This window comes from Algoriphagus sp. UBA3586 (genome assembly GCF_002376385.1).
GTDB lineage: Bacteria > Bacteroidota > Bacteroidia > Cytophagales > Cyclobacteriaceae > Algoriphagus > Algoriphagus ornithinivorans.
In genome coordinates, this window is sequence record NZ_DFMT01000005.1 from 583 (window position 1) to 58,253 (window position 57,671).

At 41.0% G+C, this 57,671-nt stretch carries 32 protein-coding genes (1 of these 32 running past the window's edge); 31 read left to right on the top strand and 1 reads right to left on the bottom strand.

The window, feature by feature from the left end; all coding sequences use genetic code 11:
- Positions 1–409: 409 nt before the first annotated feature.
- The 10 genes from B2906_RS00665 to B2906_RS00710 all read left to right on the top strand — a co-directional run bounded on the left by B2906_RS00665 (position 410) and on the right by B2906_RS00710 (position 14,253).
- A complete protein-coding gene (locus tag B2906_RS00665) occupies positions 410–1,471 on the top strand; it encodes a DUF3500 domain-containing protein (RefSeq protein WP_286935244.1) in 1,062 nt (353 codons plus the stop codon).
- Between the two features lie 136 nt (positions 1,472–1,607).
- Entirely contained in the window at positions 1,608–2,420 is an 813-nt protein-coding gene (locus B2906_RS00670) for a peptidylprolyl isomerase (RefSeq protein WP_286935246.1), read from the top strand.
- A gap of 5 nt (positions 2,421–2,425) precedes the next feature.
- The gene (locus B2906_RS00675) at positions 2,426–3,814 is read left to right on the top strand and encodes a sulfatase family protein (RefSeq protein ID WP_286935247.1); all 1,389 of its coding nucleotides are present in this window, start codon (positions 2,426–2,428) and stop codon (positions 3,812–3,814) included.
- Positions 3,804–5,768, top strand: a complete 1,965-nt coding sequence (locus B2906_RS00680) for an adenylate/guanylate cyclase domain-containing protein (protein ID WP_286935248.1) — start codon at positions 3,804–3,806, stop codon at positions 5,766–5,768. The genes B2906_RS00675 and B2906_RS00680 overlap by 11 nt, the downstream gene beginning before the upstream one ends.
- 308 nt (positions 5,769–6,076) lie before the next feature.
- On the top strand, positions 6,077–6,325 hold the full coding sequence (locus tag B2906_RS00685) for a hypothetical protein (protein WP_091651431.1): 249 nt from the start codon (positions 6,077–6,079) through the stop codon (positions 6,323–6,325).
- A 207-nt stretch (positions 6,326–6,532) separates the two neighbouring features.
- Complete coding sequence (locus B2906_RS00690; RefSeq protein ID WP_219957633.1) at positions 6,533–8,158, top strand: arylsulfatase; 1,626 nt, start codon at positions 6,533–6,535, stop codon at positions 8,156–8,158.
- 9 nt (positions 8,159–8,167) lie between these two features.
- Positions 8,168–9,496: an APC family permease gene (locus B2906_RS00695; protein WP_219957632.1), complete on the top strand. Its 1,329-nt coding sequence runs from the start codon at positions 8,168–8,170 to the stop codon at positions 9,494–9,496.
- 87 nt (positions 9,497–9,583) lie between these two features.
- Positions 9,584–11,614 (top strand): S9 family peptidase, encoded by a 2,031-nt coding sequence (locus tag B2906_RS00700; protein WP_219957631.1) that lies wholly within the window; start codon positions 9,584–9,586, stop codon positions 11,612–11,614.
- The gene (locus B2906_RS00705; RefSeq protein ID WP_219957630.1) at positions 11,611–12,051 is read left to right on the top strand and encodes a nuclear transport factor 2 family protein; all 441 of its coding nucleotides are present in this window, start codon (positions 11,611–11,613) and stop codon (positions 12,049–12,051) included. Before B2906_RS00700 ends, B2906_RS00705 begins: the two co-directional genes overlap by 4 nt.
- Positions 12,052–12,189: 138 nt before the next feature.
- Complete coding sequence (locus B2906_RS00710; RefSeq protein WP_286935252.1) at positions 12,190–14,253, top strand: ATP-binding protein; 2,064 nt, start codon at positions 12,190–12,192, stop codon at positions 14,251–14,253.
- Positions 14,254–14,839: 586 nt separating this feature from the next.
- Here the strand turns inward: B2906_RS00710 and B2906_RS00715 are convergent.
- Positions 14,840–18,133 (bottom strand): WD40/YVTN/BNR-like repeat-containing protein, encoded by a 3,294-nt coding sequence (locus B2906_RS00715; protein ID WP_219957629.1) that lies wholly within the window; start codon positions 18,131–18,133, stop codon positions 14,840–14,842.
- A 910-nt stretch (positions 18,134–19,043) separates the two neighbouring features.
- Here B2906_RS00715 and B2906_RS00720 point away from each other — a divergent pair.
- The 21 genes from B2906_RS00720 to B2906_RS00820 form a co-directional block, all read left to right on the top strand.
- Complete coding sequence (locus B2906_RS00720; RefSeq protein WP_219957628.1) at positions 19,044–20,831, top strand: thiamine pyrophosphate-binding protein; 1,788 nt, start codon at positions 19,044–19,046, stop codon at positions 20,829–20,831.
- A gap of 25 nt (positions 20,832–20,856) precedes the next feature.
- Positions 20,857–22,527 (top strand): flavin monoamine oxidase family protein, encoded by a 1,671-nt coding sequence (locus B2906_RS00725; RefSeq protein ID WP_219957627.1) that lies wholly within the window; start codon positions 20,857–20,859, stop codon positions 22,525–22,527.
- A 13-nt stretch (positions 22,528–22,540) separates the two neighbouring features.
- Positions 22,541–23,680: an FIST signal transduction protein gene (locus tag B2906_RS00730; protein WP_219957626.1), complete on the top strand. Its 1,140-nt coding sequence runs from the start codon at positions 22,541–22,543 to the stop codon at positions 23,678–23,680.
- Positions 23,681–23,748: 68 nt separating this feature from the next.
- The gene (locus B2906_RS00735; protein ID WP_219957625.1) at positions 23,749–25,374 is read left to right on the top strand and encodes a sensor histidine kinase; all 1,626 of its coding nucleotides are present in this window, start codon (positions 23,749–23,751) and stop codon (positions 25,372–25,374) included.
- 94 nt (positions 25,375–25,468) lie between these two features.
- Positions 25,469–26,185: a sensor histidine kinase gene (locus B2906_RS18950; RefSeq protein ID WP_370627646.1), complete on the top strand. Its 717-nt coding sequence runs from the start codon at positions 25,469–25,471 to the stop codon at positions 26,183–26,185.
- Complete coding sequence (locus B2906_RS00745; RefSeq protein ID WP_219957624.1) at positions 26,182–26,913, top strand: DUF6090 family protein; 732 nt, start codon at positions 26,182–26,184, stop codon at positions 26,911–26,913. The genes B2906_RS18950 and B2906_RS00745 overlap by 4 nt, the downstream gene beginning before the upstream one ends.
- Positions 26,914–27,132: 219 nt before the next feature.
- Entirely contained in the window at positions 27,133–27,669 is a 537-nt protein-coding gene (locus tag B2906_RS00750) for a VOC family protein (protein WP_219957623.1), read from the top strand.
- The gene (locus B2906_RS00755) at positions 27,666–28,382 is read left to right on the top strand and encodes a DUF6090 family protein (protein WP_219957622.1); all 717 of its coding nucleotides are present in this window, start codon (positions 27,666–27,668) and stop codon (positions 28,380–28,382) included. Before B2906_RS00750 ends, B2906_RS00755 begins: the two co-directional genes overlap by 4 nt.
- Positions 28,383–28,573: 191 nt before the next feature.
- Complete coding sequence (locus B2906_RS00760; RefSeq protein WP_286935258.1) at positions 28,574–29,287, top strand: DUF6090 family protein; 714 nt, start codon at positions 28,574–28,576, stop codon at positions 29,285–29,287.
- The gene (locus B2906_RS00765; protein ID WP_286935260.1) at positions 29,284–30,087 is read left to right on the top strand and encodes a DUF6090 family protein; all 804 of its coding nucleotides are present in this window, start codon (positions 29,284–29,286) and stop codon (positions 30,085–30,087) included. Before B2906_RS00760 ends, B2906_RS00765 begins: the two co-directional genes overlap by 4 nt.
- A gap of 315 nt (positions 30,088–30,402) precedes the next feature.
- Positions 30,403–37,455 carry an ATP-binding protein gene (locus tag B2906_RS00770; RefSeq protein WP_286935262.1) on the top strand — a complete coding sequence of 2,351 codons (7,053 nt, stop codon included), beginning with the start codon at positions 30,403–30,405 and terminating at the stop codon, positions 37,453–37,455.
- A 6-nt stretch (positions 37,456–37,461) separates the two neighbouring features.
- Positions 37,462–47,340, top strand: a complete 9,879-nt coding sequence (locus tag B2906_RS00775; RefSeq protein WP_286935265.1) for an ATP-binding protein — start codon at positions 37,462–37,464, stop codon at positions 47,338–47,340.
- The gene (locus B2906_RS00780; RefSeq protein WP_144607415.1) at positions 47,337–48,497 is read left to right on the top strand and encodes an FIST signal transduction protein; all 1,161 of its coding nucleotides are present in this window, start codon (positions 47,337–47,339) and stop codon (positions 48,495–48,497) included. Before B2906_RS00775 ends, B2906_RS00780 begins: the two co-directional genes overlap by 4 nt.
- A gap of 23 nt (positions 48,498–48,520) precedes the next feature.
- The gene (locus B2906_RS00785; protein ID WP_144607416.1) at positions 48,521–49,681 is read left to right on the top strand and encodes an FIST N-terminal domain-containing protein; all 1,161 of its coding nucleotides are present in this window, start codon (positions 48,521–48,523) and stop codon (positions 49,679–49,681) included.
- 22 nt (positions 49,682–49,703) lie between these two features.
- On the top strand, positions 49,704–50,843 hold the full coding sequence (locus tag B2906_RS00790; RefSeq protein WP_144607417.1) for an FIST signal transduction protein: 1,140 nt from the start codon (positions 49,704–49,706) through the stop codon (positions 50,841–50,843).
- Between the two features lie 2 nt (positions 50,844–50,845).
- Positions 50,846–51,880: a sensor histidine kinase gene (locus B2906_RS00795; RefSeq protein WP_144607418.1), complete on the top strand. Its 1,035-nt coding sequence runs from the start codon at positions 50,846–50,848 to the stop codon at positions 51,878–51,880.
- Between the two features lies 1 nt (position 51,881).
- The gene (locus B2906_RS00800) at positions 51,882–52,661 is read left to right on the top strand and encodes a DUF6090 family protein (RefSeq protein ID WP_144607419.1); all 780 of its coding nucleotides are present in this window, start codon (positions 51,882–51,884) and stop codon (positions 52,659–52,661) included.
- 12 nt (positions 52,662–52,673) lie between these two features.
- A complete protein-coding gene (locus B2906_RS00805) occupies positions 52,674–53,429 on the top strand; it encodes a DUF6090 family protein (protein WP_144607420.1) in 756 nt (251 codons plus the stop codon).
- Positions 53,429–54,193: a DUF6090 family protein gene (locus B2906_RS00810; protein WP_144607421.1), complete on the top strand. Its 765-nt coding sequence runs from the start codon at positions 53,429–53,431 to the stop codon at positions 54,191–54,193. Before B2906_RS00805 ends, B2906_RS00810 begins: the two co-directional genes overlap by 1 nt.
- Before the next feature lie 2 nt (positions 54,194–54,195).
- Positions 54,196–54,933 (top strand): DUF6090 family protein, encoded by a 738-nt coding sequence (locus tag B2906_RS00815; RefSeq protein WP_144607422.1) that lies wholly within the window; start codon positions 54,196–54,198, stop codon positions 54,931–54,933.
- Positions 54,934–54,938: 5 nt separating this feature from the next.
- Positions 54,939–57,671 carry the 5' portion of a sensor histidine kinase gene (locus tag B2906_RS00820; RefSeq protein ID WP_144607423.1) on the top strand. 627 nt of this gene lie beyond the right edge of the window, so only the first 2,733 of its 3,360 coding nucleotides appear in the window; the start codon lies at positions 54,939–54,941; its stop codon lies off the right edge, out of view.

Consider the following 57,671-nt stretch of genomic DNA (forward strand, 5'->3'; position numbering starts at 1 on the left):
AAGCGAGAGGCGAGAAGCAAGAGACGAGAATTCAAAAATAGCACTGACACTCAATTAATCAATTACTCAGTTACACAATTACTCCTTTCAAAATAACTCAATAACCAAATTGCCAGAGTAAACACTAAATAAAAAAACTTTACACAATCTGTCCCTTTCAAGTCCATTTTTTATTATTCAAACAGCAGTTTTAATAGAACATTTATTAGATATTTTGAATTTTTTCAAGTAAATTACCTAAGGGTCAAAAATTTACCTCCACAGATTTTTGTGGTTGACCTCTTTTCATCAGCTGAGCCCAACTAATAATTAGCTGAAATGGTATATTGACATCGGTTCTGAGACCTCCCATTCTCAGTTAGTTTTTCAGAGTCCTCATTTATCTGACTCTTTTCAAAAAATAATTTCTATGAAATACTGCTTCTTTTTCTTGGTGCTTTTGGTTGCTCCCAATCTTTACGGCCAGTCTAGTTCATCTATTCAAACTAAGACCAATGAATTTTTAAATACTTTAGAAAGCAAACAAAGGCAGCAAATCAGCATAGCTTTTACCGACAGCGCAAGAATTAACTGGACAAATCTTCCTTTAGGGTTGGCTCCAAGGAATGGATTGGCCTTCGGCGAGCTATCTGACAAGAGCAAAATTGCCTTTCATCGGATTTTGAGTGAAATCCTCAGTTCCCAAGGATATCTCAAAACTTTCGCCATCATGCAATTGGATGATATACTACATGAACTTTTTGAAATAAAATACCAGGAGGGGGCTATCAATGAAAACTCTATAAAAATGATACGGGGGCTCAACTGGGATTATGGCAACTATTTTATTGCGATTTCGGGCAATCCGCAAACGGACCTTGTCTGGGGGTTAAAGTTTGAAGGGCATCATATTTCCCTGAACTTAACTGTATCAGGAGATAATTTTTCAATGACTCCTTTATTCCTTGGTTCAGATCCTGCTGTAGTAGAAAACACCCAATATGCAGGGCTTAGACCCTTGAGCAAGGAAGAAGATTATGGCTTTTGGCTGGTGAATACACTCAATGATGAACAAAAAGCCAAAGCAACACTAGCCATGGAGGTTCCCGGTGATATCATCACCAGCCCGGGAAGGCCGCAGTGGCTAGAAGAATATCAGGGAATCAAAGGTTCCGAAATGTCAGAAGCCCAGCAACAGATTTTGCACTACTTGATAGAAGAATATATAGCCAATCTTGAGCATGAAAAATCCGAGGAATACCTGCAAAAACTACATAGTGCAGGTATGGACCAAATATATTTTGCCTGGATCGGAAGTTATGAGCCGATGAAACCGCATTATTACATTATCCATAGTCCGGATTTTCTGATAGAATATGATAATGTTGGATTCCTGGATAATGCCAACCATATCCACACCATTTGGAGGGAAAAAGGCAATGATTTCGGTGAAGATATTTTGAAAAAACACCGAATGGCCCATCATCATTAAACCTAGTCCTTACTCACTGAATTGTTATGAAATGCCCATGAGAAAAAATATCACACAACTTGTCCCGAACTTGTTTCGGAAGGGGGATGATTATCCTGGGCATTCCATCTGACCTCTAAAAACAAATTATAAACAGATGAAAAAAGGAGCATTTTTAATTCTTGTATTTTCATTGACAGTGTTTGCTGTCAAGGCTCAACTCAGGCCACAGGTAGAAATCCAAACTAGCCATGGATCAATCATTATCGAACTCTATCACGAAACCCCATTGCATCGTGATAATTTTTTGAAATTGGTTCAAGAAAATATTTATGACAGTCTCTTGTTTCACCGGGTGATAGAGAACTTCATGGTTCAGGCAGGAGATATCAAAAGCAAAGAAGCTGTTATTGGAGACCCATTAGGAAGCGCAGACTTGCCTTACCAAATTCCGGCAGAAATCCAGCCTGGACTCTTTCATCAAAAAGGAGCGCTGGGAGCTGCCAGAACCAATAATCCTGCGAGGGCTTCTAGCAGTACACAGTTTTATTTGGTTCAGGGAAAAGTCCAAAATGACAGTCTCTTAACACATAATGAAGGAAGAATCAATTCCTTTTTACAAAGACACTTTGCTGTCAATAATCCCAATAACAAAAGCTTGCTCGACTCTATTGAACTGGCCAGAGAGTCCAAAGATAGTTTACTGAGAGCTGAATTGGCAAGTCGATGGGAAAGCAGAATAAAAACTCAAGATTTTGATTCATACACGATTCCAGAGCATCATAGGAAAATTTACCAAGAGATGGGAGGCACTCCTCATTTGGATCAAAACTATACAGTATTTGGGCAAACCATCTCAGGCATGGAGGTGATAGATGCAATTGCTACTGTCGCAACTGACTCCAGGGATCGGCCGAAAGAAAATGTATACATCCTCAAAATGACTTGGTTAAACCCGCCTAATCCTTAGAAGACATGAAAAAATCCAGTCTGATTTTCTGTTTTTCACTGCTATTTTTTGCCTGTAAGGAGACGCTCCCTACCGAACAAAAAAGCGAGCTTCCTAATATCGTCTTTATTTTCACGGACGACTTAGGCTACGGCGATCTAGGTTGCTTCGGAGCTACAGATATCACGACTCCCCATATTGACAGAATGGCAAAAGAGGGGATCAAATTCACCTCGTTTCTCTCTGCCTCCCCTGTTTGCAGTCCTTCCCGAGCCGGCCTTTTAACGGGGAGAATGCCTCAGAGAATGGGTATCAACTCAGTTTTTTTCCCGGAAAGCTTCACCGGAATGGATCAGGAGGAGATCACTTTTGCAGAGATTTTAAAAGAGAAAGGCTACCGAACAGGCATTGTGGGAAAATGGCATTTGGGGCACATGGAAAAGTTTCTACCCTTGAACCAGGGTTTTGACACTTATTACGGCATCCCTTACAGCAATGATATGGAGTCGGTAGTCTATCTCAAAGATTTTGAATTGGACTCGATTCAAGTTAATCAGCGGTTTACGACCAAGACCTACACCGAGAAATCCCTGCAATTCATCGAAGACGCTGGAGAAAACCCATTCTTGCTCTATCTGGCTCACAACATGCCCCATGTGCCCATTTACGCTTCTCCGGAGTTTGAAGGAAGTTCCAAAAGGGGCTTGTATGGAGATGTGATTCAAGAAATAGACTGGAGTGTTGGGGAGATTTTGAGGAAGCTGGAAGAAAAAGGGCTGATGGAAAACACATTGGTGATTTTCTCTTCCGATAATGGTCCATGGCTGGTTATGGAAGATCATGGAGGTTCGGCAGGACCACTTCGGGAAGGTAAGCAATACACTTTTGAAGGGGGAGTCAGGGTTCCTACCCTAGCGATGTGGAAAGGCAAAATTGCACCCGGCCAGGTATATGAAGACTTGGCCACTCAAATGGATTGGTTTCCTACCTTTTGTAAAATAGTTGGTGCCGAAATTCCACAAGATAGAGCCATTGACGGAAGAGACCTTAGCACGGTTTTATTTGAAAACGGAACCCGTGAGGGGAAGGAATTTCTATACTTCATGGGAGCAGATCAAAGAGCCTATCAGGAGGAAGGATGGAAAGTGAAGAGGCCTTTTGGGGGATATCAGGGAAGTCCGGGAATGAAAGCTGTAGCTCCTCATGACACCTTGCTATTTAATTTAAAATCTGATCCGGGAGAAACCCAAAATCTAGCAAAGGAAAACCCGGAAAAGCTAGCTCAAATGATGCGAGCTATGGATTTGGCAGTCCAGCAGTTGGGGCCATTACCGGAAAGTAAAATTGTCAGAAGTCCTTCCGATAATAGCCATTATGAGTATTTGAAACAAAAAAGACAGAAAGGTGAAAATTAGATTTCACTACATATGGATATTTTTAATCAGCTGCTCTATAGCAAGGGGGCAAGGGCAAATTGTTGCCCAAATCGACAGTCTTTGCGAGCTCTCCTATCAGCAATATGGGGACTATAATTATCTGGAGGCCATCAAATGTGCCGAAAAGGCATTAGAAATCAGCAAGGAACTAGACTATTCAACTGGCCAGATTAAAAGCGAATTTTACAGAATCATGGCCAAGCAGGAATATGAACCCTCAACTTATAATCCTAAGCCCATAGAGGATCTGATTCCCAAACTCCAGGAGGCTGGACTTGATAGAGAAAAAGCTCGAGCACACACTTTTGTAGCTGGTATTTATGCCTTTTTTGGAGATATAGAAAAATCCATAGAAAACCACCTCATTGCATTAGATATGTATGAGGCCAAGGATGACTCCCTCGGGCTGGCAAGTGTACATAATAATATGAGCTTGGTTTATTATGATCAGCATGATTATGAAGAAGCCTTTTTCCACGCCAGAAAATCAATGGCCTTGGAAAAATCTCAAGGAGACCCTCAAAGAATTCACTCCAGCCTAAATAATTTAGCTATCATTTTTGAGCATACCGGTCCACTGGATTCTGCTATTTATTACCACCAGATGGCTTTAGAAAAAGCCTATGAAAGCAATAGCCCCTATTCCATAGGATTATCTCTGAGCAATTTGGGGAATAACTATGCGATCAAAGGAGATCTAGACCTTGCAGAGAAAACCTTATTACGCGCCTTGGAAATCCGTGACTCTTTAGGGTATTCGAGAGGCTTAGCCTACACACATAATAGGCTGGCAAGTCTTTATGTAGAAAAAGAAGAGCTAGGAAAAGCACAGATCCATGCCGAACAATCTCTGGAAAACGCACAATCTGCCTCCGAGGTCAAAGTCATTCGAATGGCCTATGAAAGACTAATGGAAATCGCAGAAGAAAAAGGCGACTACAGAGCAGAATTGGATTATTTGAAAAAAGCTACACAACTTAAAGATAGTATCCGGAACGAATCCAATACCAAGGGCATTACCCAAATGAAACTCAACTATGAATTTGCCAAACAGCAACTTTTAGACAGTATTCAAAACGAACAGGAAAGGAGGGAAAGTGCCTTGTTATTTGACGAGCAACTGAAGGTCGCAAGAAACCAACGCATCATTTTTATGGTAAGTGGTGTTCTCTTTTTGGTGTTAGCAATCGGCTGGTGGAGAAGATACAAGTTTGTGAAAAAATCAAGTTTAATCATTCAGCGTGAAAAGGAAAGATCAGATAAATTATTACTGAATATACTACCGGCAAAAGTTGCTGAGGAGTTAAAAGAAAAGGGAAACTCAGAAGCTCGGGATTTTGAAGAAGTCACTGTCATTTTCACAGATTTTGCTGACTTTACCAAAAAAGCTCAGCACCTCACCGCCAAGGAATTGGTGTATGAATTAAATATTTGTTTCAAAGCTTTCGATTTGATCATGGAAGAGTTTGGATTGGAAAAAATCAAAACCATAGGAGACGCCTATTTGGCAGCCGGGGGATTGAATAATCAATCTAATGTACATGATGTAATCAAGGCTGCTATTAAAGTCAAAGATTTTATCAATCAAAGAAACTTTGATCCATCCATCCCCTCCAAAGCCAAATTTGATATGCGGATAGGTATTAACACGGGACCTGTGGTAGCTGGTATAGTGGGTATCAAAAAATTTCAATATGACATCTGGGGAGATACAGTAAATACAGCTCAGCGAATGGAAGCTTGCTGCGGTCTCAATAAAATCAACATCTCCGAGCTCACTTATAATCTCATCAAAGACGATACAGAGTTATGTTTCGAGCATAGAGGAAAAGTACAAGTAAAAGGTAAGGGCTTATTGAATATGTGGTACGTTGAACCAAAGAAAAATCAACTTCAAAAATTCCAGGAAATTCAAATGCAAAGCATTAAATAAAGGAATCCTCCTAAATATCAATGATTAAGCAATCTTTTGTGGATGTTTTGCCTATCTGCTCATTTACTCATTAGCGAATTGCTTGGACAGGCGAGTCTTTCGGAAGCTGACTCTTAGCCATTTTTTTTCTAACTGGCAGAAAAACAGACAAACAAGGACAAAAACACCACAAACTAAAAGCCTTCCAAAAAGTTCTAACTTTTTCTTATTTCAAATCAGTCTAATTACAATTAATTGATTTACAGCTATTTAAATTGATTCTATGCAAACAGCCTATTAGATTAGAATTTAAACTAAACAAAACTATTATGGCTATCAGATTAGGAAATAATTGTCAAAACTGTGAAAATTTAAAAGCTGACAAAGTATGTAAAGTCCATGGTGTAGAAGTTTCAGGCAACTATACCTGCGATCAATTTGAAATGAAGGCAGCACTGAAAGATGATAGAAATTGCACTACCTGTTTGAGATACGAAAGAGAGGATTGCGCTAATCCACAACACGCTGCTCCTGGTATGATGTGTGCCAGCTGGGCTCCCAACAGAGTGAGTGCCTAAGGCTTTAAATAACTTCTGTAAAAGCTTCCCCAATAGAGCAAAACATGCCAGTTTAACTCTGGTTATTGCTTCTTTAAATTGGGGAAGCTTTTTTTATTCATACCATTTTCCAACTAGGATCTGGAGACTTCTATATAACAGGAGATCAACCTAATTAGCTGATTTTTATAAGAAATGCTTATCTTCTGACAGAATCTAATATCCTGAATGAGAGCGACTCTGTATTTATTTTTGTTTTTTCTTATTTTTTCCTGTTCAAGAAAAGAAGAGGCTCCTCAAAAAAAGCTTCCAAATATCCTTTTGATTGTTGCCGATGATTTAGGTTATGCAGATTTAGGATCCTTTGGAGGAAACATAGAAACGCCAAATTTGGATCAACTTTCTGCTGAAGGAATTCGATTCAGTCGCTTTCATACAGCCCCTTTTTGTGCTGTCACAAGAGCCATGCTATTGACCGGAAATTACAGTCATGTGGCAGGAATGGGTTCGCAGGATTTGGTCAGTGATGTACCCGGATATGAAGGCAAACTCAGTGACCGAGTCATTCCTCTTCCTTCTTTGCTCCAAGAAGCAGGATATCACACCTACATTGCTGGCAAATGGCATTTAGGCTTGACTGAAGAAGCTAATCCTGCCAACAAGGGTTTTGAAAATTCCTTTGTCACCTTAGAAGGCGGAGCCAATCATTACAGTTCGCGTGGGATATTTCCAGAAACTCCCGAATCCATTTACACTGAAAACGGAGTTGAAACAAATTGGCCAGAGGGAGCCTATTCCACTGATTTATACACGGATAAACTTCTGGAATATATATCCTCCAATTTGGATGATCAACAGCCTTTCTTTGCTTTTGCAGCCTATACTTCTCCCCACTGGCCTCTTCAAGTAGATGAAAAATATTGGAAAAAGTATAAAGGAAAATTCGATGCGGGATATGAACAATTAAGAGCTGATAGATTGGAGTCCCTTAAAGAAGCGGGAATGATTCCAAGCAATTCTCAGGTTCCTCCTCTCCACCCTGCTATCAAACCTTGGAACTCATTGAGTGCTGAGGAACAAAAAAAAGAGGCCCGAAAAATGGAGCTTTATGCAGGAATGGTGGATAATTTGGATGAAAATATTGGTCGACTTTTCTCTTTTTTAAAGGAAAAAGGAGCCTATGAAAATACGCTAATCATTTTCATGACTGATAATGGAGCAGCTGGAGAAGATTTCTTCTATTCGGATTATTTCGGGCCATTCTTAAAAGAATATTACACAGACGAATATTCCCAAATGGGAAAAGAAAACTCCTTTATTTCCTATGGCCCGCAATGGGCGGAGGCAGGAAGCTCTCCTTTTTATCTCTATAAGGGCTTTACCAGCGAAGGTGGAATGACTGCTCCTTTAATCATCTCAGGAAGTCCTGTCAATCTCAAAGGAAAAATCCATGATTCATTTCTAAGCGTCATGGATATCGCCCCAACTATTTATGATTTGGCAGGCATCACATACCCGGATCAATTTCAGGAGAAAGCAGTGCAAAAACCCGTAGGGGAATCTATTCTTCCCATCTTGAAAAATGAAAAGTCAGAAGCTCATGATTCCACTTATGTTTTCGCTTTGGAGCATAGGGGCTATGCAATGCTCCGAAAAGGAAAATGGAAGCTTTTGAATTTAAAAATTCCTTTCGAAAGGGAAAATTTTGGTCTATATGACCTTGAAAATGATCTAATTGAGCAAAATGACCTTAAAAACACTTTTCCAGAAAAATATCAAGAGCTTTTGAAAGACTGGGATACTTGGTCCAAAAAAGTGGGCGTACAAACTCCAACTCCTCAACCCAAAAAATAATTCTACGCTATGTCAGAAAGTAAATCGGGAGAACTGAAACGAGAACTGGGTTTGATGGGCGTCATCACCAATGTTTTAAGTATTTCCATAGGCAGTGGGATATTTCTTTTGCCCGCTCTGGTCTATGTAATTTTGGGCCCTTCCAGTATCCTGGCCTACATTTTTTGTGGGCTGATATTTCTCTGCTTAGGACTATGTTTCGGCGAGCTGAGTAGCAGAATTCCCGACACCGGTGGGATGTACGTGTATATCCAAAGAGCATTCGGACCCATGGCAGGTTTTGTTTCTAACATTCTCTATTGGCTGGGAGTAGGTGTCTTGGCTTGTGGTGCCTTGATGAATGCTTTGGCAGACATAGCAGGAACCTATTTTCCCGTTTTCCAGCTGACTTGGGTTAGAATCACTTTTTTTGGAGCCATTATCATTTTCAGCTGCTTTCTTAATATCAAAGGAATCAAAGACAGTATGCTTTTCATCAAAGTTTTGACTTGGACCAAAGTCCTTTCATTAATGTTATTGGTGATTTTTGGTTTTACAAGAATTGACCCTGCCAATATCGCTTGGCAGGGATTCCCGGAATTCGGGAAAATCGGAGAGGCTTCCATTTTATTGATTTTTGCTTTCCTGGGCGGAGAGCTAGCCTTGGCTTCAGGAGGGGAAATGAAAAATCCCAGCCGAACAGGCCCTTTAGGTTTCATTATAGGTGTAGTCTTGGTGATTCTTGCATTTTGTGCCATCCATCTTGCCGCACAAGGTGTATTGGGCACTTCCATGCTAAGCAACCAGGAGGCTCCTTTGGCTGAACTGGCAAAAGCGCTTTTCGGTGAAGTAGGCTTTTTAATAGTCTTAGCCCTTTCTTTTATTGCTGTTTGGAGTACGCTCAGCTCTATTTTGACATTGCTTCCTAGAGTTCTTTATGCAGGAGCCAAAGACGGCTTATTACCCGATGTCTTTTCCAAGATTCACCCAACTTATAGAAGCCCTTTTGTGGCGATAGTTTTTCTGGGTTTTCTGGAGTTTGGGTTTGCTGCTTCGGGGAGCTTTAGATACTTGCTGGTATTAGTGACAGGAGCTTCCTTACTTATCTATTTTGGGGCAGTTTTGGCTTTTCTCAAACTTCGATGGAATAGCAAAAATCAAGACCCGAAAATTTTCAAGGTTCCCGGAGGAAATCTGATTGGCCTTATCACACTTATAGCTTTGGCTTGGGTGTTCTTTCAATTAACTAACAAAGAGCTACTGGCACTGGGGATATTTATCCTAGTTTTAATTTTACTCTATATTCCTGTTGCTATTTTTAAGAATAAAAAATTGAGAACTATCAAAAAGAACATATAAAATCAAGATGGGACAAAGGCAACCAGCAGGGATGTATTAAATCCATGCGAAGATTCCATTTGTCCTAAAAATTTAAATTATAAACACATGAAAAAAATACTCTTACTCTGGATTATTTGTCTGGGAATGATTGCCCAAGTAGAGGCTCAGGTAAAGACAGCCCTTCAGCCACTGGACCTTTTCGATATGGAATATGTCACTGAGCCCAGCATATCACCGGATGGAAGCAAAGTGGTATATGTCCGTAATTTTAAGGATATCATGACTGACAGAGACTATTCAAATCTCTGGATTGTCAATAGCGATGGAAGTCAGAACCGTCCCATCACTCAGGGAAATCAGCGGGACTACGCTCCTGTATGGTCTCATGATGGAACCAAGCTTGCATTTCTTTCAAATCAACAAGATGACAAGACCAAGCTTTTCGTCCATTACTTTGATACCCAAACCTCCGTTGCCCTGACCAATTCGGCTGTTCCTCCGGGCTCTGTCTCTTGGTCTTACGACAATCAGAGTTTGGCCTTCACCCAATTTGTGCCTTCCACTCCAAAATCGCTACTCAACATCCCATCAAAACCTACAGGAGCGGACTGGAATGCAGCCCCTATCTACATTGACGAGATGGTCTACAGGAGAGATGGAGCTGGCTATGTAAAACCTGGAAACAGACAGATTTTCACCATTGGTTTAGCCGGTGGCACTGCCAGACAATGGACTTCGGATGACCACAATTATGGAAGCCCGGTGTGGTCAAAGGATGGAAAATCTTTGTTCTTCTCCGCCAATCTTAGAGAGAATGCAGAGTTTGAACCAGCTAATTCAGAAATCTATCAACTGAACTTAACTGATGGAAGTATCAAAGCATTGACTAACCGATTTGGTCCTGACTCTGGCCCGGTGCTTTCTCCTGATGGGAAAAAGATTGCCTACACAGGGAACAATGACACTTTTCAGGGATATCAGGTCACTCACCTATACGTGATGAATACTGATGGCAGCGGTGTGAAAAATTTAACGGAAGACCTGGATAGGGATGCCTCCAATCCTCAATGGGATGCCAATGGACAAGGCATCTATTTTCAATATGATGAGTTTGGCGATACCAAAGTGGGTTATGTAGCCCTGACCGGCAAAGTAAGAACCATAGTTGATGGGCTGGGAGGATTGGATTTGGGAAGACCCTACAATTCGGGAACTTATTCTGTTTCTGCCAACAATAAAATTGCATTCACAGAAGGAGGTCCAGAACACCCGGCAGATTTAGCCATTTGGAGCAATGGAACTAAAACAAGGGTTACTCGCCTGAATGACGACCTTTTCTCCTACAGGAAAATCGGAAAAACTGAAGAGTTATGGTGGGAATCCAGTTTTGATGGTAAAAGAATCCAGGGCTGGATTGTAACGCCTCCGGATTTTGATCCTTCCAAAAAGTACCCTTTCATCCTGGAAATTCACGGAGGTCCATTTGCCATGTACGGACCGTCTTTTGCGTATGAAATTCAAGCTTATGCGGCTGCGGGATATGTGGTGCTCTATACCAATCCTAGAGGGAGTACGGGATATGGTCAGGAATTTGGCAATTCTATTCACCATGATTACCCAAATCACGACTACGAAGACTTGATGTCAGGCGTAGATGCTGTTATAGAAAAAGGCTATATCGATACGGACAATTTATTTGTGACAGGGGGCTCTGGCGGTGGTGTCTTGACTGCTTGGATCATTGGAAAAACCGACCGATTTAAAGCTGCCGTCGTCGCGAAGCCTGTAATCAATTGGTACAGCTTTGTATTGCATGCAGATAATCCAGTATTCTTCACCAAATACTGGTTTGGAGCAAAACCATGGGAAGATGTAGAATACTATCACCGACGATCACCAATCTCTTTGGTGGGAAATGTAAAAACTCCAACCATGCTGTTAACGGGAGAGAACGACTATAGAACTCCTATCTCTGAGTCTGAGCAATATTATGCGGCACTCAAGCTTCAGGGTGTAGAGTCTGCTATGGTTAGAATTCCCAATGCCTCTCATGGCTTAGTCAATAGACCAAGTATGCTATTAGGTAAGAATGCAGCGATTTTGAGTTGGTTTAATCATTACAGAGACAAGAAATGAAACTTGTTTTCGGGATCATATTAATACTATTGCCTATATGCTCTATTGCGCAAGAATCTGAAGAATCGCAGATTCTTGCGCTCAGGGCAAAATCCAATGCAGCCCTAGGCGCTTTTGATGAGGAGCTCAATGCTACTTTTTTGACGGACGATATTTTGATTACCACTGGGGCGGGAACTTTGATTTCGGGAAAAACTAAGCTTTTGGAATATATCAGGAAAGCAAGTGGCCCAAGGATGTATTGGATAAGAACTCCCGATGAAATCATCGTCAACCCTGAAACTCAACTTGCTTGGGAAAGTGGAACATGGAAAGGATTTGCGGAAGGTTCGGGAGAATCTATCGTAGGAGGAAATTATGCAGCCCAATGGACCAAAAAGTCCGGGCAATGGTTGATTCAGTCAGAATTGTTTGTGGCTTTACCTGACATCGAATAGAATATTATCATTTTCCTTTAGGAATAAGGACTCCTTACTAAAAGTGTCATATTCTGAAAACCAGATAATTACCCGTAAAAAATAATAGGCTAACTAAAGAAAATGACTATTTTTAGTTAGTTCTAATTGTTTGATGGTATGGTTTTTTGTTTTTTACTCAACCTAATTCTATTTATTGGCCCCAAAGACTCCCTCATTACGGTGACTAGCTCCATGATGGACCGGGATTTAATTAGTTTAGGCAGCTTAGAAGATTGGAAGTTCCAAGGAGGAGATAATTTAGAATGGGCAAATCCATCCTATGATGATAGTGATTGGACCCGCTTTTCCCCTTCAGGTCTTTCAGAACCTATACCAGATTCATTATGGAATAATTATGGTTGGTTTAGGCTAAGCTTTAAGGCAGATTCCAGTATCTACGAGCAACCTTGGAATTTATACTTTTACACTTGGGGGGCGGCAGAAGTATACCTAGACGGGAAATTAGTTCACACCTATGGAAAATTCTCTTCCACTCCTGAGGAGGAGAAGACTTTTATGCCAATTAGCAAACTCCATAGGCCAATTCAGATTCTACCAAAAGAAAAACACTTATTGGCTGTCAGGTTTTCTTACCATAATGGGAAAGTATATAAAAAATATTTAGATATTTTAAGTGGAAGTTTTGGTTTTGGTATTGGAATAACAGGAAATCAAATAAACGATCTAATAACAAAGGATGAGAACAACAATAAAATTGTAACTTATTCGGCAATCTCAATGTTATTGATTATATTTATACTTTTATCCTTTTTCATTTATTTAGACCCGAAAGACAACACATATTATTATGTAAATTTTATAATACTATTTTGGATATTTCATTCAATCACTCCATTTATTTTTAAGCTAAATGACTTTAGTATTTTTTCTTATATATTAATTGGCATTTATTATGCAATTCTCACTTCAGGGCTGGCAATTTCTTTTTATCCCTTCGCTATCAGCTCTATTTTTAATCTAAAGCCCTCTAAAACATTTACTTATTTACCGTACTTTGTACCAATATTGGCAATATCTACAATCATTTGGCCTTTCACATATTCTCTTTTATTCCGAGGCCTATTTTTAATACTGGTAATAGTATTTACTGTTAAAATTCTCATTAAGGTAAAAAATGAAAAGCAAAAGGGTGTTGGAATTGCAACTTTTGGTTTTTTAGGATCTCTAATAGGTATTTTGATTGCAGTGTTCTTCGAAAATTTCTTCAATATACCAAATACAATTTTTTCAATTTTTAGAGTAATGACATATGTCTTTATCCCACTTGGAATGGCATTACTAATTGGATACAGATTTTTTCTCTTAAATATTAACTTAGAGAATCAAGTTGTAGAGAGAACCGCCGAACTTAACCAATCTCTAGAAAATTTAAAGTCCACTCAAGCCCAACTGATCCAATCAGAAAAAATGGCTAGCTTAGGAGAATTGACGGCAGGAATCGCACATGAAATTCAAAATCCTTTAAACTTTGTCAACAACTTTTCAGAAGTTAGCGAAGAGCTAATTGACGAACTTCAAGAAGAGATAGAGAATGGGGAGTTTGATGAGGTCAAACTTATTGCTTCAGATTTGAAAGAAAATCTTTCTAAAATAAACCATCATGGCAAAAGAGCCGGTGCAATTGTAAAAGGAATGCTTGAACATAGTCGTAGCAATTCCAGAGAAAAGTCAGAAACAGATATCAATGCGTTGGCAGAGGAATACCTTAAATTGAGCTATCATGGTCTAAGAGCCAAAGACAAAAGCTTTGAAGCATATTTCAAAACTGATTTAGATCCTGATTTACCTAAAATAAAAGTAGTAACTCAAGATTTGGGAAGAGTATTTTTAAATCTTATCAACAATGCATTCTATGCAGTCAATGAAAAAGCAAAACTGGGCAGTAACGGCTATCAACCTGAAGTCATCGTCTCCTCCAAAAAGAATGAAAATGGAGTGGAAATTTCAGTCAAAGACAATGGAAATGGAATACCGGATGCCATTAAAGAAAAAATCTTCCAACCTTTCTTCACTACCAAGCCAACAGGCTCAGGAACTGGTTTAGGGCTTTCTCTTTCTTACGATATTATCAAAGCGCATGGAGGGGAGTTGAGAGTCATAAGCGAAGAAGGAAAAGGAACGGAAATGAAAATTACACTTCCTATCCACAAGGATTCATGATCTCATTTTTCCGAAAAATCCGCCAGAAACTCTTAACCCAAAATAGGGTCACAAGATACCTAATCTATGCCTTTGGTGAGATATTCTTAGTGGTCATCGGGATTTTGATCGCGCTTCAGGTTAACAATTGGAAAGAAAAAAGGAAGAACTTGAAATCCTAAAAGAGTGCAAATCAGAGTTAATGACGGATCTGAAGGAAATCAATCTAAACATTTAGGAATTAAGATAAAGCCAGAGTTAGTTAAATCTAATCATTGATTGATTGGCAAACGATGCCACCAATCATGGTTCACTTGCCTCCTATTTTTATAACACACTTCTTCCTATTCATTTTGTCCACTCAATTAGTTTCTTTGAAACGGCCAAGCCAAAAGAATTAGATATAATCTCCAATTCCGATCTTCGGAAGCAATTGATTTCTTTATATGATTCTCAATATGACGGTTTCTTGTAGGTAGAAAATGAGAAATTAGAGAACTAGTCGCATTTGGACAGTCTGCATGGAAGTTTAAGAGCCTTCTCCATAAACCAAGCTCCCTTCATTTCTATAACTAGCTTAGAATTCCTAAGCCATCCAGACCTATAATTAGTTCTTCATCTCAATAATTCTTCCTGGAGTCCAAGGGGCTTGATTTGCATCGAGTTCCGTATTGATCGCTGGTACATTTACCTCTACCAATTCCTTTAAGCTTGCGATGACCGGGCTCAAATATTTTTCAGCTATTCTTTTCACCTCTTTCGAAGTTGTCGTGGGATCCGTCAAACTTGTGGATCCAGCATAAATGGCTGTATTCACCCGGCTTATCAGTGATGGCGCCTGATCGATTTCAAGTTGGTTTTTGATTGGGTCTCCAAACATGGTCAACTCAATCTCATCCAAGGTATTTTCCATGGCATTAATTTTTTCGTCCAGCGAAGCGCTTTTCACCACTCTTGCAGCTGCCTGAAAATATTTCAAAGCTTCCCGCAGTTGATTGTAAGAATTTCTAGCTCCGTTTGCCGATTTGGATAGTTCCATCAACTGCTGATGAAAAGCCAGCATAGCGGCTGGATCTGAGATAGGGACCGATTGGTTATCCAATGTTTTTACCTCGAATGGAACTGCTGCAGTGAGAGGAGTTATTTCTCCATCGATACTCTTGGCCAGCTCCACAGTATAGCTCCCAGGAAGCACCATTATTCCCGAAGAAAGATTCTTCATCGGATCTGCGAGACTGGTATTCACTTGATCGATTGCAGGATATGTTAAATCCCAGTATACCCGATTGATGCCATCTGATGGACTACTTCTAATCTCATTGACCACCTCACCATTCACATCTTTGATGGTAAAAATCAGAAAAGGTTTTTCTTCCTCTTTCTCAGCTTGAAGTTGCTCGTAGCTCGGATAATAAACAGTTTCTCCAGCTTTTCTTTTCTCCCCTTCAGTTTTCTTTCGCTCACTTTCAAGGGTAGGATATTTCTCTTTTAGAAAATAGGTGAATGCTGCTCCAAATGGCGGATTTTCACCCAAGTAATAGGTTTCTCCCTGAAATCCTTTTGGGCCCAACCAAGAGATGGTTTTACTTGCAGCGATCGGACTGTAAGACTCATATTGCAAAGCTTCAGAAACAGGGAAAATATGCGCTTCTTTTTCCAAAAGTTCATTGGACAATTCTCGTAGTGCTGAATAATCATCAAGGATATAAAATCCCCTTCCAAATGTACCCAGCACCAAGTCTTTTTCTCTTTCCTGAATATTGATATCCCGTACCGCGATGGTGGGCAGTCCTTTTGATAGTTTTTGCCAATATTGGCCCCCATCAAGCGTAGTAAAACATCCAAACTCAGTCCCAACAAATAACAAGTTTGCTACCTCTGGGTCTTCTGCTATTGCATAAACTGATCCCCTCTCGGGCAGATTTGCTTTGATGGCTGTCCAGCTTTTTCCCATATCTGTGCTTTTCAAAAGATAGGGTTTAAAATCGCCTCGTTTGTGATTATTAAATGCCGCATACACAGTGTTCTTATCATGAGCAGAGGCGATGATTTCATTTACATAAGTCATGTCAGGCACGCCTGGGAATGAATTGTAGCGCGTCCAACTTTCCCCTCCATTTGTTGTCACATGAATGAGTCCATCATCAGTTCCAGCATACAGTAGATTTTCATCTATTGGAGATTCTGCGATTGCCACGATATTCCCAAAAGGCGTGGTGGATTCATTTTTTGCCACGGCATCCATGGGCCAAACCTTCCCCATCACTTCTAGCTTATTTCGATCTATCCCTCTTGTCAGGTCACCGCTCACTTCGCGCCAGCTTTCACCCATATCATCACTTCGATGCACTCGATCGGAAGCATAGTACAAGCGCTTGTGGTCATGACTGCTTACAAGCAAAGGTGAATCCCAATTCCAGTTGTAGGAATAATCTCCATCCAATGGCTGTGGGACAATATTCTTTGTCTGACCTGTTTTTCGGTCAAATCTGGCCAAATTCCCATACTGTGATTGACTATAAATAATATCTGGATTTTCAGGATCCACATGGGGTTCGAAACCATCACCCAGTGTGGTCACAAACCAGTTGCGATTGCTGATTCCAGTCGTCTCAGTTGTCTGCGAAGGTCCCCCAAAGGAAAAATTATCCTGAGTACCTCCATAAACATAATAGAAGGGGTAGTCATTACTGACTCCTAACTTATAAAATTGAGTGACGGGAAGATTTGGGAAGAAGCGCCAAGTTTTCCCTCTATCCCAGGATTCATAAACTCCCCCATCATTTCCATTGAGTAAATAGTTTGGATTCTTAGGATCAATCCAAAGCGCATGATTATCGATGTGCTTATTCTGCTCACCTACATTATTGAAAATCTTCCCTCCATCTTCAGAAACGGCCGCGTAGGTATTCATCACATAGACCAGGTCTACATCTACCGGATCAGCGATCACCTCCTGATAATAATTTCCACTGGATGAATAGTCACTTTGTCTGACCCAGGATTCTCCAAGATCTGTGGATTTGTAAAACCCACCTTTATCCTCTTGCGCTTCTACCACTGCGTAGATCACGTCCGGATTAGCAGGAGAAATATCCAGCCCAATTCGGCCTAAATCACCACTCGGAAGTCCTTTGACAATCTTCCGAAAACTCTTTCCACCATCGGTAGATTTGTAAACAGAGGATTCAGGCCCTCCACTGATGTATGTAAATACATGTCTTCTTCTTTGGTGCGCTACAGCATAAATCACATTGGGATTTCTTGGGTCGAGGTGGACTTCATGGATACCGGTATGCTCACTGATATCAAGAATCTTAGTCCAGTTGTCTCCCCCATCTGTTGTTTTGTATAGTCCTCTATCTCCTCCAGCACTCCAAAGTGGGCCCGTTGCCGCTACATACACCACATCTGAATTGTACGGATCAATGGCAATCATCCCAATATGCTCAGATTCTTTGAGCCCTTTATGCTCCCAGCTTTTTCCTCCATCCATACTTTTGTAAACTCCATCTCCATAGGCCACACTTCGCTGGTTATTATTTTCACCAGTGCCTACCCAGATGACGTTATGGTTATTTGGATCCATCTCCACCACCCCGATCGAGTAAGACCCTTGCGAATCAAATACCGGCTCAAAATTGAGCCCTTTATTGGTGGTTTTCCAAACTCCGCCTGCAGCAACCCCCACATAAAATTCACTTGGATTATCTGGATTAACCGCAAAATCTGCTATCCTGCCAGAAGTGAATGCAGGCCCGATAGATCGAAAAGAAAGACTATTCCAAGCCGTCTCATAAATGGCAGGTTTTCCCTCTTCCTTTTTTTGAGCCTCAGCAAAAAAAGTTAAGCCGGTTAACAAAACTAACAACAGTTGAAAAGCGATGATTTTTTGTAGCATGGGAAGTTTCTTAGGTTGATAGCGAGGAATTTAGAAAAAATCTAAGAAAATAACTGGATTACTTCCTGAAAAGGCCTTATTGATACAAACAGAAGTTCTAGCCAAATGCAATGATATTTACATCAAATCCAGAAATGGATATCAGATAGTATTGCCAAAAAACTGCGAGAAATCCATCAAATATGATACGACAAAATCTGTAGTAGGAATCTTTAGCCAAGACGAAAGCTTAAAAAAAGATTTACGATCCCTCATTGGAAATGAGACCGGCAAGGTCAATAATCTTATGACAATAAAAACACAATTGAACGACCTTGTCGAACTACTTCAAAACTTGGTTTTAGAATAATATTTTTTAAATCTCCATGAACAGGTTAAAATCAGCAAAATCTTTGGCTGAAGCATTTTCTATGACCTAGTTTAAAGGCCAAGTATTTTGCAAAGGCTTGAGCTAATCGGAAAAGAATCTATTTCCTTCGGAAACTTTTTATCCACATTCATCCCGATCTAATTACTCTCCTTACCCTGAAAAATTATCTTAATCAAAGAGTGGAATTTCGAGAACATTGGAAAAACAGAAAACTGATAAAAGATAATGTAAATTTCTACTCACTTAGATATTTAGTTAAAGTTGAACTTATTTAGCTTCCCATAGAAATTTCAAATACAAATTATTGCATTTAACAGCAGTTTTTGTATTTTAGGAAGAATAAAATCAGTGGAGAGTAAATTTCTCACTGAAAGAATTTTTGACTTATCGGCTTTTACTTATAGCGTTCTATCCTGAAAAATCCCACACGGGGATTTGACAAGTTTGCAATTGAAATTAGATCTAATGGATTGAAAAATCAGGCCAGAACTGTTCACAGTGACAATATTTAAACTTTATTAATCTTTTAATTTTCATTTTATGCCTGATTCAAACACTTTCGACCCCAATGCAATGAACGTGGGGAAATACCTAGCCTACAGACTCCACCAGTTGGGCGTAAACCAATTATTTTCGGTTCCGGGAGATTATACCAGTGACCTTTTAGAAATCATCGACACCTACAAAACCCCCAAGGGTGATCGGTATCTCAACCGAATTGGAAATTGCAATGAGCTCAATGCAGGGTATGCAGCAGATGGCTATGCGAGAGCCAATGGACTTGGAGCTGTCGCAGTGACTACCGGAGTCGGATCCTTCAGTTTGCTGAATGCAATAGGAGGCTCTTTCGTAGAGAGCATTCCTGTAGTAGCAATTATCGGAACGCTGAGTAACACCAAGCTCATGGATGAAATCAATGCAGGTGAACTCTACCATCACAATGTCAGCACCGAGGATACTAATCGCACCGTGTACTCTCCAGTCACGGTAGCATTTGAGCGAATATCCAACCCTCTGAAGGCAGCCTCTCAGATTGATTCGGCTATCATAGCCTGCATCAGTGAAAACAAACCAGTAGCAATCGAAATCATGGAGGATTGTTATTACATGCCTTGTGCCGAACCAAAAGGAACATTAAGTCCGGTAAATGGATATGAGTCTTTACCTATTCTTCAAAGCATGGCGGCACCACCAACTTCAAATAAATATGCTGGTCAGATTGTGAGTGCTATAGAAAATGCAGCTAATGCAGTTTATGCGAAAATATCAACAGGAAAGCCGCTATTTTGGATAGGAAAAGAGATCTCAACCAAGAGACTGCAGTCTAAATTCATTACCCTACAACAAGCCATTGGAGCTCCTTATGTCACGTCCTTCTTGGGCAAGGCAGTGGTTTCGGAGGATAATCCTTGGTTTCTGGGGATGCATGACGGGGTTTTTACGACTGAACACACCAATTTCTACTTGCAGCAATCCACTGCCATTATCGGATTAGGTGTATGGAATACAGACTTGAATACCTTTGGGTCCAAAAGCCCCGAAACAGGAAATATTTCTCCGGTATTCGCCTCACGAGATATGGTGAAAGATGGGGAAAACCTCTACGTACAAGTCACGCTGGAACAGGTGATGGATGCTGTAATTGCATTGGTCCAAAAAAACAAATATAAATCTAAATGGGAGCAACCAAGCCCTCCGCCACTTCCAACCATCCCTGCACCAAAAACTCAAATCACTTACGATTCATTCTTTGCAGTACTCGATCAACATGTCGATGAAAACCACCTGATCGTGGCAGATATCGGTCTCTCCTCATTCGGAGGGTCCTCTTCGCTAAAAATCAATAGGCAGGATGGATTTCTAGCTCAAAACATCTGGGCATCCATCGGATGGAGTGTACCTGCAGGCCTAGGGGCATCTTTCCGAGATAATCTACGAACATTTGTGATAGTGGGTGATGGTGCTTTCAAATTGACCTGTCAGGCCGTTTCTACCATGGTACAAGAAGGTCGAAATACCGTCGTATTTGTACTGAATAATAAGGTCTATGGAGTGGAACAAATGCTTTTGGACTCGGACCCTTACAAGAAGGACTCCTCTGCACCATTTGAAGAAGCCAATATCCTTCAGGAATGGGATTATATAAACCTCATGAAAGGCTTTTCAAATAATGCGGGGAAAGCTAAAAGCGCAGTAGTCAATACCATAGGTGATTTGCAGTCCCTATTGGAAAATATAGCTAGTGATACAGCCTCTACCTATCTAGTGAGCATCAATCTCGACGAGCGAGACTACCCTTCAGCTTGGAAGCTTTTTGTATACAAATAAATCTTAAACTCTAATTCTTTTTATCATGAGTACCAAATCAAAAAAAACAAGTAACTCCACTGAAGTCCTAATTGTCGGAGCTGGAATGAGCGGACTTTTCACAGCTTGGCGTTTACTGAAAGAAAAACCAACAACCAAGGTGACCATTTTGGAAAAAATGGGACAAGTAGGCGGAAGGCTTGAAACAACTTTTGTGGATATCAAGGGGCATGACGGAAAAACCTACAAAGTACACGATGAAGAGGGAGGAATGCGCTTTGTCCCCAGAGGAAAAGGGATGGAGCATCTATGGGGATTAATTGATGCTATCAATGAAGAAAACAAGAAATATCCGGAGGCACAGCTAAATACGGTAGATTTCGTGATGGGAGATGACAACAACCGCTACTACGTACGAGGAAAGTCTTTCTCTCAAGCCGAGGCTAAAAAAGGTAATCAGGCTATTTGGGCTACCTTATTCAATTTGGCACCCAATGAACAAGGCAAAGATCCTTCGGATATTTTGAAGGAAGTCATGAATGATATTCAGGACCAAAACAGCATCAAACGTCCCTCCTCTCCTGCTGAATGGGCGCACTTCCGAAACAACTGTACTTATAAAAATTTTGAAGGAAAGGCTATTCCAATCAATAAGTGGGGATTTTGGAGTATTCTCCGCAATTATGGCCTCACGGAAGAATGTATTGAAATGCTGAGTCACGTAGTTGGGTTTATGGGACCTTTTCAAGACTACATCAATGCAGGAGAAGGACTTCAGATTTTATTTGATTTTCCAGATCCTAAAAACGCTCATTTTCAAACGCTCGAAAAAGGATTTCAATCCTTGCCCAATGCCTTGGCTGCCTTAATCAAGGGCGCTGGTGGAAGCATCCATTTGAAGGAAACTGTCAAATCTGTCACCAAAACTGATTCTGGATACAGTATCGATACCTCTCACGGATCATACACAGCTTCTAAGGTGATTCTTGCCATTCCAAAAAAGCCTCTTAAGGAATTGATCAAAGTCTCGCCGATTCTATCAGGAAATGAAAAGTTTATGAGTGCAGTCAATAGTGTTCAAAACATGGAATTGACCAAGGTAGGGCTCTATTTCAAGGAGCGATGGTGGCATCAAGCTCAGAAAATAAACCTAACGAATGGGCCTAATTTCACAGATCTTCCACTGGGCTCTGTTTACAGCTTTTCACAGTTTCCTGCAGACTCGATTGCGGACAACAATTACAATGGCCCTGCTGCTTTGACTCAATACACAGACTACATCCGAGGAAACTTCTGGAAGGAAATGCAAAATGTAGGCGAAAGCTATCAGTCTGAGGAATTCCCAAAGAACCCTCCTGGTACAACTGCCTGCTCTACATCCTTGGTCAATGAAATCATGCGGCAAATCAAATTACTCTTCGGATTGGATGAGGATGCCTATGTGCCCAAGCCAGTATTGACTACCTATCGAGTTTGGGGTCAAGCACCGTATGGTTTTGGCTATCACCAGTACAAGCTCAATATCGATGATCTCAAAGATGTCTACCCCCATATTACGTCACCAGCTAAGGACTTATTTGTATGTAATGAATCCTGGTCTCCCGAGCAGGGATGGGTAGAAGGGGCACTCATCATGAGTGACTATGTCCTACAGCAAGAAGCATTTGGGCTTCCAGCCTTTGCTACGGATTCTTTCGCCCGCACTATCAAATCATAAAATCTTTTCAATCATGAAAGCAAAAACAATTAAAGGAAATTCATTGGACGAAATCAGTCAGGCCCTTGAAGCCTCTCTTTCAGATGGATATATGCCTACCTTAGCCATCGTATTTCTATCCATCAAGCAGGATCGGGCAGCTATTTGCCAACTATTAGAGCAAAAAGACATCAGTATTTTCGGAGCAACCACTGCAGGAGAATTTATCGATGGGGATATTGGTGAGGAGTCCGTGGTAATTATGCTTTTGGATATGAAAAAAGAATATTTCCACTGTGTACACTTTGAGACTGGGGATGAGAATATTTTGGATGTAGCCAAGAGAGCGGGAGAATTGGGATTGAAAACCTTTAAAAACCCAGCCTTCATTATTGCTTCAGGGGGTATCAGTACCGATGGAGAAATGATCATCAAAGGAATAGAAAATGCCGTAGGTCCAGAAGTCACCATTTTTGGAGGTATGGCGGGGGATGATTTTACCATGACAGGAACTTTTGCCTTTACTAACGGCCATTATGATATCACAGGGATCGTAGTATTGATTTTAGACGAGGACAAGATTTCTATTGCAGGGTTGGCTACAAGTGGCTGGCAACCTGTAGGTACCGTTAGGACCATCACCAAGAGTGAAGGAAATACTGTTTACACCATTGATGATGAACCCGCACTCGATGTGGTCATCAAGTATATGGGCGTCAATAAAAACATCGATGAATGGAAAGAGGTCATCGTGAATGTGGGTTCGGAATTCCCTATGCAAATCCAACGGGAAGGAACAGAGCCTGTAATTAGAGCCCCATTATTCGCCAACAAAAACGATCGGTCTTTAGTCTGTGCGGGCAGTGTTCCGCAAGGCTCTAAAATCCGATTTTCGCTAGCTCCGGATTTTAATGTCATCGAAAAGGTAGTAGATGAATGTGAGGAAGTGAAAAAAAATGAACTTCCAAAAGCTGATGCCTTGATTATGTTTTCGTGCAAAGCCAGACACCTTTCTCTTGGCCCGATGGTCAGCGACGAAATCGACCAAGTCAAAAATGTTTGGGATGCTCCTTTAGCTGGATTTTTCAGTTATGGTGAAATGGGAAAATCAACCAAAGGCAAACACGAATTTCATAATAACACCTGCTCATTAGTCGGACTATCTGAGAAATAACTATTAGAAAAAAGAAAAGGGAGGAAAACCTATCGAAAAGAGCCCTCTTTTTTCTTTAGAATCATTTTATGAATAAAAATATTCAGACAATTTTGGAGTTGATCTCCCAGTCAGAAAAGCTTTCCCAAGAAGAAAAGGAGCAACTGAATCGCTCCGCAAAGGGTCTAGAAAGGGATCTTAGCATCGTTGAGTTTAAGCTCGATCGCTCTGAAAAGATGCGAAGGACTACCTCCATACTTTTGGAAGAAACTATCGAAGAATTGGATAAAAAAAGGCAAGCCGTAGAAAAGCTTGCCTTGATCTCTTCCAGACAGGCATCCCTCGAACGAATCAGAGCGGAAATCGCCTCTATGCGCAAAGCTGAAGATTTGGAGGAGATTTCCCCGCTGATTTGGCAAGAACTATCCAAGCTTAAAGTTCCCTACATACGATGTGGAATTTTCATTGTAGAGGAGGAAAATCACTTAATGCATGTATTCCTAAATACTCAGGATCAACAATCAATCGCTGTTTTACATATTCCTTTTGATGCAACAAGCTTGACTCAAAACGTACATACCTTTTGGAAAAAGCAAGAACGCCATCAGGAAAAGTGGAGTGAAACGGACTTTATCAATTGGGTCGAAAGCTTAAGTGAAAAGGGATTTATTTCTTCTCAAAAAGACTATGTTGCCGGGCCTGTTCCTAAACAACTCATCCTTGAATTTTTTCCATTCAAGCAAGGAATGCTTTATATCGGAAATTCAGAGTCTCTTTCTACGGAGAATGAAGAACTCTGCCAAACTTTGGCAGGTAACTTTTCGGTAGCCTATGATCGGTATGAAGATTTCACTAAGCTAGAAATAGCCAAAAAGAATGTTGAAATCGCATTGAAGGACCTCCGGATTACACAAGACCAATTAATTCAGCAGGAAAAACTTGCTTCTTTAGGCCAGCTTACTGCCGGTATTGCTCATGAGATCAAAAACCCACTGAACTTTGTCAATAACTTTTCGGACCTCAGTATAGAATTGGTTAACGAGGTTTTAGAAGAGATCAATGCGGCCAAAGCCTTTAACAATACCCCCAAAATGTCGGCGAGATTGGAAGAAATGACCGATCTGCTACACACCATCGAAATCAACCTCAAAAAAATCTACGAACATGGGTCTAGAGCTAACGAAATTGTGACCTCCATGCTTCAACATTCAAGAGGCGGATCCGGTGAAATGAAAAAAAATGATTTAAATGAATTGATTGGCGAGTTTTCGAATCTTGCCTTTCATGGTATGAGAGCTGGCAAAGACCCAATTCAACTCGAACTAATTCTCGAACTAAAACCAAATCTTCCTAAAGTACCACTGATCAAAGAGGACTTTTCCCGAGTCATCATTAACCTCTGTACCAATGCCTTTGATGCCTTAAAAACAAAGGTCAAAGAACATGCATTAGATTATAAACCTTGTCTTACCATTCGAACTCGGTCAGACAAAAATTCAGTCTTTCTCGAAGTAGAAGACAATGGTCCAGGTATCCCTGAGAAAATTTTAGACAAAATTCTTCAACCCTTTTTTACTACCAAACAAGGAAAAGAAGGAACCGGGTTGGGACTGAGTATTTCTCATGATATCATAAAGGCCCATAGGGGGCAACTCACTATCGAAACCTTGGCTGGAAGAGGAACCAAATTTATTATAGAATTACCTATGACCTGAACGCTAAATCACTTTTGAATAATATAAAATTTCGAAGAACAGACTCTGTTCGAGTGTGATTGAGATTGTTCTTAACTACTAAATTCTGAGAATTATGGCACATCCAAAAAAATCCCTTTTTCACGCTCCTCGCATAAGCCTTGCTATTCTCCCGCTTTTTTTAATGCTGATCAGCTTTTCCACATCCGCCCAAATCAATTCATCTAAAGGCGTACCTAGTTATACCAATTATGTATTCGGGGGTAATTCTTTGGCAGGGCAGCAAGTCTGGAATGTCAATCAAAATAAAGAGGGCTTTCTCTTTGTAGGGACTAGCTCAGGCCTACAAAAATTTGATGGTAAAAATTGGAATCTTTTAGCCTCTCCAAGTACAGAATTCAATACCAATATTCGATCCACGCTCTCGGCATCGGATGGAACTTTTTATTATGGTGCCTTAGGGGATTTTGGAACTGTTGTTTCGGATTCCACTGGCAAAATCAAAGAACGGTCACTTTTAAAAGGCTACCCCGCTGATTTTATTTTTAACGATATCTGGTCTATCCGAGAGAGCAAGGGAAAAATTTATTTCCAGGCTAGAGAGGCAATTTTCGTTTATACTCCTCCAAATGGGAATGGAATACCGGATTCCATTAAAGAAAAAATTTTTCAGCCTTTCTTTACTACCAAGCCAACAGGCTCAGTAACTGGTTTAGGACTTTCTCCTTCTTACGATATTATCAAAGCGCATGGAGGGGAGTTGAGAGTCATAAGCGAAGAAGGAAAAGGAACAGAAATGAAAATTACACTTCCTATCCACAAGGATTCATGATCTCATTTTTTCGTAAAATCCGCCAGAAACTCTTAACCCAAAATAGAGTCACGAGATACCTAATCTATGCCTTGGGTGAGATATTCTTGGTGGTCATCGGGATTTTGATAGCGCTACAGGTCAATAACTGGAATGAGGAGCGAAAGGAGCATAAAAAAGAGCGAGAGCAATTGTTTTTCGCTTTGGAAAACCTGAAAACAGATTCGATCAGCATCGATAGTATCAAGTCACGAACAGATAAAATCCTGGCTGTTCACCACAACCTTATATTACTTTCAGAAAATAAAATAACTGACGAAGCGGTCGGAAACTTGGACCTGATCCGGGCTTCAGAACCCAATATTTTAATTATCAAAAAGAATAATCCCAACCTGCCCAATGAGGTAAAAGATCAGGAATTGCGGAGGATTCTTTTAGATCATTATCTGCTCATTGATTGGCTGGAATTCACTATTTTAAATCATAATGAAATCATTGAAGTCATGGTAAGACCATTTCTCGCGGAAAAAAAGCTGCTGAATTTTGGTCAGCAAATTGAAACCGATAGACAGAAATTTGAATTGATCAATGACGAACGATTTTTTGAAGAGTTTAAAAATGAAGAAATCAAGCAAGTTTTATTTGAATCAGGGATAAAGCTGAGAATAATGCGATCAAACATTGAAAGTTTCGCTCAAAAGAATGAAGATTTAAAAAAAGCTATCATGTCATATCTCAATAAAAATTGATTCCCTATTTCCGAAAAATTCGAAAAAAACTGCCCTAGCAAAATCGTATATACCGCTATCTGGCATACGCGATAGCAGAAATATTATTTGTGGTCAAGGAAATATTGGTAATTCTTTAGGTATACTACCGGAATGAAGTCACACCATCTGAAATGCTGGGATTACATTTTAGAATTAAACGGGTAAGTAAAAATTAAATTTTTACTAAAACACAGAAAAATGAAAACAGAACTTTGTAGATCAATTCAGGAGAGAATTCTCCCATTTTTAGTATTTCTGGCAATTTTGAGTTGTGAGTCCAATACAGCTACAAGTCCTAGGACACCCCAATTTAACCATGTGTATTTGCATGTATCAGACATGGATAGATCATTGGATTTTTATACCTCAGCGTTCGATTTGGAAGTGACCAAGCACATAAAAAAATTAAAGCGAACCTTGGAAGATGGCCAGACGGTAGAACAGGAGATCAATTTGGCTTTACTAAAATTTCCGGGACATTATTTCGCTTTGGAAATTGGAGAAACACTTGATTCTCTTCCCAATAATACTAGGGCCAACTATGCACATGTGGGGATAGAGGTAGAAGATATTGAGTCAGCAAGTGAGCGAATTATTAAAGCGGGAGGATTATCCTCTAGACCGATTACGCAGGTGGAAACGGAAAGCATACTAGCTAAAACCGCTTTCTTCACAGGTCCAGATGGAGAAACCATAGAACTCATGCAAATCATTTCAGGTAATTTTCAATTATGAAACGAATCCTTTCCGCCCTCAAAGAAAAATGGCCAGAGTATATACTGGAGATTATCGTACTGGTCATTGGTATTTTTATTGCCTTTGAATTGAATAATTATGGCGAAAATCAAAAAAGAAAAAAGGTAGAAATTGAAATCCTGAAAGGATGCAGGGCAGAGCTTAAAACAGACCTAAAAGATATCAATCTCAATATTAATGATTTTAAAAAATCACTTTTCGCGTTAGAGACCTTTATCGACTTGTTGGAAAATGATGGACAATATCATGATTCTCTGGCAGCATTATTTAACTATACATTATTACCCATTCATTTTGTGCATTCTACCAGTGCCTTTGAAACCCTTAAGTCTAAAGGTTTGGATATCATATCCAATCCGGACATCCGGACCAAACTTGTCAAAGTTTATGATTCACAGTATGATTTTTTTCTCCAAGCCGAATCAGAGGAATTGGATGAAGTCCATTATGGGTTGAGACATATATTTCCCGGAAGGTTTGAGTCTGGGTTAAACTTTCCAAAATCGAATTTTGACGGAGAGCTAATTCCACTGGATTTTGAGGCATTAAAAAGTGACATTGAATTCCTATATTTTATCAAAACTCAAAGAAACAGAACTCAATCCTACTTGGATTACTTTTATGCTAATTTGAAAGAAGACGTAGAGACCATGATCAGCGACCTGGACACAGAGCTTAAACGTCTTGAATAATGAACATCTAGAAAGGCCGGGTTTGATCTTGAACCCGCGATTCCTGTCAGTTAGGCAAAGCCTTTTTCGTAGCTAATCAGTCAAGACAAAGATCAATGTGTAGCAATTTCTAATTGAAGTAAACCACATACATTAGTAATACGCTAATAATCAGGGATTTTTTAGTATCTTCTCAAGAAAATTTTGCTCTATTGATCTCATTTTTTAGAAAAATCCGTCAAAAACTCCTGCAGCAAAACAGGGTTACCCAATACCTAGCATACGCAATAGGAGAAATATTTTTAGTAGTCATCGGAATATTGATTGCTCTACAAGTGAATACCTGGAATGAAAGCAGGAAATCAAGAAATTTTGAGCAAGAGATTCTTTCACTCATTGACCAAAATCTAAGTCGTGACTCTAGCGTGATTGCTGCGGAGCTACAAAAAGCTCTCATTGCTAATGCGACCACTGATTCCATTTTAGATCAGGTGGAAAAAGGAATTTTTGAGGAAAACCTGTATGTATGGATGGCTAAGGTCATTCGGTTTGAGAGGTTCAAGTCTCAATCCAGTGGCTTTGAAGTTTTAAAATCCAAGGGAATTGATGCGATTTCTGATAAGGATCTCCAAATCGATTTAATCAACTACTATGATGAAGTCCTATTCCGCTTGAGTCAAGCTATTTTGGATGTGGAGAATTCCTTCAATTCAGATTGGATTCCAGTGGTCAAAAGTGAATTCTATGATTTTGATTATGAAGACAGATTGGAACCTAGAAATCTGGAGGATTTTTTTAAAAATCCTAGTCATATAGTTCTCTTCAAAATGTTTCAGGATAATCGAGAGGGCTCAATTAGCAGAATGGAGATTGCATTAGCTGAAATTTCCGCCTTGAGAGCATCCATAAAAAATCAGCTGAAATGATCTCCTTTTATCGTAGAATCCGTCAAAAACTTCTAAAGGAAAATAGAATTACTAGGTATTTAACCTATGCTTTGGGGGAGATCGTATTGGTGACAATTGGAATTTTGATCGCTCTTCAGATTAATACCTGGAAAGAAGAACGAAATGATCATAAAAGAGAAATTTCCTTTTATCAATCAGTTTTGATTGATCTTGAAAGTGATCAGCAAAAATTAGAAACTCAAACAAAATTTTATCAAAACAGAATTGAAAACCTTACCTGGTTACTTAAAGAAATAAGACAGCCCCAAGAATCCATTAATCCTGAAGAATTTGGGAAACACTCCGAGCCTCTTTATTATAGCGAGTCCGCGATTAGCTTTGATACCAGTTATGAAGCCGCCAAGAGTGCTGGATCAATTGCTGCTTTTTCCAATAAAATACTACTGAAACAATTGGTAGAATACTATTCCAGTTTTCAGGAAATCGAAAATGTACTGACCTCCACCCTCCGATTTATTGAAAGCACTTTTGAACCTCTGATGGCAAGTTTACCGAATAACTTTTTGGATAAGGAAAGCTCAGACCAAGTCTTGATCAGTCAGGGCAATCAAAATTTTTATCTCCTGTTAGAATCTGTCGAAGACCTAAGACCCGGCGTATCCCCAGAGGAACTCAAAAAATTTCTAAATCAACCGGAATTTGAATCCTATGTGGTCGCGGATTTGGGCAGGTCTTTTAATATGATAAGCAAACTGGATAGTAGAATTACACAGTTACAGTCCATTCAAAAAGATATAAAGCAATATCTTGAAAATTAGCACCCCTACAACAACTTGTATTTTTTCAATAAAAATATAAACAGGTCAACTTATTTTTTATCAAATTAAATTGAAAATCAGACACATATATAGTGGTTTGTAAGCTGTTTTTTGTATTTTAAAGCAACCAACTTTTATTTTCCTAAGCCACTTAGCCTTTTACCAACAACAAAGGCAATTCAACTAAACATAAAATCAGGCACAAACCCCAAAGTTTTTCCCACACCATTCACTATTGGATATAAAAACTCCAACAAATATGGGTGAATAGGAAGCTCTCGGGATCCTGCTTGAAAATCTTTTTAGACATAAAAAATGATAGATATTGATGCTTCGAGGGAAGCTTCGGCCTTGAAAGTTTACCATGAATTTTGGGACAGCTATCTCAAGGGGAATATTCCCACTTTTTCCTCCACCCTGGATGAGGATTTTGAGATGATTGGCACCTCTGAAACGGAGGTGTGCCACAATAAGGCTGAGGGTATAGCTTTTTTTAAAAATCAGATCGAGGAGATTGTAGGAAAAGCAGAGATGAGAAACAGAAACATCATTACCAAAGCCATTGGGGAGATGTTTTTGATCATAGAGAATTGCGACATCTACGTGATTTCTGAGCCAGAATGGGCTTTTTATTCCAAATTAAGGATTTCCACATTGCTTCACGAGACGCCCTTAGGTTGGAAAGTACTCCACCAGCATGGATCACTTCCGGACATGAAGGTTGAAGACGGGGAAACTATGGCCTTGGAAAAGGTCTCTCAAGAGAATCTTGAGCTGAGACAGGCAGTCAAAAGAAGAACTGCAGAACTGGAGAATAAAACCAAGGAACTGGAAATTGAAGCTTCTCTTGAGCGCGTTCGAGCCGTGGCTATGAGTATGAAAAAGCCTGATGATATGCTGGATGTTTGTCAAATCATAGCTGATCAGTTGAATGCTTTTGGAGTGGAGCAAATCCGGAATGTTCAGACTGCCATCATCGATGAAGTAAAGGGGCATTACCTCTGCTATCAATACTTTCCAGCCTATAAAAAAACGGCAATAGAATTAACCGAGTATTTCAAAAGTCCGGTAGAACATGAAATGGTTCGGCAAATGTTGGCTTCCAAAGATGGACATTTTATCGGGAGCATTCAGGGAAAAGAACTCCAGGAGTTTGCGGCCCATAGAAAAGCAGAAAATCATTTTTCAGACCCACTATTGGACCAATCTCAGGAACTGAGTTATTGCTTTCTTTCTATTGGGAAAGGTGGTTTGGGTCTTTCGCTTTATCATGCATTAAACCAGGAAGTTCTGCACATATTCAAGCGCTTCCATCAGGTATTTACTCTGTCGTACAGGCGCTTTCTGGATATTCAACAGGCAGAGGATCAGGCCCGGGAAGCTAAGATTGAAGCGGCGTTGGAGAGAGTTCGCTCCAAGAGTTTGGCTATGCACCAGACCAGCGAATTGCAATCTGTCATTCATACCGTTCATGAAGAATTGCTTCGCTTGGATCTCTCAATTTTCGGAGGCTCATTTATCGTGATCAACAGTGAACTGGATACAGAACTCAAGTGCTGGGGAGCCGGGGGCACGGCCGAAACTTCTGAAGAAATTCATATTCCCCGCTTTGATAAGCCTTTCTATACCAACCTGCTTGAAAGAGTTAAGAAAGGCCCCAGTTTCTTCACTGAGGAATTTACCTTGGAAGAAAAAGTCGAATTTTTTACCTTTTTATTTAATCACCAACCTTGGTCTAAGCTCAGTAAGAAAGAGAAAAAACAGACCTTGGAAACTACAGGAGGATATACCCGATCCTGTGTGGTGTCTGAACATACCAGCATTTTTATCATCAATCATGAAGGTGTTCCATTTTCAGAGTCGGATAATACGATACTGAAACGTTTTGGGAGAGTATTTGAGCAATCTTATACCCGGTTTCTAGATCTAAAAAAAGCAGAAGCACAAGCCAGAGAAGCACAAATTGAGACGGCTCTTGAAAAAGTAAGAAGCCGAAGCATGGGCATGCAAAACAGTGGGGAACTTCACGACGTCATCAAGGTGGTGTATGAGCAGTTTCGAGCGTTGAAAATCCCAATTGAGCATACGGGATTTATTATGGACTATAAAAATCGGGAGGACATGAATATCTGGTTGGCTGATGAAAACCAAGTGCATGCCCAGATCACTTTCCCCTATTTCGATTCTCCTCATTGGAATAGTTTTCTGGAAGCAAAATCAAAAGGCAAGGACTTTTTCACCAACCTTCTGGACTTTGAAGCCAAAAACCGCTTTTACAGAAAGCTCTTCGACTATATCCCAGACTTACCTCAGGAAACTCAGGAATTTTACTTTTCTCAACCGGGTCTTTCTATCTCTACAGTACTGATGGATAATGTAGGGCTGTATTTTGAAAATTATACTACTACCTCATTTACCGAGGAAGAAAACCAGATTTTAAAACGTTTCGGGAAGGTATTCCAGCAAACCTATACCCGATTTCTTGATCTTCAAAAGGCAGAAGCACAAGCAAAAGAAGCACGGATAGAATCGGCCTTAGAACGGGTCCGCTCACGTAGTCTCGCGATGCATCATTCATCCGAATTATCCTCGGTAGTAGATACGCTTTTGCAGGAATTTACAGGACTTGATTTTACCCTGACCTTTTGCATTATCAACTTAATCGATGGAGATGATCTGTCAAATACCGTTTGGGCCGCCAATCCTGAAACTGGTAAAGATGCTGAATCCTATTACATGAAGTTTGAGGATTATGATTTTCATCGGGCGATGTGGGATGCCTGGAAAGCTCAGGACAAGCGATTTGTATATGTGCTGGAAGGGGAAGAGAAAAAGATTTATGATGAATACCTCTATTCCGAAACAGAATTCAGACGATTCCCCAAACATGTTCAGGAGGCTAATAAAAGTTTGGAAAGATACGTGGCAGGGTTTACATTTTTCAAGTATAGTGGACTTCAGACAGTCAGTGTAAATCCGATATCAGAAGAGGAATTGGCTATACTTGAGCGATTCGGAAAAGTTTTCGAGCAAGCTTATATCAGATTTCTTGATCTCCAAAAAGCAGAAGCTCAGGCGCGTGAAGCACAGATTGAAACGGCTCTTGAAAAAGTGAGAAGCCGTAGCATGGGCATGCAAAAAAGTGATGAGCTGGCAGATCTTTCTTTAGAATTGGTCAAGCAGGTTCAAGCTTTAGGAGTGGAAACTTGGTTTTGCGCATTTAACATTTACGATGAAAATGGTGAGGAGTCCATTGAATGGGGAAGTAATGGCCAGTCAACTTTCCCCAGATATAAAACTCCCAGAGAAAATGTCTTTTTGGATTACTATAAAGCTGGTCAAAGAGGTGAATCCCTATTGATCAATGAAATTAGCGAGGAAGAATGTCCTTCACATTACGAATATCTCTGCAGTCTTCCCGGAGTAGGTGATCAGTTGCTCAAGATGAAAGCCGCTGGAATCTCTTTTCCCAAGTACCAAATAGACCACGTAGCTTTTTTCAAATATGGCTACATTCTATTTATCACTTATGAGCCTGTGCCTGAATCTCATTCAGTTTTCAAGCGGTTCGCACAGGTTTTTGAACAAACTTATACTCGGTTTTTAGACCTTCAGAGAGCTGAGGCTCAAACCAGGAAATCAGAAATCGAGGTTGCAGTCGAGCGGGTTCGGGCTCAATCCATGGCCATGCATCATCCAGACGATCTCGACAAAGTAAACAAAGAACTATTAAGCCAACTTCAATGGCTTCAGGTACAAGGACTTTCCGGAGTTACTTTTTATTTGGTCGAAGAAAATGGATGGGTGAAAGCATGGGATTTTTCAAGTCCTGGAAATATTGGAAATCAGACCAGCTATACGTTTCAGTTTGATTCCAACAAACATGAAATGTTAGGATTTCCCTTTAAAATACTGGAAAATACTGACCTAGATTATTTCATTGCCGATTACCCCCTTGAAAAACTAAAAAAGGCATTACCTGAGTTAGAAGAAATCGACCCTGCCGTTGCCGAAATTTTTACAAAGGCTATAGAAACCGGAGCATTAAGCCATCAATGGTCGGCTTGCGCGAGAATTTCCAGTGGAATGCTTGGAGTTGACTTAACCGCCCCCCCAAGTGAAGACACAAAAACCATTGTGTTGAAAATGGCAGGAGCATTCAACCAGGCCTACACCCGCTTCCTTGATTTACAAAAAGCAGAAGCTCAGGCTAGAGAAGCCCGAATTGAAGATGCTTTGGAACGCACAAGAACTCAAAGCATGCTCATGAAGCATTCCGATGAGATCAAATCCATTTCAACCATTTTCCATCAGCAATTACTAGTATTGGATATCCCCTCTGAGTTTTCCTATGTATGGCTTCCCGACGAACCCAATGGTGAACATCAATTTTGGGCAAGTTGGTCGGAAGAAGAAAATGGGAAAGTAATTTACCTGAGCAAACAAGTTACCTATCCACTCGACAAATCAGAACCTTATACTAAAGCATGTTTTGAGGCTTGGGCACAACCTGAGGTTTTGTTGGAAGAGTTTATTTCTCCACCAGAAGTAGCAGGATTTTTTGAGGTTTGGCAGGAATTACTTGAAGGAGCAGAAAAATTAAAAGCAGAATATTTTCCTGAAGGAATTTTCTATTCCGAAGCTTACATGCGATTCGGATGTTTTGGTATCAATATAAAACGTAGGCTTACCCCAGAGGAAAAGTCCATCCTCAAAAGATTCTCCATTGAATTTGAAAGGGCTTATACCCGATTTTTAGACTTGAAAAAAGCAGAAGAACAGGCCCGGGAAGCACAGATTGAGCTGGCGGTTGAAAGAGTACGGGCAAGAGCTTTAGCGATGTACCAATCAGGGGAAATTCTCGAAGTGGTCCACAAGCTGAAAGAGGAAATTATGAGCTTGAATATTCCTCAGGTGGCGGCTGCCACTATTCATTTGAAAGAACCTGACGGGCGATGCAGAGTTTGGGATCTGACCTCACTTGAATTGAAAGAAGAAGATCTCCATCTTCCTCTTGATATAAGTTTTAGGCTAGACGATACTCACCCAGATTTTTTTATGCGAAAAATCTGGGCACACACTGAAGACTATTTTGTGGTTATCCAGAAAAAAAGTGACTTCCCGCATACTGTCCAATGGCTTAAAGACAATGGGCATCCTGAGCAAGCTGAAGAGGCACGGATATTTTTTAAGACAACTCAATTGAAGCAAGCCTATCATCCCACAGTACCCTTGAAAAATGGGAGAATGAGTCTGGATTTGCTTGAGCCTCCACAGGATGAAGTTGCCTCTATTCTGAAAAAAATGGCTGCAGCTTTTGACTTGGCCTATAAGCGATTTGAGGATCTTCAAAAGGCCGAATCTCAGGCAAAAGAAGCTAAAATTGAGTTGTCGCTTGAAAGGATACGATCTCAAGTAACCTCCATGCAGGAATCCAATGAACTCTTTGACGTGGTGGTAGCAATGCGCAAGGAGTTTGTATCATTAGGACATCAAGCACACTCTTTTTGGCATATGAAATGGTCAAAAGAATCCTATGATATGTCCATGACTTCAGAAGAAGGTGATCGGATAGGAATGATAATCTCCGTCCCAAAATTTGTCCATGACAATATCCCTTCTTTGGCTTCTTGGGAGAAATCAGATTCTCCAGTATTTGTACTCGATTTGGATGGTTCTCAGGCCTGGGATTACATAGAAAATATGAATAAGTACGGGCACTACGAACTAGCTGATCCTAAATCGCCGAGTGAAGAAGATATTTTGGCCATTGGAGGTTTGACATTTGTAATCGCCCGAACCACTCATGGAGAAATTGGATTCAGTTTACCGGGAAAAATTCCTAATCCTCCTGAGGAATCTCTTCATACATTGATTCGATTTGCCAAAGTTTTTGGGATAGCCTACAAACGTTTTGAAGACCTTCAATATGCCGAATCTCAAGCAAAAGAAGCGCAAATCGAACTATCACTTGAGAGAATTCGATCCAAGGTAACTTCCATGCAGGAATCCACTGACCTATTAGACATCATGGTCAGTATCCGAAGTGAATTTGTTTCACTTGGCCACGAAGCTCAATATTTCTGGTACATGCGCTGGCTAACTGACAAATATGAGAAAGCCATGACCTCTGGAGATGGAGCACAGGTAGGCATGGTAATGACCTTACCTCGGCATATTCATGGAGATATCCCATTGGTTGCCAATTGGGAACGAGGCAGTGAACCTACCCTGATTTTTCCAATGGATGTAGACACCGCCATGGACTATGTTCAAAAAATGGTCTCCTTAGGCGATTTTGAAAAGGTAGACCCAAATGCCCCAACCATGGATGATATCAAGCATATTGGAGGGCTTACTTTTATTATGGCAAAGACATCTCAAGGAGAAATCGGCTATAGTTTGCCCGGCTATGTGCCTAATCCTCCTGAGGAAGCAGTAAGCACCTTGGCCCGATTTGCTGGTGTTTTTGACTTAGCGTACAAGCGTTTTGAGGACTTGAAAAAGGCAGAAAAAGATTTAGTGGCGATAAAAGCAGCTAAATCCAAAGCTGAATCTGCTTTAAAAGAGCTGAAAGCTGCCCAGGAGCAATTGATTCAGCAGGAAAAGCTAGCAAGCCTAGGACAGCTGACCGCAGGTATTGCCCATGAGATTAAAAACCCATTGAATTTCGTGAATAACTTCTCTGAGTTGAGCAAGGAACTGATAGAGGAAGTTTTTGAAGAGTTGGAAAAGCTTGATGAATCGGATATCAAACAAGAAATCATGGACATTTTAACAGATGTCCAAAGCAATCTAACCAAAGTTCATGAGCACGGTAGCCGGGCAGATGGGATCGTAAAATCCATGCTGCAGCACAGTAGGGGAAGTGCTGGAAAAACAAGCGCAATACGAGTAAACGAATTCGTAAAAGAATTTAGCAATCTGGCCTTCCATGGAATGAGGGCAGGAAAAAATCCCATCAACGTCAATCTGGATTTTGATTTGGATGAAAATGCCGGAGAGCTAACACTCGTGATGGAGGATTTTTCAAGGGTTATTTTGAATATCGTAAACAACGCCTTTGATGCGATGCGTGACAAGCAGAACTCTTCCAAAAACGGGGAATATCTACCTAGTCTGAAAATCAAAACAAAACGACTGAAAAACAAGGTGCTGATCAGTATCCAAGACAATGGGCCCGGAATTCCTGACGGGATCAAAGACAAAATCTTACATCCCTTTTTTACAACAAAAAAAGGTACCGAGGGAACAGGCCTTGGCCTGAGTATTACCCATGATATAGTAAAAGCTCATGGGGGAGAAATTAAAATTGAAAGTGAAGCCGGCGATGGAGCAAGTTTTCTTATCTCATTACCCATAAGCTAATACCAGATGGAAAGATCGAAGAAAGAACTATTGGAAAAGACCTACCGGGAATTTATGAAGGTAGGATTAGAGTCCAATGAGCCCAATCTATTAGAGGGACTGGTAGATGAGAACGTCATGGGTTTTGGTACCGCAATGGATGAGAAAATCCTGGGCATTGAGGAGTTTAAAAAACTGCTGAATAATCAAAAAATCCAAAGTGAGAGTTTGGACATCATATGGAGGAATGAGCCGGTTCATCGATTTATTTCTGAAGATGAAAATTCCGCGGTCTTTGCAGAAAGTATTTATGCAACCATCAAAACCGGTGAAGAAGCGGTAGAAATGTATATGCGCTTTTCTACAGTATTGAATTATTCTGGTAAGCAATGGAAAGTAGTTCATTGGCATGGATCAAAGCCTGAGGAAGTAGTGAGTGAAAAGGATACCTGGGGGATTGACATTTGGAAACAAAAGACTGAAGAGCTAGAAAAACTCGTCAAAGAAAAAACCGCCGATTTACTGGAAAAAAACAGGGAATTAGAGATTGAAGCGGCTTTGGAGAGGATTCGGGCGCGGACTATGGCTATGCAGTCCAGTGACGAGCTAGCAGCTACTGCTTCCTTATTATTTCAAGAATTGCAGAGTCTTGGAATTGGTACCTACAGCTCTGGATTTACTATTTGGGACGAAGAACAAAAACATCTTATTTCTTGGATGTGCAATGCGGATGGATCCATGAACCCTCCATTCAGAATACTCATAGAGGAAAACGATTGGCACAAGCGCCAATTTGAATCTTGGAAAAAGGGGGAAAGCTTTTTAAAGAAAGACTTTTCAGGAAAAGAGATGCAGGACTATTTCAAGTATTTGCATTCCTTCCCAATGCTCAAAAAAGCATTTCAAAAATCAATGGATGCAGGATTTCCTTTGCCAGAAAGGCAAATCCACCATGTGGCAAATTTTGCTTCTGGCAATCTGTTATTTATTACACTAAAACCCCTATCAGGGGCCCAGGCTTTATTTCAACGATTCGCCAAGGTATTCGAACAAACTTATACTCGCTTTCTCGATCTTGAAAAAGCAGAGAACCAAGCACGTGAAGCACAAATAGAGACCTGTCTTGAGCGCGTGCGCTCTGCTTCTTTGGCTATGCATCAAACTGACGAGCTAGCAAATGTCGTGAGTGTACTTTTTTCACAATTTGCAGAGCTGAAACTCGAATTCTATCAAGTCTGGATAAATATTTTTATGCTGGAAGAAGGGGTTTCGAATTGTTGGTTTTCCCCAGTTGAAGAAGTCATAGACGAACCATATACTGCGATTGTCCCCTTAGCACCTTTTGAAGACTCATCCATCAAAAGCTGGAGAGGCGGTGAAAAATTTTCTTACCTGTCTTGGAAAGGCAAGAAGGAAGTTGACAAAATTATGGACGAGTTGAGCAAGATGACAGGCCATCCGAGCTTTAAGCAAATTCAGAAAAAGAAAAAAATGAATCGGATGGAGGTCATTGACTGCAATCATAAGTATGGCGTTGTAGCATTGGCTAAGAATAGCGATATCACCGAAGAAGACCACTCAATTCTCCTGCGATTTACCAAGGTTTTTGAACAAGCTTACATACGTTTTCTCGATCTTGAAAAAGCAGAATTCCAAGCACGTGAAGCCACAATTGAAGCAGCATTGGAGAAAGTCCGTTCAAGGTCACTTGCCATGCACAAAAGTGATGAATTGAATGAGGTAGTAGCTGTGCTCTTCCAAAAATTGAAAGATCTGGAAATACCATTCACGGCGGTTGGCATAGCGACCGTCATTGAAGATTCAAAAGACTTAAATTCATTTGTTTGTGGACAGAATGAAGAAGGTTTGGTCATTACAAATTACCGTCTTCCCTACTTTCAGAATCCTATACCTAAAGATTTTTACAATGCGCTGGAAAAGCAATTGGATTTTTTTGAAGGACATTATTCTAAAGAAGAAAAAGATGCTTTCTATCATCATCTGATTGAGCATACTGAGGAATTCAAGCAATTGCCGGAAGATATTCTGGAAATGATATTCAATAGCGAGACCTACTGCATTTCAACAATAGCGGTCAAAAATGCTGTGTTTAACATCAATGATTTTGAAGGGAAGTCCTTAGCTCAACATGAAATTGATGTCATCCAACGTTTTGCGAGGGTTTTTGAGCAAGCCTATACCCGATTCCTAGACCTCCAAAAGGCAGAAGCTCAGGCAAGGGAATCCGAAATTCAATTGGCCTTGGAAAGGGTGCGCGCCAGATCCATGGCTATGAAAAGCACGGATGAACTGCATGAGGTACTTAGTGTTTTATTCCGACAATTTGACCAGCTCGGAATTCATCCCATGAATGTATTTCTAAGTCTTTTTGACCGGGAAAACAGAACACTTACCTATAGGGCTTCCGGAAAGTCAAAACACAGACAACCTCAAAAGCAGGTTGTTCATGTAGATAGTATGGAAGAGTTAAAAGGGATTTATGATAAGTTTATCAATGACAAATCCGACTCAGTAGAAGTCATTTTTTATTCCAAGGAAGTCCTTCCTCAGGTTTTTGAAATATTCTCTGAAACCTTTGATGCGATGCCGGAGGATGAAAGAATGAAGCTAGAGTATTTTCCAGAAGGAGGCTATTCCATGGCAGGCTACACACCTTTTGGTTACTTGGGCTACGACCATCTACGACCTGCCACAAGCGAGGAAAAAGAAATCCTTTCACGCTTTTGTAAAGAGTTCACAAGAGTCTACCAACGCTTTTTGGACATTCAGAAGGCAGAAGCACAAGCCCGAGAATCACAAATTCAATTGTCCCTCGAGCGGGTTCGTGCCCGCTCCATGGCCATGCACAACTCCAATGAATTGGCGGATGTATGCCAGGTCCTTTTTGAGGAAATAAGCAAATTGACCAAGACTCCGGATCGATTTAATCTCGTGATGCCTCAGGAAGGCGGTGAGTTTTTGGAGGTTTGGCTGACAGATCAGGAAGGGCATAAAGTCAGTAGAAAATTCTTGATGTCTGCTGAGAAATCTGAAATCATCAAAGACATTTTCAAAGCCTTTAAGAAAAAGGAACCTGTCTTGATTTTTGATTTAAAAGGTAAGAAACTCAAAGACTGGATATCCTACAGTAGCAAGGTGCTCGGGATTCCTTTTAAAAAGGGGCAACAGTTGAAAGAAAGGTTCATTACTTCTACCCTGTTTGAGTACGGCTATCTGGGCACTACCGATCACACCGCTCCAAGTCAGGAGCTTATAGAATTAATTCAACGATTTGCCCTGGTATTCGAACAAGCCTTCAGACGATTTCTGGATCTGGAACGTGCCGAAAAGCAAGCCCGAGAGGCTCAAATTGAAGTAGCACTGGAACGGATTCGTGCGAGATCAATGGCCATGCATACCTCGGAAGAACTGAATGAAGTTCTGAGCGTCATGTTTAAGCAAATTGAAGAGCTGGGCATCGACGCCAAATGTGCCCATCTCACCCTGATGGATCTTGAAAGTAACGCATTCAGCTTTAGGATTACCGGTAAAAATGGGGCATCCAATATCGGTGAACAAATCATTGATTTGGATGCCATGCCTACTTGGAAGGAAACCGTAACTAATTGGAAAAAGCAAAAACCACATAGTCACCAATGCTTGGTATATCCACCTGAAGTATTACCGGATTTATTTCAAATTATCAATGAATCTCTTCAATCCCTCACACCGAAAGAAAGAATAACATTTGAAGATTATCCTGAAGGAATTTTCGACTGCGAAGGGCACAACAAGTTTGGTTATATAGGATTTAATAATTCCCGTCCTCCAACAGATGAGGAAATCGCAATTGTCATTCGATTTGCCCGGGAATTTGAACGCGTTTACCAGCGATTCCTTGATATTAAAAAGGCCGAGGCACAGGCAAGAGAAGCTCAAATTGAAGCTGCCTTGGAAAAGGTTCGGAGTAGATCTTTGGGAATGCAAAGCTCGAATGAGCTGCAAGAAGTGGTACAAATAGTTGCCGAAAAGATCCAGGAATTAGGTGTAATCGTGGACCCTGTGGGTGTGCTCATCTGCACCTACCCGGAGGGTACCAAAGACGTGATTCACTGGACATATACCCCTGCTGACCAGGAGCGTTCAAAGCCTTACTTTATGCCCTATTTTGAGCACCCTATCTGGGATGAGGCTTGGGAATCCAAAAACCGTGGTGATGCTTATTTTTCAAAAACCTACCCGAAGGGCGTCAAAAACAAGTTCCTGCGAACCATTTTCTCTAGAAGTGATTCCGATTATGCCAAATTACCCGAGGAATACAAACAGTGGCAATTGGAAAGCCCGATTTACCACCTTTCTTATGCCTGGGCCAAAAACTCCGCGATTGTAGTACCCAATAACGAAGGGCTTGAACCCGATGAAGAACAAATAAGAATTTTGATTCGATTTGCCCGGGTATTTGAGCAGAGTTATGTGCGGTTCCTTGATCTACAAAAAGCTGAGGCCCAAGCCAGGGAAGCGCAAATAGAAGCATCCTTGGAGCGGATTCGTGCCCGTGCAATGGCCATGCATCATCCGGATGAATTGTCTGAAGTTTTAGCCTTGATGTTTGATCAATTAAGCCACATGGGAGTCGATGCACATTGGACCCATTTGACACTGATCAACTTAGAAAATAACACATTTATCTATCGAATGACGAGCAAGGATGGTAAGCCTGTGCATGCCGAACAGGTGGTTCAACTCGATGCGATGGATACATGGTCTCATACTGTGGAAACTTTTAAATCTCAAAACCCTGAAACAATCACTCATATCTACTTTTCACCAGATGTGCTGCCAAGAGTTTGGGAATTGTTTGACGGAATTTTCTCATCCCTACCTGAGGAGTCAAAGATCAACCCGAATGACTTTCCGAATGGGATTCACACAACTGAGGCAAATTGCAAATTTGGATACTTGGGAATCAATCAATCCCGAGAAGCAACAAAAGAAGAGAAAAAAATATTAGGCAGGTTTGGCAGTGAGTTTGGCCGTTTATACCAACGCTATCTGGATATTGAAAAAGCACAAAAGCAAGCCCGTGAGGCTCAAATCGAAGCATCCCTGGAGCGTGTAAGGGCGAGAGCCATGGCCATGCACCAAACTGATGAGTTAACTGATGTGCTCTGCGTTCTATTTGATCAATTCGACTTACTAGGAATCAATCCGGTATTGACTCATTTGACTTTATTTGATGAAGCGAATGAAACCTTTAGCATCAGGCTGACGACCACCGCTGACAATGGCGTAGTGGCAGAACAGCTAATCGATATTCATGCCATTGAGGCTTGGAAGCAAGCCTTTGCCCAATGGAAAAGCTGTGAGCCCAATTCGGTAAATACCATTGATTATGCTCCAGAAGACCTCCCTTACCTATGGGAATTACTATCTGAAGTGATGAGTGCTTTGCCAGAGGGTCACAAAATAAACCCTGAAGACTTCCCAAATGGACTTTTTACCACTCAGGGTCATTTCCAATTTGGCTATCTGGGTTTCAACCACTCCCGCAAAGCCACTGAGGAGGAAAAAAATATAGTCAGTCGCTTTGCCAGAGAATTTGGTCGAACTTATCAGCGCTTTTTGGATTTGGAAAAAGCTGAAGCACAAGCAAAAGAAGCTCAAATTGAGGCGGCTTTGGAGAAAGTAAGAAGCAGGTCCATGGGTATGCAAAACACCATGGAAATGCAATTGGTAGCCAATGAAATACGGGAGCAGTTGCTGGCCTTGGGAGTTCCATTGGATGCCATGGCCATGAGTGGGGTAATTGATAACGACTCGGATTACGATGTCTGGGTAGGAGGAGCTATTTCAGAAAAGCCCCTTCGAATCACCCACAGTAGTGGTACCCAAGTCCAACGTGAATACAATGAAGTGATTAAAGAGCGACCAGAACTCTTTATGAAAACCTATTCAGGTAAAATCATGAAAGAGTATTATCAACAATTGTTGGACACCAATTCTTTCAATCCGGAAATAGAGAAATTCATGAAGGAAAGTTCTGCTTTTACGACGACTTTAACTTTCATGAAAAACTCAGGATTACAAATCCTCCGGTATACTGATGAGCCCTTTTCTGATAGTGATAATCAAATTGTCGTCCGTTTCGGCAAAGTATTCGAGCAAGCCTATATAAGGTTTCTGGATTTGCAGAAAGCAGAAGCCCAGGCTAGAGAAGCCCGAATTGAGGCAGCCTTGGAGAAAATCAGGTCTAGGACCATGGGCATGCAAAGCAGTGCTGAATTACCTGAAGTAGCCAATTTGCTTTTTTTGGAAGTTCAGGCATTAGGTATTCCCGCTTGGAGCTGTGGATATAATATTCTGGCTGAGGATAAAAAAACAGCTACCTGCTGCATGAGTAGTGAGGGCACCCTTCAAACCCCATTTCAGCTTCGCCTTTATGGTGAGGCCTCTTTCGATGAAATGGGTGAATTCATTCGGAGTGACAATACGATGTTAGTTCAGGAGCTTGGAGGTAAAGCCTTGGAGGAGCACTATACATACATGAAATCCTTCCCTGACCTAAAGCCCACTTTTGACGAAATTGAAAGGCTTGGGCTTTCGCTCCCCACCTATCAGATCAATCACTTGTGTAAATTCAACCAAGGGTTTATTCTATTCATCACCTATGAAAAGGTGCCCGATTCACAGGATATTTTCAAAAGGTTTACCAAGGTTTTTGATCAGACATATACCCGATTTCTGGATCTTAAAAAAGCGGAGAAACAAGCTCAGGAGTCCAGAATTGAAGCCGCTCTTGAACGGATACGGTCTAGAGCTATGGCCATGCAAACGTCCGATGAGTTAAAAGAAGTAGCTCTGGAGCTGCGTACACAAATGGGGATGCTAGGCCAGAAAAATCTCGAGGTGTGTGCCATTCATCTGTATGACCTGCATCCAAACCATTTTGAGTCCTGGGGGGCTATGCATCCGCAAGGCAAAGAGAATGAAATTCTGCAATCCATGGCTATTTTTCCAAAATCCGGGAGCCTGATCATTGAAGAAATGATGGACTATTATGCATCGGATCAGTCGGATTATGTTCTGGTCAATGAAGGTAAAAAATATAAGCAGTGGTTTGAACTGATGAAAGAGCATGCTCCTGAGATATACTGGCACCTTTCAAAAGCCAAGGCTGATACTTCAGGAGACAAATTGAAAGCCTATTGGGCCATGTCGGAGTTTTCAGGCGGAGCGTTGATTATGGTCACCTATTCTTATCCCGATGAGGATTCCAGAAACCTTTTGCGCAGAACAGCGAACGTTTTCGGCCTAGCCTACAAACGGTTCAGAGATCTCAAGAGAGCTGAGGAACAGGCCCGGGAGGCGCAAATTGAAGCTGCATTGGAGCGAATCCGATCCCATTCCATGGGTATGCAAAGCGCTGCAGATTTTGGGGTGGTGACTACTGAGATGTTTGACCAACTCAGGAATTTTGGGGAAGATTTATTCGCGGCAGGGATAGTCTTTTGCGATAAGCATGAAGGCCATGTAGAGCAATGGCACAGTATTCCGGGCGGAGGTATGCTCAGTCCATTTATTGTCCCCATTGATTTGGATTATATTCATCAATATCGATACGATCAATGGAAGGCGGGAAAAGAGTTGTTCTCTGTAGAAATTCCCGGTGATTTTATTGAGCAACACTTCAAGGATATTTTTGATCTTCCTTCCGCTCAAGTGGCTATAAAAGATCTTGAATCAAGAAATGCTCCCATGCCAGCAGCCCCGCCTTGGGAAATTGATTACGGAGCATCCTTTAAAAACGGCTATATCCTAATTTCCTCACTCAAGTATCTGGAAACTACTGATATACTCCCTCGTTTTGCAAAGGTTTTTGAACAAGCCTATACCAGATTTCTCGATCTCCAAAAGGCTGAAGAGCAAGCAAGAAATGCTCAGATAGAAGCGTCTATGGAGCGGGTCAGAGCAAGAGCGATGTCAATGCAGAAACCGGATGAATTGGTGGATGTGGCAACCCTTCTCAGAAAAGAAATGGGGCTCCTGGGAGTTGAGGAATTGGAGACCAGCTCCATCTACATCCACCATGCAGATGAAAGAACTACAGAATGCTGGTATGCGATTCAGGATGATAAAAAATTGATTTCCGACTACATGACTATCCTCTTGGAGGATACATGGGTAGGAAGAGAAATGCTCTCATTTTACAATTCAGATTCTTCCAAAACCTCCATAAAGATGCAGGGCCAGCACCGTACGGAATGGATATCCTATTGTGCAGAAAAGTCACATCATTTCAGTATTCAGGAGTTTTATGGAGACCAAATTCCGGAGCGAACCTACCATCTCTACAAATTCAGTCAGGGATTTATGGGAGCCGCATCACCTGGCGAAATTTCAGACGAAAGTTGGAAGCTTTTGAAAAGGGCTGCCAGCGTTTTCTCTTTGGCCTACACCCGATTCAGTGATTTAAAACAAGCGGAAGCCCAAGCGCGGGAGGCTCAAATAGAGGCAGCCTTGGAGCGGGTTAGATCCAGAACCATGGGAATGCAGCGATCTGAAGAATTATCCGAAACAGCCTCAGTACTTTTTGAACAGCTACAAAATTTGGGAGTAACCCATGAGCGAATCAACATCGGGATTATTAATGAGAAAAACCAAACGATTGACTTCTGGATAACTGCTCAAGGCGGTAATAAACTGGACAGTAGATACTCAGGTAGAATCACAGAAGAAACCACGCTTTCCAAAGCCTATCAGGCTTGGAAAAAAGGAAAAAAATCCTTGGTAATAGACCTTCAGGGGGAAGAACTAGATCAATGGCTTCAATTTATGAAGGAGGAGATCAAAATCCCATTCAATAAAAAATACCAGCACAATCGACGGGTACAGACTGTAGGATTCTTTTCCAAAGGTATGTTGGTAGTCACCAGTCCCGAGCCATTACATGAAGAGGCGCTCTACCTACTTGAAAAATTTGCTGGTGTTTTTGATCTGACCTATACCCGATTTACAGATTTAAAAATCGCAGAGGCGAATGCAGTTCAGGCAGAAAAGGATTTGGAAGCAATCAAACTGGCAAAATCCAAGGCAGAATCGGCTTTGAAAGAGCTGAAAGCTGCCCAGGAGCAACTGATTCAGCAGGAGAAGCTGGCGAGCCTGGGACAGCTGACGGCCGGCATTGCCCATGAGATCAAGAATCCATTGAACTTCGTCAACAACTTTTCAGAATTGAGCAAAGAGCTGATAGAAGAGGTTTTTGATGAACTAGCAAAGTTAGAATCATCAGATATCAAAGAGGATATCATTGACATCTTAACGGATGTCAAAAGCAATCTCACCAAAGTACATGAGCACGGAAGTCGGGCGGATGGTATAGTCAAATCCATGCTGCAACACAGTCGGGGCGGTGCAGGAAAAGCCACTTCCATCGGGATAAATGAGCTGGTTAGAGAATTTAGCAATCTGGCATTTCATGGAATGAGGGCAGGAAAAAATCCTATCAACGTAAATCTGAATTTTGACTTGGATGAAAATGCCGGAGAAGTAACCCTTGTCATGGAGGATTTTTCAAGAGTCATCTTGAATATTGCCAATAACGCCTTTGATGCAATGCGCGATAAACTGAATTCCTCAAACAACAGGGAATATCTTCCTAGCCTGGATATCAAAACTAAGCGGCAGAAAAATCAGGTATTGATCAGTATTCAAGACAATGGCCCCGGTATTCCAGATGATATCAAAGACAAAATCCTCCAGCCCTTTTTCACTACCAAAAAAGGAACTGAGGGAACTGGTCTTGGGCTGAGTATTACGCATGATATTGTAAAGGCCCATGGGGGGGAACTGGAAATAGAAACAGCTCTCAACAAAGGGACAAATTTCATGATCAAACTAAAAAAATGAGAGCAAGATCTATTTACGGAAAATCACCTATGGAAATCCAAATAGCATTAAAAGAAGCTATAGGTGATGGTTTTATACCAACCTTGGCCATTGTCTTTATCTCCATTAAGCAAGATCGAAAAGCGGTCAGGGAAATCCTCGCAGCACAGAGTATTGACGTTTTTGGGGCAACGTCCTGCGGGGAGTTTGTTGATGGTCACCAAAGCAAGGGTGAAATAGCCATCCTATTGATGGACTTATCACGGGATTTATACGCTATTGTGTTTGAAGATATGGGAGCGCAAAGTATTCAGGCTGCAGCTAAAAAAGTCGCAAGTTCCGCCCTTTCGAATTTTTCCAATCCGACCCTGATCGTTTGTAGTACCGGCGTCACCCCTGACTCTGAAATGTTTGACGGAATGTCCCTTGTTCATGAACTCTCGGAATCTATAGGAAGGGACAGAATCTTTTTTGGTGGTATGGCCGGAGATGATTTTACATTAACAGGAACGTCTGTGTTTACCCAAAATGAGGAAACCAATCATGGCCTTGTCGCTTTGGTCTTTAATGCTGATAAAGTCTCTTTGAATGGTATGGCCATAACAGGCTGGAAAAAATTGGGGATTTCAAGGAAAGTGACCCACAGCAAGGGCAAACTTTTATATTCCATTGACGGAAAACCCGCAGTGGAAATGTACCTAAAGTACTTGGGCAAAGGCGAAGAGGGTGAAGATCAAGAATTCGATCTTTTAAACGAGCTTTCATTCGAATATCCATTCATCACAGAGCGGGAAAACAGTCAAGAAATATTAATCAAGTCACCCATGAATATTGATCACGAAGAAAATGCACTGGTCATGGACATGGAGATGATGGAGGGAGAGACTTTTTGGTTTTCGGTCCCTCCTGATTTTGATATTGTTGAGGAAATCATCAATGAAGCAAAGGAGGTCAAAAACACTGTAGGTGAAGATTCAGATGCCTTGCTGGTATTTTCTTGTGCAGGCAGAGAACCGGCACTTGGCCCATTGGTAACCATGGAGAACGAAGGACTTGCAGAGGTATGGAAAAGCCCTATGGCAGGATTTTTTACCTATGGGGAATTTGGAAGGGCCAAAAACGGACAGCAGCATGTTCATTCGACCGCCTGCTGTTGGGTGGCATTAAAAGAGAAATGATTTAGTCATAAAATATTGAAAATATGAAAGCAAAATCAATAACCGGAACCACACCCTCAGACATAAAAAAGGCATTGGATGAAAGTATAGGTGACGGCAATCAAGCTAATGGACAAGATTTCAGGCCAACCCTTGCCATTATCCTTGTAAGCAACATGGAAGATGCCGAACCGATCCAGTCTATTTTTAGGAATCAAGGAATTGAAATCTTCGGGGTAACCGCTCCCCACAACTTTAATGAAAAGGGAATTAGGGAGGGTCATATTATTGTCATGCTTCTGGATATAAAACCAGACCACTTTAAAATAGTATTGAACGATTACGAAGGGTCTTCTCCTTTCCAAGCTGGATATAATGCAGGCCTAACCGGAAAAAATACTTTTGAGAATCCGAGCTTTATCATTTCCCCCTTGGATTTCAGAGTCTCCAACGACGAACTAATCAGAGGATTGACAGATGCAGCAGGCCATGAAACCATGATTGCAGGTGGCGTTTGTGGTGATCCGGCTGATTTTTCGGGGGTTATTTTTACCAATAATGCATCAAGTAAAGGAGGATTGCTAGCTCTTATTCTTGATCAGGACAAGGTGGAGATTAGCGGTCTGGCAGTTTCAGGTTGGAAGCCGGTAGGTACTACGAAAAAAATCACGAAATGTGAAGACTCATGGGCTTTAACCATTGACAATGAACCGGCGATGCATGTCATTCAAAGATTCTTAGGGAACGATATAGTAAGGGATAATTCAGAAGGAAGTGGATTTGTTCCGACTGATCTTGGCTATCCATTACAATTTCAGAGAGCTTCGGGAAATGCCATTATGAAGCCTGCGCTATTTTTTAATCCTGCTGACCAATCCGTCATGATAGCCGGTGGCGCAAAAGAAGGAGACCATTTCCGTTTTTCCCTACCACCAGATTTTGATGTGATTGACAAAGTGGTAGAGACTACCAGAATTTGTAAAGAAAAAGAGATGCCGGATGCCGATGTGTTGATGGTCTTTTCATGTGTGGGAAGGTTAGGGACTTTCGGTCCTTTGATCTCCACAGAAATAGAAGGGCTTGCATCCACCTGGGGCAAACCAATGGTAGGCTTTTTCTCCTTGGGTGAATTTGGAAAACTGGATGAAGGCCAATGTGAATTTCAAGGAACAACTGTAAGCTGGGTAGCCTTAAAAGAGAAATAAATTTCTGTCAAACAATAAAACTATGAAGGCGAAATCAATCAAAGGAAAATCCACCGCAGAAATAAAAAGCGCGCTTGCCGAAAGCATGGCAGATGGGTTCCATCCTACGCTAGCTATCGTTTTTCTGTCAGTTTCCCAAGACAGAAAGGGAATCAGCAAATTGCTTGATGAAGCGGGCATTGCTGTATTCGGTAGCAGTACTAATGGGGAGTTTATCGACGAAGACATAGAGACAAAGTCTGTTGCTATTCTCCTTCTAGATATGAAAAAAGAGCATTTCAGAATTTATGCTGATGAGTTTAAGTCAAATAACTACCAAGAGACTGCAAAGCGCATCACTCAAGAGGCAAAAAAAGAATTTGAACAGCTCGCTTTTCTGATAGCGACCAGCAATGCAGCAACGGATGGGGAAGAAATATTACTTGGATTTAGAAAGACGATCGGTGAGGAGGTAAATGCCTTCGGCGGAGCTGCGGGTGACGATTATGCTTTTGAAGAAACCTGGGTTTTTACCAATGAATGGGAAAGCAATAATGGAATGGTATGCATCGCCTTGGATGAATCAAAAGTAAAAGTAAGCGGTATTGCTACCTGCGGATGGAAAGCAATGGGAACCGAAAAAATAGTTACAAAAAGCGAAGGGAACCATGTCTTCACAATCGATAATGAGCCGGCATTGGATATCACTACCAAGTATGGTGGGCTGGAAAATATCAGTCCTGATAATAAAGACCTTTTAATTGAAATCGCTGCCAACTTTCCCCTTCAACTCCAGCGGGAAAATGGAGACCCTGTCATGCGGCCTCCTTTGGTTGTGGATTGGACCGACCGCTCCTTTTTCACTAGTGGCACTGTACCTCAAGGCTCAAAAATCCGCTTTTCTCTTCCCCCTGATTGGGATGTGATGGAAAAAGTAGTGAAAGGAGTTCAACAACTCAAACAAGATGAAACGCCTGAAGCAGATGCAGTAGTGGTGTTCAGTTGTGCGGGTAGAATACTCTCCTTTGGCCCCATGATGAACGCAGAAATAGAAGGTGTTAAAAATGTTTGGAATGTGCCCATGGTAGGAATGTTTTCCAATGCTGAGCTTGGGAGAATGGCCGGTGGCAATCTAGAGATGCACAACCTAACGACCTGTTGTATAGCCCTAAAAGAAAAATAGAAATGGATAAAAATCTTCAAGAGGTATCAGACTTCATACAGCAGGAGCCCAATATTTCTCCTGAAGTCAAGGAGGCTATGCTGAAGTCTTTGAAAGATGTGGATAAAGAACTTCAGATATTATCCTTCAAGCTAGACCGAACCGAAAAAGTAAAACGGACTACCGCCATTTTGCTGGAGGAAACCATTGAAGAACTTGAGCATAAAAGAGTCGCTGTAGAAGAAGCTTTGGCAGAGCTTAAATCTGCCCAGGCTCAGCTAGTCCAACAAGAAAAGTTGGCCTCACTTGGTCAACTCACAGCCGGTATTGCCCATGAGATCAAGAACCCTTTAAATTTTGTCAACAACTTTTCAGAATTGAGCAAGGAATTGATCGAGGAGGTTTTTGAGGAACTGGAAAAACTGGATTCATCAGAAACCAAACAGGACATTATCGACATTCTCACTGACGTACAAAATAATTTAACCAAAGTTCATGAGCATGGCAGCAGAGCTGACAGTATAGTCAAATCTATGCTACTACATAGCCGTGGAAGTACAGGAAAAGCAAGTTCAGTCCGGATTAATGATCTGGTCAAAGAATTCACCACGCTAGCCTTTCATGGAATGAGAGCGGGCAAATACCCTATTAATGTGAATTTGGATTTTCAATTAGATGAAAATGCCGGGGAGGCTAATTTGGTGATGGAGGACTTTTCTAGGGTGGTTCTGAACATCGTCAACAATGCTTTTGATGCGATGCGCGAAAAGCTAAACACTACCAATAATGGGGAATACCTACCTCGCCTTCAAATCAAAACTCAGCGTCTGGAAGACAAAATAGAACTTAGCTTTCAGGATAATGGACTAGGGATTCCTGACGAAATCAAAGATAAAATCCTTCAGCCATTTTTCACTACCAAAAAAGGGACCGAGGGAACAGGTTTGGGATTAAGTATTACCCATGATATTGTAAAGGCAAATGGGGGTGAGTTGACAGTAGAAAGTGAGGAGGGAAAAGGTTCCATATTTATCCTCAAACTTCAAAAACCTAATTGATATGATTTCCCTATTCCGAAGGCTACGGCAAAAACTCCTGATCCAAAACCGATTATCCCGATACGTAATCTATGCTTTGGGAGAGATATTTTTGGTGGTGATTGGGATTTTGATCGCCCTTCAGGTCAATAATTGGAATGAAGAAAGGAAAACCAAAAATCGTGAGCGGGATGTGCTCAAACGCCTGCAGCAGGAGATGGTGCAAGACAGTTTGAACCTGGAAAGCAGCATTAGTCTGGTAAAATATAAAGCAGAGCAAGCAGAGCGTCTGCTTCGTGCATTTGAGATTGATTCAGAAATAGAGAATCCTCCTGAATTTGTAAGAGACGTTTTTCTGGTGGGGCGAGGCGGCAGTTATCTTCCATATATCCCTGCTTACAATGAGTTAGTGGCCAATGGTGAATTGGGGATCATCCAAAATGAGGAGATCATTAAACAAATCTCATCCTATTTGAACAGGATGAACGGCCTGCAATCATTTTTGTACGACGAGGGAGATACAAGGAGATCAGTCTACAATGCCCACATACACCGGTACTTTTCAGCTTTGATTATGAATGAAATCTGGGAATTAGGTACCCAAACCGAAAAGCTGACTGATGACATCATGGAGTCATATGAAACAGATATTCCAGGCTACCTATCGGATCCTGATTCTGATTATCATATGCGGAATGTAGCCGCTGTAAATCTGGAATTAAAGCTTCTGTATGAGCAATCGATGGAATCCTTTACAGCTCCTATTCTGAACTTAATTAATCAGGAAATCGACAAAAATTAATCCAAAGAAAAAATGCTCAGAATCTTTAGACATATAAGAAAATGGTTGATGGAAGAGCGTAAGATCCGAAGATATTTGCTATACGCTCTTGGAGAAATCCTGCTGGTCATGATCGGTATTTTGCTTGCCCTTCAAGTGAATAACTGGAATGAGCAGCGGAAAGCCAAAATCAAATCGATCACTTACCACGAAAGGATTCTTGAAGACCTTGATATCTTCATCAGTGAAACTAACCAGGCAATGAAACGCTCTACTTCAATCAGAAATTTAATCTTGGAAACTATAGATTTTTTGGAATCAAAAAACCTGCCTGAGGATAAAGTTAGGGTTTTTGAAAATACGCTTCACTTTTATTACCAGATACCCTACCGACACCCTTCCCTAACTACCTTGGATGAAATGCGGAGTAATGGGGACCTTAGTCTTATTGGTAACCTCGATCTTAGAAAAAAGCTAATCCAGTTGGATCAAGATATTTTGTCCAATGATGAAGTGCTTGTGCAAATAGGTTATCAGAGTCAGAATCCTGTATTTTATATAGATCAATTTGTACGCTCGATACCTGATACCAGCAGCCTTACTTCTAGGGGAATCAAGGTCAACCCAAAGTTCAATTTTGAAGCAATGGCAAATGATGAAAAGCTGATCAATTATTTCTCAAAATTTTCAGTGCAATGGTCCCACCATATTATGTTTTCCAAAGGATTGAATGAATCAGCCAATGAGTTAAGGGAAGCAGTGTCTCAAGAATTAGAAAATCTAAAATAATGCTCCGATTCTTCCGACATATCCGCAAAAAGATTCTATTCTCTGACAACATCAGAAAGTATGTTCTCTATGCCCTTGGAGAGATTTTTTTGGTCATGATTGGGATTCTATTAGCATTGCAGGTCAATAATTGGAATGAAAACAGGAAAGAGCGAAACCTAGAAAATCGCTATTTGCATAGACTGGCAGCTGATCTGGAAAAAGACATAGAAAGTTTTTCAAGATCCCTTAATGCCAATGAAAGTCGGAAGAAACGGGCTGAATTTCTTTTGGAAGCTGTGGACTCTTCGGGGCTAGTGAGTGAAGAGCCAACCTACTTTATTGAAAGTATTGAGTATGCCGGATACACCTATGATCCCGTGATTTCCGATCACATTTTTGAAGAAATTAAATCCAGCGGAAGACTGGCCATTATCCAAAATGAGGAGCTTAGAACTGCCCTCTCCACTTACTATTCAACTCTCAACAATCGGGATCAATTCAATTTTATCCGGCAGGAATTCCAAATCGACTACCTGAAATTTTCCCGTGGCATCCTTCTCCCGGAGCAACAAATAGGAGTCGGTAGCTTTAGCAGCTCAGAAACTTACTCTCCAGAAGAAGCTATGCAAGCTTACAAGAGAATGATGGCTAAACCTGAATTTCTGGAAATATTGCCCATCACTATTCAATCCAAAACAAGGACTAGCGAAGTACTGGACAGATTCAAGGATCAAGCTGAGCTGCTTCGGGCAATGATCATCAATCAATTAAACGAACTTTAAACATGCTGCGCTTCTTTCGACATATCCGCAAAAAACTCATCGAACAAGACAAGGTTCGAAATTACATCTGGTACGCTTTGGGAGAGATTTTTTTGGTCATGATTGGGATACTCTTGGCTTTGCAGGTGAACAATTGGAATGAAGAGTGGAAAGAGAAAAAGCTTTCCGATGAGTACCTAAGCAGAATAGCGGAAGATTTGGATCGCCTAGTTGAAATAAGTGGAGATCAAAAGCAGAAAATGCGGGAAATCCTTTCATCCATCACCAAAACCCAACAATTGCTGGAAAGAAGAACAGCTCTATCTGATTACGAAAAGGAAATAGTGGATTTTGCGATAGTATGGTTTCCCAGGACAACCAATCAGTTGCCCACCATGCTCACCTATGAGGAAATGAAAGAAAGCGGCAACCTCAACCTGATCCGCAATATCCCCTTACGAAATGAATTGGCGGAATTGTACAGCTACTTGCTCCAAGTAGAAAGCACCTTCGGGCGATTGTCAGAAGATACGGAAACTCAGTTCACTATTTATAACAAATATCTGAGGGCGCACACCGACCCTGAAACACTGGAAATCACCTATTCTTATGATTTTGATGCGATTTCCGAAGATGAAGAATTGATCAATACATTCTCAAGAATGTCGGTTCACTGGAGAGGGTTTGTCTTTTTTATGGAAAGAGTAAATGGCCTTGGTATAGATCTAAAAGAAGAAATGAGTATTCAAGCTTTTAATTAAAAAAAATGAGAAATTTTATCAGATCCACAGTCCTAGCACTTTTGATGGGTTACTGTTCTCCATTTGAAATTTTTGCGCAAACAAAAAGCCCCGTTTTTCGAAATATTACCTCGGAAGATGGCCTGCCTACTACCTCAGTAACGGATATAGACCAAGACACTTTTGGATTTATTTGGATAGGCACTTGGGACGGAGTTTATCGATTTGATGGAAAAAAATATGAGAAGATTTTTCAAGACGGACGCTATATAGAATCCGATCAGGAGGGAGGCTTATGGATTTCAATACAAACGGGCCATTTAGGATATTACCACCCTTCCTATGACAGTGTCATATTTTTTGAAAATGTAGACGAGAGTATCAGATATCTTGATCTCAAGATTCTTGAAAACAAAAATGTACTAGCCGGAACAGGATCGGGAATCAAGCGATTTGACCCCGCCTCACAAACCTTCATCCTGGAAGAAGGCCAAAAAAAAGGAGCTGTTCGTGAGTTAAATGAAGGAAATGACGGGAGAATGAATTTTTTATCCTTTCAAGAAGAAAAAATCCAATTAGGAAGCCGATCTCCGGAAGGAAAATACAGCTATGAAGATTTTCCGATTGACAAAAACAACGAGGAGCAGCTTTCTTTTTACCAAACCTCACCAACGATAGTATTCCCATATGGGGATAAAGGTGCTGTCATTTTTAATCCCAACGGTTTTGCCAAAAGGGAAAGCCCAAATGAAGATTGGAAGTTTTTCCAGGTAAGTAGTCCTGAAATTTTAAAAGAGAAAGGTTTTGAAAATTATAACTCTTACAAACTTCAAGGCAATTATCTCTGGCTAAATCAAATCAATGCTATCAGCAGGGTTGATCTGGAAACCGGGGAGATGGAAACAATCAACTCTGAAATCAACAATTCCCGGGGCCTACTTCCCATGGAGAGTAATCATGGTTGCAATTTATACATTGATCGCCAGGGGATTTTGTGGGCTTCCAGGTTCTCTTATGGCTTAAGTTTACTCAACTTATACCAATCGGACTTCGGTCTTCTACGGGATGAAAATGGCATTGTAATCGCAGATATTTTATCAGCCGCAGAAATGGAGGATGGAACCTTTTGGGTAGGTACCCGAACTTCATTGGAAAAGGGGCTCATTCATTTTTCGGAAGACGGAAAAACAATACTAGAACGCATCGGTGCTCAGGAACCGCCCCCATCAGGAGGGAAAACCATCGGAAAAGCATTGTCTCATTACTTCCCTTGGAAAATATTTGTTTCTTCTGACGGAACCCTCTGGGTGGGTACCGGTCAACCAGGCCCTGGCTATGGAGGACTAAACCGAATATCGCCTAATTTCAATCAAATTATTCGCTATAAACATGATCCGTTAGACCCCAACTCTCTTTCTCAAGATTGGATTTTCAATATTTCAGAAGATCCTCAAGGGAAACTTTGGATAACCCATAGTGAGGGAATAGACTTTTTTGATCCTGAATCCGAAAAGTTTTCAAAAATCGACCCTGAGGGCAAATTTTTGGATCTTGATGCTTACTTGGTTGACCCTAATGGACATTTACTTGGGGTTTTGGAAGAAGCTACTATTTCGGGAGAGTCAGGCCAATGGCTTTTCACTTTAAATACTCAAACAAAAGAAATCAAGAAATTAAATCTTAAAGGCAAAAGGGGGCAAAACTACTTTACAGCCCAACCCATAATTGATAAACAAAATAGAGTTTGGGTGGCCATGAGGGAGGGCTTCGGTTACACTGATTTAACCTATGAAAAATTCTTGCATTGGGTAAATCTGGAAGAAACAGCATTCCCTGATTTGGAAATCAATGCAATCAGCTACAATGATCGCGGAGAATTATACTTTGCCACATCCGATGGAATAATTCAATATTCCCCTGATTCTGGGAACTTCCGGCGCTTCGGTTTTGAAATGGGACTCCAATCCTTGCTGTTCGGAGGCTTGAACTACCGGGGTGAATCCGGAAAAATTTTCTTTTCTGGAAACAGCGGAGCAAATGTTTTTCATCCTGACCAAATCAAAACCAACTCTTATCCCCCTGAGATTCTTTTCAAAGAAATTCTACTGGACGGCGAAAGCTACCAGCGCTTTTTGGACTCAGCAGAAAGGCAGCCAAGCTACATGCTTTCCTCCTTAGTAGTCCCTCCGGGTATTACTACTTTGGTAGTCCAATTTGCTGCTATTCATTTTGGTGGAAATGGGCAAAATCAATCCCAATACAGGTTAGTCGGGTTCAATGAAGACTGGCAGGATGCAGGCACCAATGGCAGCTTGACTTATACAAATCTGCCTGTCGGCAAATATGTGCTTGAGGTAAGGTCCATGAATCTAGATGGAGTTTGGAACCTGGAACCTGAAACTCTTAAGATTACAGTACTCCCCCCCTGGTACCTGACTTGGTGGGCCTATTCTATTTACGCGGTAGTAATCATTTTATTGGCTATGTTTTTTATCCGGGGGCAAAGAAGAAGAGCTGCCAAAAAAGAACGGGATAAGGCAATAGACAGAGAGCTGGCCCAAGCCAAGGAGATCGAAAAAGCCTATGAAAATCTCAAGGCAGCCCAAGAGCAACTCGTTCAGCAAGAAAAACTCGCTTCTCTAGGACAACTCACCGCCGGCATCGCCCATGAGATCAAAAACCCACTGAATTTTGTCAATAATTTTTCAGAAGTTTCAATGGAGTTGATCGAGGAAGCTTTGGAGGAAATTCATCAAATT

Bases quoted from the DNA above. Each gene is read 5' to 3' on its own strand.
- B2906_RS00675 (WP_286935247.1), top strand. From the start codon at position 2,426: ATGAAAAAATCCAGTCTGATTTTCTGTTTTTCACTGCTATTTTTTGCC.
- B2906_RS00700 (WP_219957631.1), top strand. From the start codon at position 9,584: ATGAAAAAAATACTCTTACTCTGGATTATTTGTCTGGGAATGATTGCC.
- B2906_RS00750 (WP_219957623.1), top strand. From the start codon at position 27,133: ATGAAAACAGAACTTTGTAGATCAATTCAGGAGAGAATTCTCCCATTT.
- B2906_RS00800 (WP_144607419.1), top strand. From the start codon at position 51,882: ATGATTTCCCTATTCCGAAGGCTACGGCAAAAACTCCTGATCCAAAAC.
- B2906_RS00775 (WP_286935265.1), top strand. From the start codon at position 37,462: ATGGAAAGATCGAAGAAAGAACTATTGGAAAAGACCTACCGGGAATTT.
- B2906_RS00745 (WP_219957624.1), top strand. From the start codon at position 26,182: ATGATCTCATTTTTTCGTAAAATCCGCCAGAAACTCTTAACCCAAAAT.
- B2906_RS00710 (WP_286935252.1), top strand. From the start codon at position 12,190: ATGGTTTTTTGTTTTTTACTCAACCTAATTCTATTTATTGGCCCCAAA.
- B2906_RS00790 (WP_144607417.1), top strand. From the start codon at position 49,704: ATGAAGGCGAAATCAATCAAAGGAAAATCCACCGCAGAAATAAAAAGC.
- B2906_RS00815 (WP_144607422.1), top strand. From the start codon at position 54,196: ATGCTGCGCTTCTTTCGACATATCCGCAAAAAACTCATCGAACAAGAC.
- B2906_RS00755 (WP_219957622.1), top strand. From the start codon at position 27,666: ATGAAACGAATCCTTTCCGCCCTCAAAGAAAAATGGCCAGAGTATATA.
- B2906_RS00730 (WP_219957626.1), top strand. From the start codon at position 22,541: ATGAAAGCAAAAACAATTAAAGGAAATTCATTGGACGAAATCAGTCAG.
- B2906_RS00765 (WP_286935260.1), top strand. From the start codon at position 29,284: ATGATCTCCTTTTATCGTAGAATCCGTCAAAAACTTCTAAAGGAAAAT.
- B2906_RS00705 (WP_219957630.1), top strand. From the start codon at position 11,611: ATGAAACTTGTTTTCGGGATCATATTAATACTATTGCCTATATGCTCT.
- B2906_RS00735 (WP_219957625.1), top strand. From the start codon at position 23,749: ATGAATAAAAATATTCAGACAATTTTGGAGTTGATCTCCCAGTCAGAA.
- B2906_RS00670 (WP_286935246.1), top strand. From the start codon at position 1,608: ATGAAAAAAGGAGCATTTTTAATTCTTGTATTTTCATTGACAGTGTTT.
- B2906_RS00665 (WP_286935244.1), top strand. From the start codon at position 410: ATGAAATACTGCTTCTTTTTCTTGGTGCTTTTGGTTGCTCCCAATCTT.
- B2906_RS00725 (WP_219957627.1), top strand. From the start codon at position 20,857: ATGAGTACCAAATCAAAAAAAACAAGTAACTCCACTGAAGTCCTAATT.
- B2906_RS00805 (WP_144607420.1), top strand. From the start codon at position 52,674: ATGCTCAGAATCTTTAGACATATAAGAAAATGGTTGATGGAAGAGCGT.
- B2906_RS00785 (WP_144607416.1), top strand. From the start codon at position 48,521: ATGAAAGCAAAATCAATAACCGGAACCACACCCTCAGACATAAAAAAG.
- B2906_RS00690 (WP_219957633.1), top strand. From the start codon at position 6,533: ATGAGAGCGACTCTGTATTTATTTTTGTTTTTTCTTATTTTTTCCTGT.
- B2906_RS00795 (WP_144607418.1), top strand. From the start codon at position 50,846: ATGGATAAAAATCTTCAAGAGGTATCAGACTTCATACAGCAGGAGCCC.
- B2906_RS00715 (WP_219957629.1), bottom strand. From the start codon at position 18,133: ATGCTACAAAAAATCATCGCTTTTCAACTGTTGTTAGTTTTGTTAACC.
- B2906_RS00695 (WP_219957632.1), top strand. From the start codon at position 8,168: ATGTCAGAAAGTAAATCGGGAGAACTGAAACGAGAACTGGGTTTGATG.
- B2906_RS18950 (WP_370627646.1), top strand. From the start codon at position 25,469: ATGGCACATCCAAAAAAATCCCTTTTTCACGCTCCTCGCATAAGCCTT.
- B2906_RS00780 (WP_144607415.1), top strand. From the start codon at position 47,337: ATGAGAGCAAGATCTATTTACGGAAAATCACCTATGGAAATCCAAATA.
- B2906_RS00720 (WP_219957628.1), top strand. From the start codon at position 19,044: ATGCCTGATTCAAACACTTTCGACCCCAATGCAATGAACGTGGGGAAA.
- B2906_RS00810 (WP_144607421.1), top strand. From the start codon at position 53,429: ATGCTCCGATTCTTCCGACATATCCGCAAAAAGATTCTATTCTCTGAC.
- B2906_RS00770 (WP_286935262.1), top strand. From the start codon at position 30,403: ATGATAGATATTGATGCTTCGAGGGAAGCTTCGGCCTTGAAAGTTTAC.
- B2906_RS00685 (WP_091651431.1), top strand. From the start codon at position 6,077: ATGGCTATCAGATTAGGAAATAATTGTCAAAACTGTGAAAATTTAAAA.